The organism is Bacillus inaquosorum (assembly GCF_023238325.1).
Lineage (GTDB): Bacteria > Bacillota > Bacilli > Bacillales > Bacillaceae > Bacillus > Bacillus inaquosorum.
Window position 1 is genome coordinate 1442686 of record NZ_CP096592.1, and the last position, 56720, is coordinate 1499405.

A 56720-nucleotide genomic window follows, 5' to 3' on the forward strand; every position below is an offset into this window, starting at 1 on the left:
GGACTTCAGTATGTGAAAACGATGATCACGCAATACATGACAACTCTTCAGGATGCTGGCGGCATCACTGGCTTTGATTCTGATGAAGATATCACCATTTCAATGAATGAAGACCGTGACGGCTTCTTGATTGACCTGGCTGTACAGCCTGTCGACGCAGCAGAAAAATTCTACTTTAATGTGGAGGTAAACTAATATGGCATTAAAAGCTCAAAACACAATTTCAGGTAAAGAAGGCCGCTTATTTCTTGATGGCGAAGAAATGGCGCACATCAAAACATTTGAAGCAAACGTCGAGAAAAACAAGTCTGAAGTAAACATTATGGGCCGCCGCATGACAGGCCATAAAACAACAGGGGCAAACGGAACTGGAACAGCAACGTTTTATAAAGTCACATCAAAATTCGTGATCCTGATGATGGACTATGTCAAAAAAGGCAGCGACCCATACTTCACACTCCAAGCTGTTCTGGATGATCAATCCTCCGGCCGAGGCACAGAGCGAGTCACGCTGTACGACGTCAACTTTGACTCTGCCAAAATCGCAAGCCTTGATGTCGATTCAGAAGCGTTAGAGGAAGAAGTTCCATTTACATTCGAAGACTTCGACGTGCCTGAAAAGCTTTCTGACACGTTTTAATCAAAGGTGAACAACCCATACGCAGACCTTTCTTAGAAAGGTCTGTTTTTTACACGATGAAATCAATCAAAAGACAAGGGAGTTTTTTACATGAGCGAGAAGAACGAAAACGTATATGATCTTTCCTTTTTTATGCCGGGAAAAACAATTGAAGCTGAGGAAATCAAAGTGCCGATCTCAAAGCGTTTTGTTGATAAAAAAGGGAATGTCATTCCGTTTATTTTAAAACCGATTACAACCGAACGAATTGATGAATTGGAGAAAGAAAATACCACATTTAAAAATGTGAAAGGCCGCGGCCGCGTCAAAGATTTAGACTCCCAGCGCTTTTATGCGAGAATTGCTATCGAATCCACTATATATCCTGATTTTCGTTCAAAAGATTTAAGGGAAGCATACAAAACAGCGGATCCGGTAGAAGTCGCCAAACGTGTACTATCTGTGGGGGGAGAGTATGCAAACTGGCTGAATAAAGCTATTGAAATCAATGGTTTTGAGGATGATCTTGAAGATCTAGAAGAAGAAGCAAAAAACTAGTAAAGGATGGTGATAAGGAAGCTGTGTATTTGTATTATGCAATGCATGAGCTTCATTATTCGCCATCCCAGCTTCTTGAATTATATGAAGCACCAAAACACTTTAAAGCTCTTTTATTTGGGTTGATAGGATATAAGCTAGATCTATTAGAAAAAGAATCAAGGAGAGGAGGGAATTAATATCGCAAAATTAACAGCCCGTTTCGATCTCGAAGACAAGGTATCTAAAAAACTAAAACGGATACATAAAGGATTCCAAGAGGTCGAAAAAAAAGTCAAGACCATCAATCGACAAATCAAAATCAGTATCAGAGCTGAAGATCAGGCATTTTACCGTCTGAGAAAAATAAACGACTACATCATTTTAAAATTTGCAAAATCACTTGAAATCAAAGTTGTACTTGATGACCAAGCCACTGCAAAGCTGGAAGCGATTGAACAAAAACTAAAACGGATGCCGAAAGAAACGAAGCTGACTGTATCTTTGGTAGACCGGACAAGAGCTGCGTATAAAAAAATAAAGAAGATGCTATCTAATCAAAAGCTATCATTCCTTTTGATTCCAGATGACAAGGTTACGTCAACAGTTAAAAAAATTATTGGATATATCAAGAAAAATTTAAAAAACGGCTACACAGTTAAATTAAAAGTCATCGATGAAATCTCCAAAACAGTTAATCGATTAACATCACTTTTGAGGAAATTTGAAAAAACATATTATGTAAAAGTCGTTATTAAGACAAAAGTATCAGACAAAATCAATAAAAAAGAAAGTCCGATTAACAAAGAAAAGACTAAGAAAGAATCAGACAAATCCTCTGATAAAGGCTCAGATAAAAGTTCTGACCAAAAACCCGGCTGGGTCGGGAAAATTAAAGGATGGCTGAAGGATTGGTGGTCAAAATCAGCTTGGCCATGGATTAAGGATACGCTCAAAGGGATAGGGAAAGCTTTTTTAGATCGTTTCAAAGAGAGATTGTTAGAAAAGCTGAAAAATGATGTGTTTGATAAGATCATTGATAAAATTTTAGGCCCCCAAAAGAAGGACGATTCTGGTGAAAATTCCGAAACAGATAATAAAGTCCTTAACCGTAATACAGGAGGAAATTGTTGCTGTTGCTGCTGTGAAGGAGGCGGTAACGGTCCAGGCACTAAAAATAAAAAAACATATAGAAAGAAGAAAAGCCCGACAAAAGCTCCAAACAGAACACTCAAGGTTCCAGGAGAGGTAATAAGAAGACGCCAGAGTGGCACATCTGGTGAAAGTGCACCTCGGACTTCAGGTTCGAAGTTAAAGAACTGGCTCGGAGGCTTAAAATCGCTAGGAAAGGATTCCTCCAAACTAGGAAAAGCATTCAGAGGAATGGGAAAGTCTGTTCCATACGTAGGATCTGCTTTAGCAATGTTCGATTTAGCTGGAATCAATAAAGATAATGCTGGTGAAAAGGTTGGTTCAATCGGTGGCCGCATTGCCGGAGCGGAAGCAGGTGCAACTGCAGGAGCAGAAGCAGGTGCAGCGATTGGATCCTTCGTAGGTCCGGAAGGTACAGTAATAGGAGGCGCTATCGGCGGAGTAGGCGGCGGTTTAGTAGGCGGAATAGGCGGCGAAGAAGCAGGTAAGAACATTGGTAAGATGTTTGATACTTCTAAGTTAAAGGAGAACATAAGTAATTCACTATTTAACAAAGAGTGGTGGAGTGGAAAATGGAATTCAATCTCTGACACAGCCAATGGGGCAATCACTTGGATTGAAGATACATGGAGTAAAGTTTCAACTTGGTTTGATCAGTATGTGTTTACGCCTATTTATAATGTAGCTGTACCCGTAATTAATTTTATAGTAGGTCTGTTTGCTTATGCATGGGATGGCATATTGGCAGTATGGAATGTTGTCTACCCATGGTTTAAGGATAACGTGTGGGATCCAATAAGCGGAGCGGTTACTACTGTGGCTACAACGATATGGACAGGATTATGTAACGCTTGGACTTTTATTTCTGGAATATGGTCTACTGTTTCTACGTGGTTCATGGACAATGTATGGAACCCTGTGAGTGAAGCCGTAACCACTGCGGCAACATGGATTTGGAGTAAGATTAACGATGCATGGACTACTATTTCTGATATTTGGTCAAGCGTATCAGATTGGTTTTATGATAATGTATGGAACCCGATCGTCACAAAAGTAGATGATATTAAAACTTCAATAAAAGAAAAATTTGATGATGCAAGGAAGTTTTTTGAGGATGCATGGGATGGAATTGAAACTTGGTTTAATGAACATGTGAAAGATCCATTGGTTAAAGTATCAGAGAAAATTGCCGAGAAATTTCAATGGCTATTCGATTTAAAAGATTCAGTTGGAGGTTTCGTTGCAAAAGTAATACACAGGGGGGAGGAAGTTACTCACCTCAAGAAAAAACCAAGCAAAAAGGGTTCGAAAGAGAAAAAAACCAGTTCCAAAACAACTACTAATAACATTTTTGCTCAGTCTCCATCAAATAATAATATGACTGTTTTTCAACAAGCACTGAATCAGAACGCCACAGGCGGCTACATCACCAAACCAACCATCTCGTGGATCGGTGAAGCCGGCAAAGAATTCGTTATCCCAGTTGATAACAATCGAGGCCGAGGGAAGATGCTTCTTTCACAAGCGGCGTCTAAGCTAGGTATGCAAGTCGTAGACGATATGGGTGCCGCTTCGTCTTCCGGTGGAAGTCCGGTATCTGTTTCAGGAGGAGCGGCTGCCAGTCCGTTATCAGGATCAGCCTCCCCGGCAATGGACACTGCAAATCTTACAGGCCGAGCGTCCACACTCGGACAGCAATTTTCAGAAGGCTTTGGTAAAGGCATCAGCAATCAGCCGGTCAAAATGGAAGACTGGAAAAAGAAAAACATCAATACGCCATTTACACAAATGATTTCTGCCTCACCAAATTTCGGCAAACAAATGGTAAGCGGGTATGCCAAGGGCCAAAACGGTACAGCAACCGGCACAGACGGCTTTTTGCAATCAAAAGTTAAAACACCGTTCCAAGCTACTGTGAACAAATCGTCCTCATGGGGCACAGGAACGGTCAAAGGCTTTGCCCAAGGACAAAACTCAACCCAAACAGGGACGGCACAATATGTCAGCACACATGTTGATAAACCATTCTTGCGTTCTAAAGATACATCCAACAGCTGGGGTTCAGGCATGATCGGTAACTTTGTAACAGGCATGAATTCTAAATCCAGTGAAGTGAAACAAGCTGCAAAGGATATGGCGAAGAGGGTAGAACAGGCTTTCCGTGAGGAATTAGATATCCATTCACCTTCCCGCGTCATGATGAGTTTGGGGCGTTTTGCTTCAATCGGTGTTGTCAAAGGTCTTGGATCAGTAGATGTAAAGAAATATGCTGAAAAACAAGCTGGATCACTGGCGGCGGCCTATTCAGGAATGGGCGCGATGAGCGGTAATGTGAAACAGTGGATTATGGCCGCTCTCATGGCCACAAAGACACCGATGAGCTGGCTTCCGGGACTTATGACAATTGCGCAGCATGAATCCGGTGGCAATCCGAACGCAATCAACCTGTGGGACAGCAACGCAAAAGCGGGGCATCCATCACAAGGGCTCATGCAGACAATCCCAAGCACCTTTAATGATCATAAAGCACCGGGCATGGGTAACATTAAAAACCCGATTCACAACGCGGCTGCGGCGATCGGCTATATTAAAAGCAGATATGGTTCAATCAATAACGTGCCAGGCATAAAAAGCATGAATCATGGCGGACCGTATGTTGGATATGCCAACGGCGGGCTGATTACAAAAGAGCAAATCGCCCGTGTCGGTGAAGGAAACAAGCGGGAATGGATCATTCCGGAGGAGCGGGGCATACGTGGCCGCTACCTCCTTCAGAGAGCGGCACAGGCTCTTGGTATGGAAGTGACAGATCCATCTCAATCCCAGCAGTCTGAGCTTTCATCAGGACAAGTTTCCGCTGTTACTTCAGCTAGCCGGCCAACGGCAGCGGTTTCCGGATCAAAAGAGATTTATATTCAATTTAACGGTGACCAGCACTTCCATAATGGACAAGACGCCGAAACCCTTGCGGCGAAAATCAAGCAGGCGCTAATAGACGAGCTGCAAAAGGATATCAATATTGGAACGAAGGGAGTCGTTGCATTTGACTAAATCCGTATATGAATTTTGGATTTCACAAGGGAAGGACAAGCTGCGGCTCCCCGTTCTTCCCGACCAGCTGAATATTTCAAATACGGTTCAGAATGAGACGGTTAAAGTAGCCAAGTTCGGTGACCTTACATTTATTGACGAACAGGGAGCGAAAGAAATTTCGTTCTCTTCGTTTTTTCCGAAGAAATACAGTCCGATAGCAGAATATCAAAACTTCCCGTCGCCGGAAAATGCGATAACAAAAATTGAAAAATGGATGAAGGCCAAAAAACCGGTTCAGTTTTTGATTACGGGAACCAAAGTGAATCTGACTTGCAGCATTGAAGGTTTTTCCTATAGCGAAGGCCAGCAGGATATCGGTGATCGCTCGTTTGATATTCAATTAAAAGAATACAAAACCGCTTCCCCCCGAAAAATCAAGCAGAAGAAAAAAACAAAGGCAAAACGTCCATCAAAGGCTTCTCCGAAAACCTATACAGTGAAAAAGGGAGATACGCTGTGGGATATTGCCGGCAGGTTTTACGGGAACAGCACGCAGTGGCGTAAAATTTGGAACGCCAATAAAACAGCAATGATCAAACGAAGCAAACGAAACATCAGGCAGCCGGGCCACTGGATTTTTCCCGGTCAAAAATTAAAGATACCGCAATGAAACAGGTGATGTATGATGATAGAACTGTTTGTCATTAAAGACACAGAGTGGCTTGAGCTGGTAGCAGAAAGCGTATCGCTGGAAGGCCATCGTTATCAGGCGCCGCGCTCCATTGAAGCGACCATCGTTATCAAACAGGGCGACCAGACGTATTACAGCGTCACAGAAGGAGATACCGTCTTGTTTAAGTGGAAGGGAAAAGAGCTTTTTCGGGGCATTGTTTTTGCAAGAACGCCGGACGAGCATACGCTTGCTTTCAGCGCGTATGATATGCTCCAGTATCTGGTCAAAAACCAGGATGTGTACGTGTTTTCCAACCAGCGTGCTGATCAGATGATCAGGAGGATTGCCAATGATTTTCAAATACCGACAACCTTGATTGCGAACACAGGCCATACAATTAAAAGCCTTGTGATAAAAAATGATACGACCCTGTATGACATCATCTTAAAAGCATTGAAACAGACGAAAAGCCAGACAGGACGACATTATCAGCTGTATTCGGAAAAAGGAAAGCTCGGTCTGCGCGCTTGGCCAGATCCGTCGGAAGTATGGGTGCTGGAAACGGGTGTCAATATCACGGGATACCAATACAGCACTTCCATAAACGACACTGCAACACGGGTGGTGCTTCGCCGGCAGAAGGACAATAAGACGTATAAAGCGTCTGCCAAGGACAGTTCAGGCTTAAACAAATACGGTGTGCTTCAATATACGGAAACGGTCACAGATGACATCAACCAGGCTCAGCTTCAGCAGCGGGCAGATGTGCGCCTTGCTGAAAAAAAGGGCGTGAAAAAAGAACTGAAAAATATTCAGGCAGTCGGCATTCCGGAAGTGCAGAGCGGCTTGCCTGTCTATATTTCCATTCCGGAGGCCGGAATCAAGAAAACCTATTGGGTAGATACGGACCGGCACGAGTTTAAAGGAACGAAACATACGATGACCATTGATGTAGTCGAAAAGAACACCATGCCGGAAGGAGTTTCCTGATGAGATTGAGTGAGGCTATAAAACATTTGGCTGTTGGCGCAGTTGACGCTGAGTCTCCGGTGGAACTGCTCCCGGCTGAAGTCGTTTCGGTTTCTCCTGTGGAAATCAAATTAAAAGAAAACAGCAAACTGATCATACCGGCAGATGCCATCATTATCCCAAAACGGATGCAGTCCGGAGGAGACGATGCACTCGAGCCGGGGGATCGCGTCATGACCGCGGCTCTGACTGGCGGTCAATCGTTTTTTATTTTAGATAAAGTATAGACAAACCGCTTCAGACACGAAGGGGTTTTTATTTAGCTTGTCATAAAGGAGTGGGCATCATGGCCCTGACACCAGAAGTGGAGTTTGAGGATTTTGAAGATGATAGTGAAGTCATTGAAACCTCGCAAACGTACAAAATAGATTTTGAAAACGGAAGAATTACAAATGAACTGATTACTGGGCTTGAAGCGATCAGACAGTTCGTGTATATCGCCTTACAAACAGAACGATATGCGTACTCCGTATACAGCCATAATGTCGGAAATGAGCTTCAGGACGTGCTTACAGATCACGAGACGACTGATGCCTACAAAAAAATGGAGATTCCGAGGCTGATAGAAGAGGCGCTGGTTTATGACGACCGGATATCTGCCGTAACAGACTTTGAGATAGAAAAACAAGGCGATGCGTTTCATGTTTCTTTTGTGGTAGAGACAGATGAAGGGACGCTTGAGATTGAGGAGGTGATTGGCGAAGATGTTTGAAGATCAAACCTTTGAAGATATTATGGAGCGTATGCTGAACAGCATCTCCGCAGATATTGACACAAGAGAAGGCAGCGTCATTTATAATGCGTTAGCCCCGGCGGCAGCCGAGCTTGCGAAGTCATATATATGGCTGGATACTGTGCTTGAGCTAGTCTTCTCTGATACTGCGCAAGGCGAATTTTTAGACCGGCGTGCAGCGGAAGCGGGGATTGAACGGACAGCCGCGACAAAGGCGGTCAGAGCGGGAGAGTTTACGTCTGGAGTTACCATTCCCGCGGGCTCCCGCTTCTATGTGGATAATCTTTATTTTCAATATACGGCAGACGGGACGCTCATCTGTGAAACACCTGGTGAAGCAGGAAACGCCAATCTGACCGGACGCAATTTACTGTCACTGGATACCATTCCCGGTTTAGAAACAGCCATTGTCAAAGAAATCCTGATTCCAGGGCGCGAGGAAGAAGGAGACGACAGCTTACGAGAACGGTATTTTACAAGGGTTCGCCGTGAGGCTGTTAGTGCCAATAAAATGCATTATAAAGAGTGGGCTGAAGAAGTGGATGGAGTTGGGAAGGCAAAGATCTTCCCGCTTTGGAACGGTGAGGGCACAGTCAAAATTGTTGTCACGAACGCGAACCTTGAGCCCGCTTCTCATATTTTAATTCAAAAAGTGAAAGATTATATCGACCCTGAACCAGGACAAGGGGAGGGGCAGGCGCCAATCGGAGCCGTAGTTACAGTGGAAAGCGCGGTCTGGAAGGAAGTTGAGATTTCGGCCGAAGTGCTGCCTGAGATCAATCACTCAATTGATGAGGTGAGGTCAGAAATTGAGGAAGGCGTTTTAAATCTCTTTAAGAAAATGGCGTTTGAAGATAACGTTATCCGTCTTTCACAAATTAACAATATCGTCTATAATTCGCCATCAGTCAGTGACTACTCCAATATTCAAATCAACGGCACGTCTGAAAATCTGGTGCTGAGCGACGTAGAAATTCCTAAGCTTGGGCAGGTGAAGATCATTGAGCAAACAAGATGACATGAGAGCTTATCTGCCGCCGTTTCTCACCAGCCTTAAAGAAATGGCCGAGCTGCTGAAAGCGGAAGCGCCTGAGTTTGATAAACAGAATAACAGCATATTTGATCTGACGGATCAATTATTTGTGCCGACAGCGACATGGGGGCTCAGCCGCTGGGAAAAGATTTTAAACGTGCCGCGGGAATCAGGCGACACCGATGAGATCAGACGATTGCGGCTCATTTCAAAAATGTCGAACATTCCGCCAATCACCTACAGGGCCATTGAGCAGGCGGTGAACCGTTTCTTGAAAAACCCGTCTGCACAAGTCCGCCTGCTTCCCGGCGAATACCGCTTTAACGTGGACATCAATGTTGATGACCTTCAGCACATGAATGAGCTGATTGAAGCCATAGAAAACATGAAGCCCGCTCATTTGGCGTATACGCTCAGAGGCGGATTGAACGAAACGCTCCAAATAAAAGACACAGTCATCCTGAATCACCGCAGATACCGAACAGCCAGTGAGCTGAAGGTCGGTTATTCGGTCACCCTTAACAACAATGAGGTGGTTTTACCTTGATTTCAACCATATACAGAGAACGTACAGCGGCAGATCTGAAAAGCAGAATTGATCACGTGCTGCTTAACGGACAAAAAACAGAAATAGTAGAACTCGCCATTGACGGAGCGACAGTCACCGTTCTGACAAAACGTGAGGAAGACATCAAGCATATCGAAACGGTACAAATTTTTGACGAACTGGGCAACATCATTACAGAAAGAAAAACAGACCTGGACGTCAGCGAAAACAGAACAATCGATTTGAGATTTACCTTTGAGGTGGTGTAAACATGGCATACGAAGAAAAAACAGACTGGCTTCCCGACGACCCGATCAACGAAGACGACGTCAACCGCTGGGAAAAAGGAATAAAGGACGCCCACACAGACTTGGCTGCCCACAAAAACGACATGAACAACCCCCACAACACAACAAAGGCGCAAATCGGGCTGGGGAACGTGGATAACGTGCAGCAGGCAGCGAAGAAGGATTTCGACCAGCATGATCAAGATCAGGTGCGGCATATTACAGAGGAAGAGCGTGAGAAATGGAATGGCGGTCAATTATCTAAGATTACAAAAGATGATGGACAGCCTATGTTCAATATCACGAGTGATTTCCATACCGAACTGATGAACTATCCTACATTGACTTATTTTTCTTATACGGGATCGCCTCTGAATTCACCAGGTGGCTCAGGGAGAGGATTTTGGACTTGCAGTGACAGCAAATTAAATGGTCATGTAATTGTAATGACAAATGATAATAAAACTTTCCGTAAAACTCTCTTAAACGGCAACTGGTCAAATTGGATTGAATTAGAGACGACGGAGGGCGCTCAAACAAAAGTGAACGCTCATGCAGGTAAGGCGGACATACATGTCACACAATCAGACAAAGACAAGTGGAATAACAGTCAGCTTTTTAAAGTCACAGCAGACAACGGACAAGCAAAAATAAACTTAAGCGAAACAGATGATTTCCATGAAATTGTTCCGAAGTACACTGGAATGGTTCATTTCACCTCCTTGTCAAAAACGGTGAATGGTCCAGGTACTTCAGTCAGGGGCATATGGACAATTAATGCTACCGGGAATTACGGACATATTATCGCTTTTGATAACGCTAATAAAACGTATCGGAAAACGATATCAGGAGGAAACTGGTCGAATTGGATTGAATTAGAGACAACAGCTGGAGCAGAGGCAAAGGTATCTAATCATGCTAAGGATTCTACAGCCCATATTACTGTAGCAGAACGAGATAAGTGGAATGCTGGACAGTTGTCTAAAATTACAAACGATGCAGGTGGAGTTTTTATTTCGATAGGTGATACAGATGATTTCCTCAGTAAAATTGTAAAATCTGGGGAGAGATTCGGGACTTTTTATTCGAGTGGTAAGCCAACTAATGCGCCCTCTACTTTATCAACAAGAGGAATATTTCATTTTACAGCAACTGATAGCAATGGCAATGGAACTTTTGGATATGTAGTAGCAATTGATTATAGGAATAATATGTTTACAAATTATGTTGATGGTAATTTAGGCTGGCAAGGATGGAATAAAATTGAAACCGAAAGCGGTGCTCAAACAAAGGCTGATAAATCCTTAACAGATGCAAAAAACTACGTAGATACAAACTATTCAAATCAGAAATTAACCATTCTTACAGGTTCAAATGCAATACAAGATGCAAGAACTGGAGGGAATGAATATCCTCCGGGGCTAACCCTAATGGATGTTGGTCAAGGAAATACAACGGGTTATCCACTTGGTTATGGAATTGTGAAAAATGAGAAATATCATGATTATAGATTTACTCAATATTTTTATGGTACAGGAAATGAATCTGGCAGTTATTTTGATAGTACTGGTACATGGATTCGTCACTGGTGGAATGGATCCGGCTGGACCGGTTGGCAGAAGATTGCTGGATTTGCTCATGCGAATATCGGGACTACAGGAAAGCAGCTGTTAACGAAAGGTGAACTTCAGAAAATAAATTTTAATAGGAAAATAAAAGACAGCCACAATGCATTTGATGTTAAAAATAACAGATTCATTGTCCCTAATGATGGAATGTATGTAGTAAACGCAGGATTATATATTGAAAATTATCAACGATATACTAATTATGAAACATCTATTTATGTAAACGGTGTGAGATATAAAAATATTGCACACTACAGAGTAAACCCAGCTGATCCATCGGACACTACAGATATAAATATAGGTCTATATGGAGCTGCAACAGTTCCGGCTAATAAAGGTGACTATATTGAAATCTATCTATATGTCGGATATAACGGTGATACCACAAGGAATATCACAGACAACCCAGGGTGGTATAACTATTTTGATATAACAGAAATAGGAGGTCGGAATTTTCCGATGCTATAGGAGGTACAAAAATGATATTATACGACGCAATCATGTACAAATACCCTGACGCAGTTCCAAGAAAAGATTTTGAATTAAGGAATGACGGCAATGGTTCTTATATTGAAAAATGGAACCTGCGCGCCCCAATCCCAACCCAAAAAGAACTTGAATCCTGGTGGGAAGAATCACAAAAAAACCCGCCGTACGAGCCGCCTGATCAGGTGGAACTCCTCGCTCAGGAATTGTCACAGGAAAAGCTGGCACGCAAGCAGCTTGAAGAACTGAACAAAACATTAGGGAGCGAGCTGTCAGATATAAAGCTTTCATTACTTTCCCTGAAAGGAGATCATGCTGAATGAATTATTGGGTGCTTGCCCTCTATTATGAGTGGGCGACAACGGATATGGTCAAACAGGCCGTAGCATATAAGGACTGTTCAATTGAGGATCTGGCAGAAGGTGTGAACAAAAAGCTGATCACTTCTGACCAGTATAAAGAAATTACCGGTAAAGCCATGTAAGGCTTTTTTATTTTGCCTGTTTTTAGAGACCAAAAGGAGGATGAAGATGGTGAAGTATCAATATGAATTTCCTCTCGATAAGACTGGAAAAGCCGGAGCTGTAAAGCCCTACAGAGGAGAAAAAAATGATTTTGTGACGCCTGTTTCGAATTTGTCGGGTGTAGCGGAGATTTTAACAAATGCCGCGCTAAAGGCGACTGAGGCATACAGTCAGCTCGGGCAAGACAGGCTTGGCACAATTCTGATTTCGAAAGTGAAGGGCTGGGCGTATGCAGATCGTGAAGGCACGCTCTTTATTGAAGAAAGCGACAACAACAATGTTTGGACAACGACAGCAGCAATTAATGTCGCAGCAGGTGTCCTGACGGAAACGGACTGGGTGTATCTGTCTAAACGCTATTACCGCTTCCGCTTTGTGAACGGGAATCTTCAGCAATCAGAGTTTGTTTTATACCAATCAGTCGGCGCGGGAGAAATGGATGTGCGTTTAAGTGAAAAAGCCCCTTTGCAGATTGACTTTTCGGAATATCAAACAGATGATGGACGGCTGAAAGTGGCAGCTGGCAAAACGTTTGACTTTGTCTTTCATGAAAATGCAGAGTCCGCTGGCGAAGGTGCCGTGTTACCTGTGGACGGCGCCGCCCATTTACTCGTTGAGCTGTATGGCACAGCGGAAACGAGTGAGGTGAAATTTTGGGGCAAATCGGTGTCAGGACAGAGACTTCCGATTAGAGGCGTGAAATCTGATGATGCCTCCGCTGCCTGCAGTACGTTAGGGAAAGCTGAGGCATGGGCCTTCGATATTAAAGGGTTTAAGGAAATCATCATGGAGATCGTCAGTATCACCGGCGGGACTCTTTCGATAAAAGGAAGCGCTGTTTCATAACCATTTCGGCCCTCGGAAGGGAGGTGATCCGCATGTAAAGGAGGAGTGAATGATGCAGCAAGAGATAGATGTAAATGTGGTTCAGCAAGATTTAGCAGACATGAAAGGTGAGCACAAAGCACTTGAGCAGAGGGTTTCCGCATTAGAACGCGTGTCTGACCGGCAAGATCAGCAAATCATGACGCTGAACGAAAAATTAAACAAAATTGAAGAAAATACAACATGGATTAAACGCACCATCACAGGTGCCATCATTACAGCAGTGTGCACAGGGATCATTGGCGGAGCTATCGCGATTATGTACAACCTGTTGCAGCATTAGAGGGGGATTTTCATGAAAACGTATGACAAAGGCACGGTCATCAGGACGGTGCTTCTTTTGGTTGCATTAATCAACCAGACCATGATGATGCTTGGCAAATCACCATTGGACATTCAGGAGGAGCAGGTCAATCAGCTTGCTGACGCTCTTTATTCGGCCGGATCTGTCATTTTCACAATTGGAACGACACTTGCCGCTTGGTTTAAAAACAATTATGTAACAGAAAAAGGGAAAAAACAACGTGACTTGTTAAAGGAAAATAATCTGACGAAATAAGGAGAGATGAAAATGGTTAACATTATTCAAGACTTTATCCCAGTCGGTGCAAATAACCGCCCAGGCTACGCAATGACACCTCTTTACATTACAGTGCACAATACAGCGAACACCGCAGTCGGAGCAGATGCTGAGGCGCATGCCCGCTATTTGAAAAATCCTGATACGACGACAAGCTGGCATTTTACTGTTGATGATACAGAAATTTATCAGCATCTGCCTTTAAATGAAAACGGCTGGCATGCGGGAGACGGAAACGGCAGCGGCAATCGGGCTTCTATCGGAATTGAAATTTGTGAAAATGCCGATGGGGATTTTGCGCAAGCTACAGCAAATGCCCAGTGGCTGATCAAAACATTGATGGCTGAGCACGGTATCAGCCTTGCTAACGTTGTACCCCATAAGTATTGGTCTGGCAAGGAATGTCCCCGCAAGCTGTTGGATACGTGGGATACGTTTAAAGCAGGGATTGGGGGAGGCGGCAGCCAAACTTACGTCGTGAAACAAGGTGACACGCTTACATCCATAGCGAGAATGTTCGGTGTTACTGTAGCTCAGCTGCAAGAGTGGAACAATATCGAAGATCCGAATTTTATTCAGGTCGGTCAAGTGTTAATTGTCAGTACTCCGTCGTACGCTGCAGAACCCGAGCTCTATCCGCTTCCAGATGGCATCATTCAATTGACAACACCATTTACCTCAGGAGAACACGTCTTTCAGGTGCAAAGAGCACTGGCCGCTCTCTATTTTTACCCTGATAAAGCGGCTGTCAACAACGGAATTGACGGCATTTACGGACCGAAAACAGCTGACGCGGTTGCCCGTTTTCAGTCTGTGAACGGTTTAACCGCCGACGGTATATACGGGCCTGCGACTAAAGCGAAAATCGCAGCTCAACTAAGCTGATCACAGAACACAAAAATCCCGGAGCTGCTCCGGGATTTACTTTTTCTTCTTCAACTTTTTTAAAATTCCTGCGCTCCGCTCCCTCACACGAAGCGAATACCCGGAAAGTCCAAACCTTCCGTAATCAACAAACTTCACACGCCTCACCAATTTTTTCACTGTATCACCTGACAATATCCTCTGTTTGTTTTAGTATATGTAACCCTTTAAGAAAAGGAATAAGGACAAGAGCTGTTTTCCCTTGTCCTTTTAGTGTGATCATGCTTTTTTTCGTTTATACTCGTCAATCAGCCGTTCGTTTTCTTTAAAGATTCTTGCTGTATGCGGACTGACTTGATAGCTTGCAACACTGGTGGTTGAACGTTTTTTCAGGATTTTAAACGGCTTCGCCGCTCGGGGCTCGCATCCGTTTTGAAACGCGCGTTCCATTATCCTTCACCTTCCTCCTCAATTGGCAGCACCAAATCATATATGCTCGTTAATGATGTGAAAAGCAAATAATCAAATTCAGTGACAATGCTGTCAGACGTCAGCTTGATGACATAGCTCTGTGTCTCGATGGTAAAAGGAATGAGAACCATTTTTCCGTATTGGTCGTAATAAACATCCTTTCGATCAAGCCGGTTTTGCACGTCTGCCGGATCGTCCATATGCTCGGTTAACCGGTCTTTATCAGCCTGTGTCGAATAGTGACAAAGGGAGGCTGTTAAATTCATTTTATCGGCATAGGTTTTCAGCAGCTTATCAATACCTTCAGCATATGCATCTATACTTCCATAATAAACATGGATCGGTTCGTTTTTCAATAGGTATTGGTATGTTTTCAGCCGATTGAGATACATGTGGAGCATTTCGTTGTTTTCTTCAAGGATTTCTCTTGTGTCTGTTTCCAGTTCGCTGCCAGCCAGTTTTTTGACGTATGCGCTTAAGAAGATGAAAGCGTCAATTAAAGCGAAACTGACAGCGACAATGAGGTACCGTTCCCAGTGGGTAAATAGGGAAGAGGGCTCATATGTCCAGTATACCATAGCGCCCAGAACAAACAGCAAGTACCATGTTTTCCGGATGGCGGACATTTTTTCTTTGACCTTCGCTTCGAACCGCCACGTGGCGTACACGTATAAGCCTAATCCGGCCATGACGCACCAGACCATGATCTGAAAGAATAAAAGCATACATCAATCCCTCACATCTGAAATAGGTTCTGCTTATTGTATTCGAGAGATACGGCTGGTTTTCCTGTTTCATCAAAAAAACCGCTCCTTTGACAGAAGCGGTGTAACCTTAAAAAATCATATTTAAAATAAAGTAGGCGATGGCACCAAGTGTCGCTGAAATCGGAAGCGTGATGACCCATGTAATGAGCATCCGCTTAGCTGTACCCCAGTTTACGCCTTTTACCCGGTGTGACGCACCGACGCCAAGGATTGATGAAGAAATGACGTGGGTTGTGCTGACCGGCAAATGAATAAATGTGGCGCCGAAAATAATGGCTGCCCCGGTTAAGTCAGCGGATACACCGTTTACCGGACGAATCTTCATGATCTTTCCGCCAACGGTTTTGATGATTTTCCATCCGCCGATTGAGGTTCCGAGACCCATGGCTGTCGCACAGGCGAATTGCACCCAGGTTGGAATATCATTAGCAGAAGTATGTAAATTCGCTGTGATGAGAGCCATTGTGATAATTCCCATTGCTTTTTGCGCATCGTTTGTTCCGTGTGTATATGATTGCAGGGCAGCTGTTACAATCTGCACTCTGCGGAATTGCTTGTTCGTTTTCGCCAAATTGCTGTCTTTGAAAATCAGCTTGACGATGCTGTAAAGAATAAAACCAAGGACAAAGGCAATAATTGGTGATAAGAGCAGTGCTTCAATGATTTTAATGAAGCCCTTATAATTTAACGCAGTAAATCCGGCTGCCGCAACTGCTGCACCGGCAATTGCCCCGATGATGGCATGGGATGAGCTGCTTGGGATGCCGTAGTACCATGTGATAAGGTTCCAGGCAATCGCAGCGATTAGCGCAGCCAAAATCACGACAGAGCCATTCTCTAACGTATAAGGATCTACAATGTCTTTCGTAATGGTTTTGGCAACACCTGTAAATGTCATTGCTCCGATAAAGTTCATCACAGCCGCCAATATGATGGCATGGCGAGGTTTCAGCGCTTTTGTCGATACCGAAGTCGCAATTGCGTTCGCCGTATCATGAAACCCGTTGATGAAATCAAACGCCAGAGCACAAATGACTATTAGTATTGTTAATATTAATAGAATATCCATTTTTACCCCTCGTTACGCGTTTTTCATAATGATGGTTTCAAGATTATTGGCAACACTTTGGCAAGAGTCGGCAATTTCTTCAAGCGTTTCGTAAATTTCACGATATTGAATGACTTTGATCGGATCTGTTTCATTTCCGAAAAGATTTTTTAATGATTTTCTGTGCAGGTTGTCACAACTGTGCTCATACTCTTTAATTTTGATCGCGTGAGGCTGAATATCCTTTAAGCGGTTTTCTGCCAGCAGCTCAATTGTAATCAAAATTTCTTTCGCACATTCTCTGATGTATCCGCTGAACTTATCGATATGCTCGTCTGATGAAGTGATTGAGAAAATCTCCATCATGGCAGAGAAATGTTCAATTCCGTCAAGCACATCATCCAGGCTGTTTGTCAGCTGAAGGATATCTTCGCGCTCAATAGGAGTGATGAACGCTTTGTTAAGCTCTTTAATCATGACATGAACATGATTGTCACCTTTTGTTTCATATTCCTTTAACGTATCTGCAAATTCTTTAAGCGTCGTTTGATTAGTGACCTTAAAATTCACAAAATATTCTGCAGTTTCGTCTATGTTCTTTGCAATTTCTGTTAAAAGGAGTGAGAACTTATCTTTTTTTCTTCTTATCATTAAAAACCCTCCATAGTTTGAATGAACAATGCACACATCAAATTATTATATAGCCTTTTGTCGAAAAAAAACAGGTAAAGTCGAAAAAAACGTATCTTGACTTTTTCGATAAATCGTGTCTCCTTATTTTGACCTACTTCCCTTTAAAAAAACGACCCAAGTTTGCAAAAACTTTCTGCTTAACGTAAAAAGTATATCAAAAGTTGTGTTTTTCCTGTCAACTTTTATCTTCTGTTTCACCAAAAAACGGTTCCCTAAACAAGGGAACCGTTTTATCAGCTTGCTTTTCGTTTTTTTATCCAGTAATAAACAGGCAGCCCGGCAAGTCCGATGAGGATGGATAATCCGCAGCTCAGTGTATCTGTAATGAGTGTGCTGCCTAATACAAAGAGTGAGCCTGCGATGGCCAAAATCGGCATGAATGGGTAAAGCGGAACACTGTAGGCGCGCTTTTCTCCCTTTGTTTGCTTGCGGAGGATAAACACCGCAAAAAAGGCCATCACATAAAAAATGTAGATCATGAAAATCGAGATTTCTGAGAGCTTATCAGGGTTGCTGATCAGCATCATAATCAAAGACACGGCAATTTGGAAGGATATCGCAATCCATGGTGTGCGGAACGTCGGGTGCACATGTGATAGTTTTTCAGCAAATGGAAGCTGCTTGCGTTCCGCCATTGCAAATGACACACGCGGGAAAGAAAGGACCTTTCCGTTTAAGCAGCCGAAGATGCTGACAATAATCCCGACACTGATCAGCTTTCCGCCCATTGACCCGAACAGCATGGTGGCAGCAGTGCTCGTCGCATTTTCGCCAAGTGTGACAATTTCGTTCGCTGACAATATGTGAAGCAATGCAAAATTAATGAAGATATAGATTGCTGTTACAATTAATAATCCGCCTGTCATAGCACGCGGCAGCAGCTTTTCGGGATTTTTCATTTCTCCGCCGAGAGCGGCCAGAAGAATCCATCCGTCGTAAGCAAACAGTGTAGCCAAAATGGCTGCTCCGAAGTTCATATCGGAAATGCTTTCGTTTACTGCTGTGAAGATGTGCTGATCGCCTTTCCAAAGGCCAAAGATGATGATGCATGCAATCGGAATCAGCTTTCCGATCGTTGTCAGCGTTTGGACAAAGCCGCCGTATTTTGTACCGATAATATTAATGACGCATAAAAAGAGAACTGCTATAATTCCGATTACTTTTGATAGGCCAGATCCCCAGCCGAAAAGATTCGCCATTAAAGATCCAAAATATAAACCCAGTGCGCCAATAATCGCCGGACCGTAAATGATAATCTGCACCCAGCCGCACAAAAATCCCCAAAACTCGCCGTACACTTCTTCAAGGTACGTATAAAGCCCGCCGGTTTTTGGAATCTGCGTTCCGATTTCCGCGATTGTCAAACCGCCCGCCAGAGTTAAAATACCGCCTAACAGCCAGGCGAAAAGCGCTGTTTTTGAATCACCTGAATAAGCGAGCACAGCGCCAGGCTTCATAAAAACACCTGAACCGATAATGGTTCCGATGACAAGAGTAAGGGCAAACAAGAGGCCTATCTCTTTTTTTAAACCGTTGTCTTCAGTATGCATGTCCTTAACCTCCTATGATGTTGAAGCTTCATAATGAAGAATCTATTTTTCATATTGTAAACCCTATTTTAGAAAAGTGGAATAAAATAAATTTTCTGATTTTCGATATTTGCATGTGTATGCCAGATAAAACTGTGAAAACACATGATTTAATGAGTTATAAACGAATAAATGTATAGTTTTTGGATTAAAAAGTTCGTGTTTTTCAGGAGATTTTTTGCCGATACGGAGGGTGCTGTGAGAACGAAGGAAAATAACGAACCTTCAGTGAAGCTGATATGTTGACTTTCCCGTGCGAATAAAATACCTTGTAATTAGAACAATAAATATACAACTATGATGCGATATCTCGAAATCGAGATAAAATGACCTGGAGGGACAGCATATGAAAGTCAACGGCATACATCACGTGTCGGCATTAACAGCCGACGCACAAAAAAACTTAGATTTCTATAAAAAAGTATTAGGATTAAAGCTCGTCAAAAAATCCGTCAACCAGGATGAACCGACAATGTATCATCTGTTCTACGGAGATGAAGTGGCAAATCCGGGAACTGAGCTGACGTTTTTCGAGATTCCGCGCATTGCGCCGTTTCATGCGGGAACAAACAGCATTTCTTCTATTGGTTTGCGCGTTCCAAGCACAGAAGCTCTGCATTACTGGAAAGAACGTTTTGAAGAGCATCAGGTGGCGTACAGCGGCATTGCCAAAAGAGCCGGACGTGACATATTGGCATTCCAAGATCATGAAGGACAGCGCCTTGTGCTGACTGCTGATGAGAAAGGCAAAGGATATGGTCTGCCTGTTAAACAAAGCGGCATTCCGGAAGAATTTTCGTTTCGCGGGTTGGGGCCGGTTGAACTGACTGTGCCATACGCTGAACCAACTTTACACGTACTGACGAATATTCTTGGATTTACAGAAATCAGCCGTGAAGCAGTCGAAGGGCAAGGAACCGCCGTTATTTTGGAATCTGGAGAAGGCGGTGCGGCAACAGAAATCCATTTAATAGAAAGAAACGATCTTCCACGAGAGCGCCAAGGCAAAGGAAGTGTTCACCATGTCGCGTTTCGGGTAAGAGATGAAGAAGAACTTGCCGGGTGGCACCAGATCATCAGCCGGGAAGGCTATAGCAATTCCGGCATCGTTGAACGCTACTACTTCAAGGCGCTGTATTTCAGAGAGCCGAACGGCATCTTGTTCGAGTTATCAACAGACGGACCAGGCTTTATGGTTGATGAAAACCTTGATGAGCTTGGCCAAACGATTGCTCTTCCGCCGTACCTTGAGCATCGAAGAGCTGAAATTGAAGCAAAACTAAAACCGATTCAATAAATTGAGATTCATTTGCCTTCCGGCGCCGCCGGAAGGCTTTTTTTATTACCATAATTAATTTTGACCTAAACAGCATGCCTTATTAGGGAGGAAATATCAGATGCTGATTGGGAGAAATGGCTTAAAACCCTTTGCATATAGGACGATTGGTATGAAATGGACTCGGCAAAAATATTGTCTTTGTTTATTAATAGTTTATTCATATTTGCTTGTTACACTATTTCAAAGTTAGACAAAAAGGAGTGAAAAACACGTGGAAAAGAAAAAACGCGAGCTGGATATTTTCCTCATCCTCATTTTGCTCGCATCTGCATTCTTAAATATCTATAACATTTGGAAGGACGACACGGTGAATCCTTATTACACCGCGGCAGTTACAAGTATGATGCAAAGCTTTCATAATTTCTTTTATGCTTCGTTCGATGCTGCCGGCTTTATAACAGTTGATAAACCGCCTGTTACATACCAAATCCAAACGATCAGTGCACTGATATTCGGTATGCACGGGTGGAGTGTCATTCTCCCTCAAGCATTGGCAGGTGTAGGTTCAGTACTTCTTATGTACTTGCTGATTAAGCCGACATTCGGAAGAACGGCGGCACGTATTGCCTCATTTGTTATGGCATGTACGCCGATTGCTGTAGCTGTAGCACGTACAAACAATGTTGATGCATTACTGGTATTTTTCTTATTGCTGGCTACTTGGCTTCTCTTTAAAGCCATCAAAAAAGGAAAGCTGATCTGGCTGTTAGCAGCATTTTTCGTTGTTGGAGTAGGTTTCAATACAAAAATGCTACAGGCTTACATGATTTTACCGGCTTTCTTATTGTTCTATCTGATTGCGGCAAACACCACAATCAAGAAAAAAATCGTTTCATTGGTAAGTGCTTTAGCTGTATTGGCAGCCGTTTCGTTATCATGGCCGCTCATTGTTGACAATATCCCTGCAAGCAAGCGGCCTTATATCGGAAGCAGCCAGACCAACTCTGTTTTGGAATTGGCTTTCGGATATAACGGGATTCAGCGGCTGACAGGCCAAAATTCCGGCGGCGGCCAGGACGGATCAAACGGAGACGCTTCAAAAGAAATGTCTTCTTCCGATAACAGTTCATCGCAAACTCAAGCACCGCCTAATCAGTCATCAGCATCAGGCAGCAGCTCATCAAGCGATGATAAATCATCAAATGGCAATATGACGGCACCTCCATCCAATGGTCAAATGCCTAGCGGCGGTCAAGGAGGCCCTCCAAGCGGAGGAGATGGCGGCCAAGGCGGACCTGGCAGAGACGGAGGGAAAGGCGGTACAGGAACCGGTTCAAAAATGCAATCAGGTTCAGGAATGTTCGGGACGGGAACACCTGGTCCGCTGCGGCTTTTCCAACAAGAGTTATCTGATCAAATCAGCTGGCTTCTGCCATTTGCGATTTTTGGAATTGCAGGCTTACTGATCGCAGGCGCGAGAGAAAGAAGAAGGCTATCTGCAGAGCAGAAGGAAACGGTTTTCTGGGTTGCATGGCTTGTACCGATTGCCGGATTCTTCAGTGTCGCAGAATTTTTCCATCATTATTATCTCATTATGCTGGCACCGCCGATTGCGGCTCTTGTCGGTGCGGGATGGGTTGCCCTTGTTCATCTGTATCGCAATCAGACAGGCTGGAAATCATGGCTTCTGCCGGCAGCGATTATTGCGACAACTGGATTTGAATTGTTCATTCTCAGAAACTACAACGATCAAATCGGAGCAGGATGGAGCATCGGTGTAGGGGTTATCGGCGCGTTATCTGCAATTGCTCTGCTTCTGTTCAAACAGCGCCAACAACCGATCAGTTATTATGTATCACTTGCAGCTCTTCTTGCATTGCTGGTGATGCCGATTTATTGGGCAAGCACACCGCTTCTGTACGGAGGCAACAGCTCACAGCCTGAAACAGGGCCTCAGCTTGCATCAATGAGCGGAAAAGGCATGGGAATGTCTGATGCGACTGTAAATGAAAAACTGATCAAATATCTAGAGGAAAATAACTCTGGAGCTGAATACCTATTTGCCACAACCGACTCGAACACAGCAGCGCCATATATTATTAAAACGAAAAAAGCTGTTATGACAATTGGCGGATTCAGTGGTTCTGACCCGGCTATCACGCTGACTCAATTTAAAAAGCTTGTAAAAGAAGGAAAAGTGAAATACTTCTTAGCTTCTGGAAGAGGAAGAGGCGGAAACAATGACATTGTTGAATGGGTTGAGAAAAACGGAAAAGAAGTGTCATCAGATAAATGGCAATCAAGCTCTGATCAACAATCATCATCTGATCAGAAAACAGAAAATACTGATTCAGCTGACACATCAAGCAACAGCAAGTCTTCAGGCGAAAACGGCCAAATGGGCGGCGGACCTGGCGGAATGAATCAGTCAGCTACATTATATGAACTAAATGCTGATGAATAGGAGGAAAAAACATGAGCAGACATATTCAATATTCAATTGTTGTACCTGTGTATAACGAAGAGCTTGTCATTCATGAAACCTATCAGCGATTAAAAGAGGTCATGGATCAAACGAAGGAAAACTACGAGCTGCTTTTTGTCAACGATGGGAGCAAAGATCGCAGTATTGAGATTTTAAGAGAGCACAGCCTAATCGACCCGAGAGTGAAAATCATTGATTTTTCAAGGAACTTTGGGCACCAGATCGCTATTACAGCGGGTATGGATTATGCACAGGGGAATGCAATCGTCGTCATTGACGCCGATTTGCAGGACCCTCCTGAATTGATTTTAGAGATGATTGAAAAGTGGAAGGAGGGCTATGAGGTCGTGTACGCCGTGCGAACAAAACGAAAAGGGGAAACCTTTTTCAAGAAACAAACTGCGGCTATGTTTTACCGGCTCCTCAGCAGCATGACAGATATTGATATCCCGATTGATACGGGGGATTTCCGCCTCATGGACAGAAAAGTCTGTGATGAAATGAAGAGATTAAAAGAAAAAAATCCTTTTGTCAGAGGGCTCGTCAGCTGGGTGGGCTTCAAACAGACAGCGGTCGAGTACGTACGTGATGAAAGGCTCGCCGGGGAAACAAAGTACCCGCTGAAGAAAATGCTGAAGCTGTCAATGGATGGCATCACGACATTTTCACACAAACCGCTGAAGCTGGCAAGCTATGCGGGGATGTTGATGTCAGGTGCAGGATTTCTGTATATGTTTATCGTGCTGTATCTAAAGCTATTCACAGACAGCACCATTACCGGCTGGTCATCACTTATTGTGATCCAGCTCCTGTTCAGCGGCATCGTCCTTCTGATTCTAGGGATGATCGGCGAATATATCGGCAGAATCTACGATGAAGCTAAAGACAGGCCGCTTTACATTGTTCAGAAATCATATGGAATTGAAAATAAAAGACTCTATAGAGACCAGCATATGTCATAACCTGAAACCCCTGTCCGTTACGGACAGGGGTTTTTTATATTCTGCGTGAAGATCAAAGTAAAAGATGCTGATAGATTTATGGGAAGAAGGGATTGAGAACTTGCACTGCGGTTCAGGCATGCTGAAATAAAAACGGCAAAGCCTAAAAGCTTTCGTCTTAGGCTTTGCTGCATGTCAGCTGTTATATTGAGGGGCTTTTAAGAAACGCATGATCACAGCCGTACCAGTGATGTTTAATAGAATACTGGCACCCAGTGTAATTTCCCATGCCAATGTCGATTCAGGAAGGAGGAAGCTTAGCACAGAAAAGCTAACCCTGCCCAGATCATGCTCAATCCTACGGTTTTCATGTTTATATCTCTTTCTCAAACATGCATCTGATTAGAATGATGTCAGTCTGAATGATATACAGATGTCTCGGTAGAAAGTTTCATAGAGCAACAGGTCTTTTGTCTAATAAAAAGCCTCAGGCCGCTTTTGCGGCCTGAGGCGTTATTTCTTAAGAAGTGGTTTCTTCTTTTTGATCGAGTTTGATTTTTTTTGTCATTTCTTTGCCGTTTCTGAGAATTTTTACTTCAACGGTATCACCGATGTTTGCGTCTTTATATAAGATATTGCGCAATTCACTGCCTGTATCGATTTCTTTGCCCTTCAGGCTGATGATAATATCCTCCGCTTTCAACCCAGCCTTTTCAGCAGGAGAGCCTGAAGCGACCTCACGGATGTACACGCCCTTATTCAGCTGGCTGCCGAACAGGCCGAGTGTGCCTTCTTGGTAGTTTTGCGGCACTTGTTCTAAATCAAGCATGCTGACACCGATATACGGACGTTCAATTTGCCCTTTAGACAGCAATTCTTCTGCAATCGGTTTTACGTCATTGCTTGGAATTGCAAATCCGATGCCCTCTACATCATCCTCACTGATTTTCATACTGTTAATGCCGACAATTTTGCCGTCTGTATTTAACAATGGACCGCCGCTGTTACCTGGGTTAATCGCGGCGTCAGTTTGAATCACGTTAATGCTTGTTTGACCGGCTGATGTTGACATCGAAACCGTTCTGTCCACGCCGCTTACAATCCCCTGTGTTACTGTGCGGGACAGGTCTTTTCCGAGCGGATCTCCAATCGCAATGACGGTCTCGCCAGTTCTGAGATCAGATGAATCGCCGAAGCTTGCCACTTTTGTTACGTGGTCATCACTGATTTGGAGGACCGCTAAATCTGTTAACGAGTCACTGCCTACAAGCTTTGCTGTCACCACAGTGCCGTCATATAATGATACCTTCAGTGAAGATGCTCCTTCTACAACGTGGTTATTTGTAATGATATAAGCCTTGCCGTTCTCTTTTTTGAAAATGACTCCCGATCCTGAACCGCTTTCTGTATCTTCGCTGGAATCAGAGCTGGAACTGGATGAGTCAGAGCCGAACAAAGAGCTGTTTGACTCAGCCTGAAGATTTGTGATGCCGACAATTGCCGGTGAAAGGTCTTCCACCATATCTGAGATTTTAGAAGAATCTTCGCTTTTGAATGCAGATGAGCTGCTTGAGCTTGATGAGCTTTTGCTAGATTCAGAGGACGTGCTTTTAGCTGTAACAGATTGCGTTTGCTGTTGGCTGGATGACTGTTTTACAGTGTCCTGAGAATCATGGTCGCCAAGCGGTGTAAACGTGTAAATCCCAAGGGCGATACTGCCGCCGATCACTCCGCCAAGCAGCGGTCTGAACCATCCGAACCCTCGTTTTTTCTTCTCCTGATCATGCATGACATTGCGTGCTGAGTAGGAGGTGCTCTGATCGTTCTCTTTCGCTAGAAAGACCTCATTCTCATTTCCTTCCGTTCTGTTTTCGTCACGATTGTTATCCATCATGTTCACTCCGTTTCTCTATTCTCACTAATTTCTATTTGATTATGATAGTTTTATGACTTGAGTTTATCATAAACAAAAACTGTGGGATAAAAATGAAAAGATTATGGGAAATTGTGAAAAAGGGCGGAAAACGGTACACTCTTTATTGTATATGAAAGGACTGAGTCGATGGAACAGATTGGATTGATTGGATATGGCAGCATGGCGGATATGATCGCCAGGCAGCTGTTGAGGCATGGAAAAATAAAGGAGAATGAGCTTTTTATTGAAACGAGAACGAAGGGGGAGCGGCTGAAGGCGCTGATCTCAGATTATCCAAACGTATCGGCTGATTCGCTTGAGAACTGGGCGGAAACGTGCCGTTTGATTTTTATATGTGTCCCGCCGCTCCATGTCATCGAAACATTGCGCCGTCTGCACCCGTATGTGAACAGGAATACTCATATCGTATCCATTGCCGCCGGCGTGCCGCTGCGCCTTTTGGAGGCTGAAACAGAAGCCGGTATATCACGTGTCATTCCTGCCATTACGTCCGAAGCAGAAGCAGGCATCTCGCTTGTCGTTCACAGTGAGGCATTGACAGCGGATAAAAAAGAACGTCTGAATGAATTGTTATCGGTTTTCGGCAGTGTACGAGAAATCAAAGAATCAAAATTGGATGTCGCCAGCAATTTGACGAGCTCGGCACCCGGGTTCATAGCTGCCGTCTTCGAAGAACTGGCGCTGTCTGCGGTGAGAAACAGCAGCCTGTCCAAAGAAGAGGCCTTTGATTTTCTGATTCACTCTCTATACGGAACTGGCAAGCTGCTGATCGAAAAGAATATGTCTTTCGAGGAAACGCTGGGGCGTGTCGCAACGAAAGGCGGAATTACAGGGGAGGGTGCTGAGGTCATACGCGCCTCAGTGCCGGAAGTTTTTGATCAGGTGTTTGAAAGAACCCTGAAAAAATATAAGCTGCTTACAGAACAGACAGAGAAACAGAAATGAATCCTTGAAAGAGGATTCTTTTTTATCATTGAATCGTTGTGATTTTCCCCAGTTATATTGCATTTTTCCTCTTTTTTTAATATAATTTGTTAGAATATTCATAATTTATTAAAAAAGGAGGAGCGTTATGAAACTGTACATGTCAGTAGATATGGAAGGTATTTCGGGTCTTCCGGACGATACCTTTGTTGATTCCGGCAAGCGCAATTATGAACGCGGACGGCTCATCATGACTGAAGAAGCAAACTACTGTATTGCCGAAGCGTTTAACAGCGGGTGTACTGAGGTGCTGGTCAATGACAGCCATTCGAAGATGAATAATCTGATGGTTGAAAAGCTTCACCCTGAAGCAGACTTGATTTCCGGTGACGTCAAACCATTTTCAATGGTAGAGGGGCTGGATGATACGTTTACAGGCGCTTTGTTTCTCGGTTATCATGCGAGAGCTTCCACTCCCGGTGTGATGTCACACAGCATGATTTTCGGCGTCCGTCATTTTTACATAAACGATCGGCCTGTCGGTGAGCTTGGGTTAAATGCATACGTTGCCGGTTATTATGATGTCCCGGTGTTAATGGTAGCCGGAGATGACCGGGCGGCGAAGGAAGCGGAAGAGCTCATTCCGAATATTACGACAGCCGCTGTCAAACAAACCATTTCAAGATCCGCAGTGAAGTGTTTGTCTCCTGCGAAAGCCGGCCGGCTGCTGACAGAAAAAACCGCATTTGCCCTGCAAAACAAAGACAAAGTCAAACCGCTCACACCGCCGGACAGACCGGTTTTGAGCATTGAATTCGCCAATTACGGACAGGCAGAATGGGCGAATCTGATGCCGGGAACTGAACTCAAGCCGGGAACCACAACCGTTCAATTTCAGGCGAAGGACATGCTTGAAGCCTATCAGGCGATGCTTGTCATGACTGAGCTTGCGATGCGGACATCATTCTGCTAAAGGGGTGTTGAGGCTTTGGCGCGATACATGATGAAGCGTTTTTGGGCAATGGCAGCTACGATTTTAGTGATTACCACCCTGACTTTTGTTCTCATGAAGGTCATTCCCGGATCTCCTTTTAACGAGGAGCGAGGCACAAATGAAGCCGTTCAAAAAAATCTCGAAGCCTACTATCACTTAGACGATCCTCTCATTTTCCAATACATCATCTACCTAAAATCCATCATTACATTCGATTTCGGACCTTCAATTAAAAAACCGTCAGACAGCGTAAATGATATGCTGGAACGCGGATTTCCCGTTTCCTTTGAGCTTGGAATGACAGCGATTGTCATTGCTGTGATCTCCGGGCTCGTGCTGGGCGTAATCGCTGCGCTCCGCCGCAATGGCTTTTTGGACTACGCCGCGATGAGTTTGGCGGTACTCGGCATCTCCATCCCGAATTTTATTCTGGCAACATTGCTCATTCAGCAATTTGCTGTCAATCTCAAACTATTTCCCGCTGCCACATGGACGAGTCCGATCCACATGGTGCTTCCGACCGCAGCGCTTGCAGTAGGGCCAATGGCAATTATCGCCAGGCTGACGCGGTCAAGCATGGTCGAAGTCCTGACGCAGGATTATATCCGCACAGCAAAAGCAAAAGGGCTTTCTCCGTTCAAAATTATCGTAAAACACGCACTCAGAAATGCACTTATGCCCGTCATTACCGTTCTGGGCACACTCGTTGCCAGCATCTTAACAGGAAGCTTTGTTATTGAAAAAATCTTTGCCATTCCAGGAATGGGAAAATATTTTGTTGAAAGCATTAATCAGCGGGACTATCCCGTGATTATGGGAACGACCGTTTTTTACAGCGTCATTCTGATCATCATGCTGTTTTTGGTCGACTTGGCCTACGGTCTGCTGGACCCGCGCATTAAACTGCATAAGAAAGGGTGAAGCGTGTGAATCTCCCTGTACAAACAGATGAACGCCAGCCAGAGCAGCACATTCAGGTGCCGGATGAATGGTTTGTCTCCAATCAGGAAAAAAATCGAGAAGCCGATTCGGTCAAGCGGCCGAGTTTGTCATACACGCAGGATGCTTGGAGGAGGCTGAAGAAAAATAAATTAGCGATGGCTGGACTTTTTATTCTTTTATTTCTTTTTGTCATGGCAGTTATCGGGCCCTTTTTATCACCCCATAGTGTCGCGCGCCAATCGCTGACCGAACAAAATCTCCCGCCCTCAGCCGATCATTGGTTCGGCACCGATGAGCTCGGCCGGGATGTGTTTACCCGAACATGGTATGGAGCGAGGATTTCGTTATTTGTCGGAGTGATGGCAGCGCTGATTGATTTTGTGATCGGTGTCATTTACGGGGGCGTTGCCGGCTATAAAGGCGGCAGGACTGACAGTATCATGATGCGGATTATCGAAGTGCTGTACGGGCTGCCGTATCTGCTCGTTGTCATTTTGCTGATGGTGCTGATGGGGCCGGGGCTGGGCACTATTATTGTGGCGCTGACTGTAACCGGATGGGTCGGCATGGCGAGAATTGTTAGAGGCCAGGTGCTTCAAATTAAAAATTATGAATATGTACTCGCCTCGAAAACCTTTGGTGCGAAAACCTTTCGCATCATCCGGAAGAATCTGCTGCCGAATACAATGGGAGCGATTATCGTACAAATGACATTAACCGTACCTGCCGCTATATTCGCAGAATCATTTTTAAGCTTTCTCGGCCTCGGCATACAGGCTCCGTTTGCCAGTTGGGGTGTGATGGCGAATGACGGTCTGCCTACGATTTTGTCTGGGCATTGGTGGCGCCTGTTTTTTCCGGCCTTTTTCATCTCCTTAACGATGTATGCGTTTAACGTACTGGGGGACGGATTGCAGGATGCGCTCGACCCTAAGCTGAGGAGGTAGCTGTATGGAAAAAGTTCTGTCAGTCAAAAATCTGCACGTTTCGTTTACGACTTACGGCGGGACGGTTCAGGCGGTCAGAGGGGTGAGCTTTGATTTGTATCAAGGTGAAACCTTTGCAATCGTCGGCGAATCAGGCTGCGGCAAAAGCGTTACCTCCCAAAGCATTATGGGACTGCTTCCGCCTTATTCGGCGAAGGTGACAGACGGCAGCATTTTATTTAAAAACAAAGATCTTTGCCGCCTCTCTGACAAAGCAATGAGAAGCATAAGGGGAGCCGACATTTCTATGATTTTTCAAGACCCGATGACGGCGTTAAACCCGACGCTGACTGTCGGAGACCAGCTGGGGGAAGCGCTCCTGCGCCACAAAAAAATGAGCAAAAAGGCGGTACGGGAAGAGGTGCTTTCTATGCTGTCATTGGTCGGCATTCCCGATCCCAAAGAGCGCCTGAAGCAGTATCCCCACCAATTTAGCGGCGGCATGAGACAGCGGATTGTCATTGCAATGGCGCTGATTTGCGAGCCAGACATCTTAATCGCAGATGAACCGACCACTGCCCTTGACGTGACCATTCAGGCGCAGATTTTGGAGCTGTTTAAAGAGATTCAGAGAAAAACCAATGTGTCTGTCATTCTGATTACACATGATTTAGGGGTCGTTGCCCAGGTTGCTGACAGAGTCGCAGTCATGTATGCCGGAAAAATAGCGGAAATCGGCACGAGAAAAGATATTTTTTATCAGCCGCAGCATCCATACACAAAAGGGCTGCTGAACTCTGTCCCGCGGCTGGATTTGGATGGCACGGAGCTGATTCCGATCGACGGAACGCCGCCGGATTTATTTTCACCTCCGCCAGGCTGCCCATTTGCCGCCCGCTGTCCGAACAGGATGATCGTATGTGACAGGGTATACCCGGGCCAGACCATCAGATCTGACACGCACACTGTCAACTGCTGGCTGCAGGATCAGCGGGCCGAGCATGCGGTGCTGTCCGGAGATGCGAAGGATTGAACATGAAAAGGGGGAAGAGGATGAAACGAGTGAAAAAGCTATGGGGGATGAGCCTTGCATTAGGACTCTCGCTTGCGCTGATGGGATGTACAGCAAACGAACAGGCAGGAAAAGAAAGCGGAAATGATAAGGCAAAAACAAGCGGAGAAAAGGTGCTGTATGTAAATAACGAAAATGAACCGACTTCGTTCGATCCGCCTATCGGTTTTAATAATGTGTCGTGGCAGCCGCTAAATAACATCATGGAGGGGCTGACGCGTCTTGGAAAAGAGAATGAGCCTGAACCGGCAATGGCGGAAAAGTGGTCTGTATCAAAAGATAAAAAAACCTACACATTTACGATACGGGAAAATGCGAAATGGACAAATGGAGATCCGGTAACTGCCGGAGACTTTGAATACGCGTGGAAACGGATGCTTGACCCGAAAAAAGGCGCTTCATCCGCGTTTCTCGGCTATTTTATTGAAGGCGGCGAAGCGTATAACAGCGGAAAAGGGAAGAAAGACGATGTGAAGGTGACGGCAAAGGATGATCGAACCCTTGAAGTAACGCTTGAAGCACCGCAAAAATATTTTCTGAGCGTCGTGTCCAATCCGGCTTATTTTCCGGTAAACGAAAAGGTCGATAAAGAAAATCCAAAATGGTTTGCTGAGGCGGATACATTTGTCGGGAACGGTCCGTTTAAGCTGACGGAATGGAAGCATGATGACAGCATCACAATGGAGAAAAGCGATACGTATTGGGATAAAGATACCGTGAAGCTAGATAAGGTGAAATGGGCGATGGTCAGTGACAGAAATACAGATTACCAGATGTTTCAGTCTGGGGAACTGGACACCGCTTATGTCCCTGCTGAATTAAGCGATCAGCTGCTGGATCAGGATAACGTCAGTATTGTTGACCAGGCGGGCCTGTATTTCTACCGGTTTAATGTAAACATGGAGCCGTTCCAAAATGAAAACATCAGAAAAGCCTTTGCGATGGCTGTGGATCAAAAGGAAATTGTAAAGTACGTCACGAAAAACAATGAAAAACCGGCGCGTGCCTTTGTATCGCCCGGATTTACGCAGCCTGACGGCAAGGATTTCCGTGAAGCGGGCGGAGACCTAATCACGCCAAATGAAAGCAAAGCGAAGCAGCTGCTGGAAAAGGGCATGAAGGAAGAAAACTACGATAAGCTTCCTGCGATTACCCTTACTTACAGCACAAAGCCGGAGCATAAAAAGATTGCCGAGGCTATCCAGCAAAAATTAAAAAATACCCTTGGGGTCGACGTGAAGCTGGCCAATATGGAATGGAACGTATTTTTAGAGGATCAAAAAGCCCTGAAATTCCAATTCTCTCAAAGCTCATTTTTGCCTGACTACGCGGACCCTATCAGTTTTCTCGAAGCCTTCCAAACAGGAAATTCGATGAACCGCACAGGCTGGGCCAATAAAGAATACGATCAGCTGATCAAGCAGGCGAAACATGAAGCCGATGAAAAAACGCGTTTCTCCCTGATGCATCAAGCGGAAAAGCTATTGATCAATGAAGCCCCGATCATCCCGGTTTATTTCTATAACCAGGTCAACCTGCAAAACGAAAATGTGAAGGGAATTGTCCGGCATCCTGTCGGCTATATCGATTTAAAGTGGGCAGATAAAAACTAACAACGGCGATTAAGAAAATACTGCTTCTTTATGCGAAGGAGCGGTATTTTTTCTCTTTCCTGCACGTATACGTAGGGTGCAGAGCAAATGAAAGGAGTGATTCAGTTGAATCACAAGCCGAAAGCGCTGAAAAAGGGTGATACAGTCGGAGTAATCGCGCCCGCAAGCCCGCCGAATCCAAAAAAGCTTGAAACCGCGCTTTTATTTTTAGAAGAGCTCGGTCTTCAGGTGAAACTGGGCAAGGCACTGAAAAACCAGCACGGCTATTTAGCGGGACAGGATGATGAGCGGCTGGCTGATCTCCATGAGATGTTCAGAGACGAGGAGGTAAAAGCGGTGCTGTGCGCATGCGGGGGTTTTGGAACAGGACGTATCGCCGCCGGCATTGATTTCAGCTTAATCCGCAAACATCCCAAAATCTTCTGGGGATACAGCGATATTACGTTTTTACATACAGCCATCCATCAAAACACAGGCCTTATCACCTTCCATGGCCCGATGCTCAGCTCAGATATTGGCCTCGACGACGTCCACCCGCTGACAAAAGCGTCGTATGAGCAGCTTTTCCAAGAGACGGCATTCACCTATACAGAAGAGCTTTCTCCGCTGACGGTACTTGTTCCCGGAAAAGCGGAAGGCGAGCTTGTCGGGGGGAATCTGTCTTTGCTGACGTCTGCACTGGGCACGCCGTTTGAAATTGATACGAGAGGAAAGCTTCTGTTTATTGAAGATATTGACGAGGAGCCATATCAAATCGACCGGATGCTGAATCAGCTAAAGATGGCAGGAAAGCTGACGGACGCCGCCGGCATTCTTGTTTGTGATTTTCATAACTGTGTCCCGGTGAAGAGGGAGAAGTCCCTCTCACTTGAGCAAGTGCTCGAAGACTATATTGTATCGGCGGGCAAGCCTGCTCTGAGAGGATTTAAAATCGGCCACTGCTCACCGAGTTTCGCCGTTCCGATCGGTGTGCAAGCTGCAATGAATACAGCACAAAAAACTGTCGTCATCGAGGCGGGCGTTTCAGAAGGAGCGCTGAAGACATGAAAATCAATCGAATAGAAACAAGCCGAATCGCCGTTCCGCTCATAAAGCCGTTTAAAACCGCGCTTCGCACTGTGTATACGGCTGAATCTGTCATTGTAAGGATCACTTATGACAGCGGCGCGATCGCATGGGGGGAAGCGCCTCCGACGATGGTGATTACAGGAGACAGCATGGATAGCATTGAAAGTGCAATTCACAATGTCTTGAAGCCGGCACTGCTTGGAAAAAGCCTGTCCGGCTGTGAGGCCATTTTGCATGACATACAGCATCTCCTTACAGGAAACCAGAGCGCTAAGGCGGCTGTGGAAATGGCGGTATACGACGGCTGGGCGCAGATGTGCGGATTGCCGCTTTACCAAATGCTCGGCGGATACCGAGATACGCTGGAAACGGATTATACCGTCAGTGTCAACTCACCTGAAGAGATGGCAGCAGATGCCGGGAATTATCTCAAACAAGGCTTTCAAACGCTGAAAATAAAGGTCGGCAAAGATGATATCGCAACAGATATCGCCCGTATCCAGGAAATCAGAAAACGTGTCGGGCCCGGCGTAAAACTTCGTTTAGACGCCAATCAGGGGTGGACGCCGAAGGAAGCAGTAACAGCGATTCGGAAAATGGAGGATATCGGTCTTGGGATTGAGCTTGTCGAGCAGCCTGTCCATAAAGATGACCTCGCTGGGCTTAAAAAGGTAACAGATGCGACAGACACGCCGATTATGGCCGATGAAAGTGTTTTTACGCCGCGGCAGGCATTCGAAGTTCTTCAAACCAGGAGCGCTGACTTGATCAATATTAAATTGATGAAAGCGGGCGGCATCAGCGGAGCGGAGAAAATTAATGCCATGGCTGAGGCGTGCGGGGTGGAGTGCATGGTCGGCAGCATGATCGAAACAAAGCTGGGCATTACGGCCGCGGCACATTTCGCGGCAAGCAAAAAAAACATCACACGCTTTGATTTTGACGCGCCGCTGATGCTGAAAACAGATGTAATCAAAGGCGGCATAACATACAGCGGCAGCACGATTGCGATGCCTGACAGACCAGGTCTCGGAATCACCGGAGCTGCACATTTGAAAGGGGAAATAGAGCAATGATGCACACTGTCATATCAGCTGTGGCCAACATCTGGACATCGCCTGATTCTCCGCGTCCATCAGATCAAGTGATGATCCGTCCGACCGTATTGATCAGAGATTGGCTGGAGCGCATGACATATGATGAGCGGCTTGGATTATGTACAGACAATGTGATCCAAACTCAGGTTCTCTTTGGCGAAAAGGTACTGGTGACGGCGGAACAGGGTGAATGGGTTTCTGTGATCGTGCCGAGCCAGTCATCCCGAAAGGATCCACGCGGATATCCGGGCTGGATGAAAAAGAACCAACTGAAAAAAACAGATCCGATCCATACACAAAACAATGTCATGATTAGCAAACCTGCTGCCTTTTTGTACAAAAGCAATGGAGAAAAGGAGATCGAATTGAGCTTTTTGACTGTCCTGCCCTTCATTGCAGAAGAAAACGGATATTTTAAAGTTTCAACCGCTTTTGGGGAAAGGTTTGTGAAGCTGACTGATGCAGTGCCTGTCCGCGAACAGAAAGGAACCGCTGAAGACATCATTCAAACGGGGGCGGTTTTTCTTGGACTTCCCTACCTCTGGGGAGGGATCAGCGGGTTTGGGTTCGATTGCTCAGGGTTTATGTACAGTATATTTAAGGCCAATGGATACTGTATCCCCCGTGATGCTGGAGATCAGGCAAAGGCGGGGGAGGATGTCCCGCTAGATAATATGAAAGCCGGTGATCTGCTGTTTTTTGCTTATGAAGAAGGAAAAGGAGCGATTCATCACGTCGGTTTGTATGTAGGCGGCGGGAAAATGCTTCATTCTCCAAAGACAGGGAAATCAATCGAAATCCTTACATTAAAAGAGACCATCTATGAAAAAGAACGATGTGCGGTGCGCCGCTGTTTTTCAGAATAAGGAGGGAGACAAATGACGCCACTGCCTTTGTTAGAGGTCAGCCAGCTGAAAATGCATTTTGACGCAGGGAAAAAGCGGACAGTCAAAGCCGTCGACGGGGTCACCTTTCAGATTCATGAAGGAGAAACGTTCGGGCTAGTCGGTGAATCAGGGTGCGGGAAATCAACCTTGGGGAGAGTGCTGATGCGCCTTTATCAGCCGACAGATGGAAGTGTGACATACCGCGGCACAAATCTTCACGCACTGAGTGAAAAAGAGCAGTTTGCCTTCAACCGCAAGCTGCAGATGATTTTTCAGGATCCTTATGCTTCACTTAACCCGCGCATGACCGTTCGAGAAATTATTTTGGAGCCGATGGAAATTCACAATCTATATAATACCCATAAAGCGCGGCTTCTCGTTGTGGACGAGCTGCTTGAGGCAGTGGGGCTTCATCCCGATTTTGGCAGCCGTTATCCCCATGAATTCAGCGGCGGACAAAGACAGAGGATTGGGATTGCAAGAGCACTGTCGCTGAATCCTGAATTTATCGTGGCAGACGAACCGATTTCTGCACTTGATGTCTCGGTTCAGGCACAGGTGGTCAACCTGCTGAAGCGGCTTCAAAAAGAGAAAGGACTCACGTTTTTATTTATTGCCCATGATCTTTCGATGGTGAAGCATATCAGTGACAGGATCGGTGTCATGTACTTAGGGCACATGATGGAAATTACAGAGAGCGGAACACTGTATCGTGAACCGCTGCACCCCTATACAAAGGCGCTTTTGTCCTCGATTCCGATTCCAGATCCTGAATTGGAGGACAAGCGTGAGCGTATCCTTTTAAAAGGGGAACTGCCGAGCCCGGTCAATCCGCCGAGCGGCTGCGTGTTTCGGACCCGCTGTCCGGAGGCAATGCCTGAATGCGGGGAATCCCGTCCCCAGCTTCAAGAAATCGAAGCCGGCCGATTTGTCGCTTGCCATTTGTATCGAAATGCTGAGACGAAAGAAAAGGTGAGATAAAAGCAAGAGTGGCTCTGTTTTTTGCAGAGCCACTCTTTGCTTTTATGATTGATGTAAAAATTTCACGCAAACCGGGTAAGGGACAGAAACAGTTGATGGAAGCACTGTCAATCGGCCGGTTTCTTTGTCTCTTTCAAACAGCACAAGGTTGCCTGTTTCTTCATTTGATGCAACAAGGAACGCTTCCGTTGGATCAAATACAAAGTCACGAGGCCAGTTGCCTTCTGTTGAGACTCTTTCCACGAAAGCCAGCTCGCCCGAATATTGATTCACTTCAAATACAGCGATACTGTCATGGCCGCGGTTTGCGACGTAAACAAAACGGCCGTCCTGTGTGACATGAATGGCACTTCCCTGGCTGTTATCTGTAAAATCATCAGGGATGGCAGAGACGACATGGATTTCTCGGAATTCGCCGGCAGTCGGATTGTATTCAAGCGCAATCACTTCATTGCTTAATTCTGTCATCACATAAGCGTATTTTTCTTTCGGATGAAAAGCAATATGACGAGGTCCTGCGCCGGGAGCGAAAGAATGGGTTCCGGATTCAGTCAATACGCCGTCTTTCAGCTTATAGGTGTAAAGCTTATCTGTTCCTAAATCAACCGCTACGACATAGTTGTGTTCAGGTGTGAATCCCGCGTAGTGTGTATGCGGCTTTTCCTGTCTTTCGTGCGGCCCTTTTCCTGTGTGGGCAGCTTCTGCAGCAGGAGCTTGTAAACTTCCGTCGCCTTGGACAGGAAAAGCGTGTACCTTTCCGCTGTGATAATTGGCAGTCAATACGAATTGATTTTGATCATCGACGCTTACGTGGCATGGTGATGGGCCGTCAATTAACTGATGATTCAGAAATGTTAATTCACCGCTGTTTTTATCGATTTGATAGGCAGCAACTCCGCCTTGGCCGTCTGCTTTTTCAATTGAATAAAGAATGGTGTTGTCTTTATTCGGCGTCACATATGTCGGATTGCCCAGCTTAGCGGCAAGCTTTGGCTCGCTGAGTGTTTTTTTCTCAGTATCAAGCTCAAATGAATAAATCCCTTCGCTTCCGCCTTTTGTATATGTTCCGACATATCCTATGTACTTTGTCATGCGATTTCCCCCTTAAAAATGATGTCACCTTTATATTAACGTATCTTGATAAAATAAGCTGTTCAAAACATGAAAAAGGGGAATATTCTTCATTCACCGCGAATCAGCGGCATCGTACAGCATCTGAAGGAGCCGCCTGATTTAATAATTTCTGACAGGTCGATTTCGATGATGTGATAGCCTCTTTTCGATAACTGTTGATTGACATGGCGGTTGCAAGGGAGGCTGATGATCGTTTTTCTCCCGATAGAAAGAACGTTGGTGCCGAGCGTAAATTGTTCGTCCTCGGGCACCTCAATGAGATCATAACGTTTTGCCAGCATTTCAACTTCCTCTGGCTCAAGGGCTTTAGGATAAATTAGTGCTTCGCTTTCAGATACGATGTTAAATACGCAGTCCAAATGCAAAAATTTTTCATGCAGCTGTACTGGAATGACCGTATATTCAGGAAGCGCCTCTTCCAGCTGGCCGATGGCTGACATGTCCGTGCGCTGGCTGATTCCGACGTAGACTGTATCACCATCGATGATGACGTCACCGCCTTCAATGCTTGTATCAAGCATACATGTGTAAGAAATGCCTTGACTGTGAAAAAACTCTTTTATGACGGCTTCTTCCCCTTGGCGAATCGGTTCAGTCATGCTCGAGAGGAAGGCTTTTTCTCCGATGACAAACCCTATGTCCCGGGTGAAGACCTGCTCGGGGAGTCCGTCGCGGACGGGCAAAAGGATGACCTCAATGTTGTGTGACCTGAGTGCTTCAACCAAGCGGCTGTGCTGGTCGGTGGCGGTTTTGACATGAATATTGTCATTTTCAAAATGTTTTTGTGTTTCGTTTATGACATCTTTTATGGTCATATGCTCCGGTCTGCATAAAATCACTTTCTGAAGTGTGCCGTATTCTGTTTGGCATACCGTTTTGTGCTGGTGTTTCGGGATGGATACGTCCATTTGTTTCTCCTCCTGACCGTGTGAAGAATACATTTATTATTCCCTCATCATGAAAATCATTAAACGTTTTGGAAAGAAAACCTGACAGACAAACCATTTTAAATTTTAGACAAATAGCAGAGAATATTGTTTAATAGGAGAATATGAGTGCATTTAGCTAAAAGATCAGACATCAAAGGGGAGAAAGGTATGGAAACACCGGAAACAAAATTTTGTAAAGAGTCAAAGGTTGTAAAAACCAGCAGGGTGTTCCCGCTTGATACAAACAACCATAATACGCTGTTTGGCGGAAAATTAATGAGCTACATCGACGATATTGCCTCTATTTCCGCTGCGCGCCATTGCAGACGGGAAACAGTAACAGCTTCGATGGACTCTGTAGATTTTCTGAAGCCGATCGGGCAAAAGGATTCTGTCTGCCTGGAGTCATATGTGACATGGGTCGGCACATCTTCCATGGAGGTGTTTGTAAAAGTCATTAAGGAGCATCTAATGACTGGCGAACGTGAACTTGCCGCGACATCCTTTTTGACATTTGTCGCATTAGATTCAAATGGCAAGCCGGTGCCTGTACCGAGAGTTGTACCGGAAACAGAAGAAGAAATCATGCTGCACAATACAGCAGTTCAGCGAGCTAATGAACGGAAGAACCGCAAAAAACACAGCCAGGCGCTTGCAAATGCGCTCGGAACTGATAAGCCTTGGTAATCGTTAAACCCAAAACATGATGTTGTTTTGGGTTTTTTTGTGCTGTTCATCTTTCCAATGGTGATAATTACAGCGGTTAGTCCGTTTTTGCTAGGGGATTCTATAAAAAAGCAACATTTGTCACGTTAAATTGATAATTTTGTGACAATTTTATTAAAGATTCATTTTGAATATATCTTTTGTTCGTGACATCATGTATTTTAAAGATATATTTTAAATACATCTTTTTGAAAGGATTGTTTAAACGATGTTAGATAATAAAACAATCGAAATTATTAAAAGCACTGTACCCGTATTACAACAGTATGGAGAAGCGATCACTGGCCGTTTTTACGATCTGATGTTCCAAGATCATCCAGAACTTTTGAACATTTTTAATCAAACAAACCAAAAGAAAAAAACACAGCGCACTGCACTTGCAAATGCCGTTATTGCAGCTGCGGCAAATATTGATCAGCTCGGAAATATCATTCCGGTCGTGAAACAAATCGGCCACAAGCACCGCTCTATCGGAATTAAGGCTGAACATTATCCGATCGTCGGCAAATATTTGCTGATTGCGATTAAAGATGTTCTGGGAGATGCTGCGACACCTGATATTATGGAGGCATGGGAGAAAGCGTACGGAGTAATCGCTGACGCGTTCATCGGAATTGAAAAAGAAATGTATGAGGAGGCGGAGCAGCAAGCTGGCGGCTGGAAGGAGTATAAGCCGTTCGTCATCGCGAAAAAAGAGCAGGAAAGCAAAGAAATTACATCCTTCTATTTGAAGCCGGAAGACGGCAAGCCGTTACCTGAATTTCAAGCAGGGCAGTATATCAGCATCAAAGTACGGATTCCTGACTCTGAATATACGCATATTCGTCAATACAGCCTGTCTGATATGCCGGGAAAAGACTATTATCGAATCTCAGTGAAGAAAGACGGTGCCGTATCTTCCTATTTACACGATGAGCTGCATGAGGGAGATTCAATAGAGATCAGCGCACCGGCAGGAGACTTTGTTTTAGATCCTTCATCACAAAAAGATCTCGTTCTGATCAGTGCCGGAGTTGGCATTACACCAATGATCAGCATGCTGAAAACGTCTGTTTCCAAGCAGCCTGAACGGCAGATTCTGTTCATTCATGCCGCGAAAAACAGTGAATATCACGCATTGCGTCATGAGGTAGAAGAAGCGGCAAACCATTCTTCTGTCAAGACAGCATTTGTGTATCGTGAGCCAACAGAGGAAGACCGTGCAGGTGATCTTCAATTTCACGAAGGACAAATTGATCAGCAGTTCCTCAAAAAACTGATTGCCAATACAGATGCGGATTATTATATTTGCGGTTCACCGTCATTTATTACGGCAATGCATAAACTTGTATCAGAACTTGGATCAGCGCCAGAGTCTATCCATTACGAGCTGTTCGGCCCGCAACTAAGTTTGGCACAGTCCGTTTGAACACATACATGAAACTCTTCTCCTTTCTGAGAAGAGTTTTTTTATTGAGATAGAAGAAGGCGGACAAGCGCCTGCTTCTACATCCGGACAATCACTGATCCGCCGCCGCTGCTTGTGCATACACGGTTTTGCTGTTCTTGCATCGTTCTCAGCAATTCATTGTTTACCTCAATCGCTCTGATTAGCTGCTCCATTCTTAGCTCTAAACCGGCTAGCCTGTCGATTGTCTGCTGCTGCTGATAGCCCGCGGAATGAGGAGCCGATGGAAGATCATAGGGCCAATGGGTATTCGTCTTCTGATACTTCATATTGTGCCTCCAATCTATGTTGCTTTCTATTATGATATGTGCCAAAGAAGTGCACGTTCGCCTATTTAACACTGAATAAAAGGGTTATGCATAGCGGCTCTGCCTCAGGGCAAAATAGGCTCAATATGACTAGCGTGATGGAGGTAAAGACCGGTGTTGTGGATCGTATGGGCATTTTTACTGAAGCCAGTTATCGTATTTTCGATTGCGTATATTCTGTTTCGGCTTGCCGGTAAAAAAGCCGTATCACAAATGAACAATTTTGATCTGCTTTTGACCTTCGCAATCGGAACCATTATCAGTGAGCCGATTCTTACATCCAGGCTGCCGATGTCGATTTATTACGCGGGCACTTTTTTAGTGCTTTATCTTCTGATGAGCAAGCTTGCTCTTTCTAATAAATGGCGATGGCTGCTGGTCGTAAGCCCGACTGTCTTAATCAGAAACGGGGATATTGATGAACGCGGACTGCGTAAAGAAAGGCTGACTGTTAATGAACTGCTCGGAAAGCTAAGGGAAAAGGGCTATGCCGATCCGGCTGACATTGATCTTGCCATCATTGAAGAAACGGGAGAAGTGAGCGTCATTCCAAAAGAGGAAGCGAGAGCGGTGCAAGTGCGGGATTTGAATATGAAAGCTGAACGGAATTTTATCCCGATCCCCCTCATACTGGACGGTGAAATCCTTGATCATAATTTGAAGTACCTCCAAAAAAATCGAGCCTGGCTGTTTGAGAAGCTTGAGGAAAAAGGATACAGCTCCAAACTGCTGTCCTCGATCACACTTGGCACGATGAATGACCGCGGCGATATATCGCTTGATTTGAATACTTCAAACGAACCGCGGCATGATCCGTATTTATATAAACCGGGAAATAACAATTAAGATTGCTCTCTATTTTTAACGAGAGCTTTTTTCTTTTTTAAAGGGAATTTTTGTTTGGCGTCAAATGTACCTAGTTAGGAGGGGAACAAACATGAAGGACTTATTCATTAGAAACGACATGGCGCCGACGGTCAGTCTGCTGTATTCCGCAGTGGAAGAAAACACTCTCCGTCTGGCTTCTATCGTAAGCCGCATGACACACAGTGAACTGTATTATAGGGGGCGCTGCCAAACAAAAAACAGCACGGCTCAGCTTTTGCACCATATCGCAAATGTTGACATCAGATGGGTCTGGCGTATCAAGGAAAACCGGATACCGGATCATATTGAACAGGCATACGGCCCGATGACAGATGAAAACGGACGGCTCCCTGAACCGGAGAACCAGCCCGGTTTAGATTTACTCCTGAAAAGACACCAGCATGTGGTAAACGAGCTGAAATCGATATGTTTCACCTTAACTGAAGATGATTTGCACAAGCCGCTTTCTTACGATAATGACACCGCGACTGTAAGGTGGGGCATTTGGCACATGGCGGATCATAACCGCTATCATCAAGCACATATTGAAGCCCTCAAAAAAGAATGGAAGCAGGATTTGGCGGAATATGAGCGCTAAAACGAAGCTTGTGACCGATCGCATTCGTTTGCGCTGTATGGAAGATCGGGATCATGCTTCTTTGCTCGAGCTTTTTAACGATCCTGACGTCATGAAATTTTATTCCGGTTTAAAAGATAAAAGGCAAACCCGCGAGTGGATCAATTGGAACAAAAGAAATGAAAAAGGGTACGGCGTCAGTCTGTGGATCGCCGAAGACATACGGACAGGGGATTTTTTGGGGCAATGCGGCATCGTGCCCCAGCAGATCGAAAATCAGACAGTAATGGAAATCGGCTATATGTTTGCACGCCGCCACTGGGGGAACGGCTATGCGAAAGAAGCGGCTCGAGCCTGCCTGGACTACGGCTTCAACGAGCGGCAGTTCGGCAAAATGGCGGCTATGATTGACCCGGATAACAAAGCGTCCATACGGGTAGCGGAGAAAATCGGCATGCTATACAGCAGAACGATCAGAAAGTGGAATAAACCAATCGCGGTATATGAAAGAAAATCTTACATTTGAAAGAAAGTGTGAAGTTGTAGTATCATAGTGTCAGGTAAAGTTTTCTAGGGTTCCGCATGTCAATGGACATGGACTGGTCCGAGAGAAAACACATACGCGTAAATAGAAGCGCGTATGCACACGGAGGGAAAAAAGCCCGGGAGAGTCAATCTCATGAGAGACGACTGTCCGGGGTTTTTTTGTTTTCGGAGAATCTTACTGGAAAGAAAGGAATGACTTGTAATGAAATGGGGATTAGTCCTGCTTGCCGCCGTTTTCGAGGTTGTTTGGGTGGTAGGCTTAAAGCATGCTGACTCAGCTTTAACATGGAGCGGCACAGCCGTCGGCATCATAGTCAGCTTTTATCTTTTAATGAAGGCGACAAACAGTCTGCCTGTCGGAACCGTGTATGCCGTCTTTACCGGACTCGGAACAGCTGGAACAGTGCTGAGTGAAATCATTCTGTTTCATGAGCCGATCGGATGGCCAAAGCTTTTGTTAATCGGCGTGCTCTTAATCGGTGTAATCGGATTGAAGCTTGTGACACAGGATGAGACAGACGAAAAAGGAGGCGAGGCATAATGCTGCACTGGATCAGTTTATTGTGCGCGGGCTGTTTGGAGATGGCCGGCGTGGCCCTTATGAATCAATATGCGAAAGAAAAAAACGTGAAATGGGTGCTGTTGATCATTGTTGGTTTTGCCGCATCATTTTCCTTGCTGTCGTATGCAATGGAAACCATTCCGATGGGTACCGCTTATGCTGTCTGGACTGGCATTGGCACCGCCGGCGGAGCGCTTGTCGGCATCCTCTTTTACAAGGAGCCGAAAGACGCCAAACGGATCTTCTTTATCGCTTTGATTTTATGCTCAGCCGTTGGTTTAAAAATTCTGTCATAAATTGATTTTTATCAAATCTTCAGTATAATGGATAAATAGTTTAGACTTACAAAGATAAGAGGGATTATTCATGAAATCATATATGACTCAGCGGTTAAACGAATACCGTGACGGGAATGAGGATAAAGGGCGCCTTTTGGTCAGCTGTCCCGACCAGCCGGGTATCGTTTCTGCGGTTTCCGCGTTTTTATTTGAACACGGCGCCAATATTATAGAATCCAATCAGTATACGACAGATCCTGAAGGCGGCCGTTTCTTCCTGAGGATCGAATTCGACTGTGCGGGCATTCGTGAGAAAAAAGAAACACTGCAGGAGGCGTTTGCGTCAATTGCGGAAAAATTCGACATGACATGGAGCTTAACATTGGCAAGCGAGTTGAAGCGTGTCGCCATTTTTGTCTCAAAGGAGCTTCACTGTCTGCATGAGCTGATTTGGGAATGGCAAACTGGCAACCTTATGGCGGAAATCGCTGTTGTCATCAGCAACCATGAAGAGGCGAGAGAGCTGGTTGAGCGGCTGAACATTCCATTCCACTATATGAAAGCGAACAAAGACATCAGAGCGGAAGTCGAAAAGAAGCAGCTTGAACTGCTTGAGCAATACAATATTGATGTGATCGTTCTTGCACGCTATATGCAGATCTTAACTCCTGATTTTGTTTCGGCTCATCCGAATCGCATCATCAATATCCATCATTCGTTCCTGCCTGCTTTTATCGGTGCGAATCCATACAAACGGGCTTACGAGCGCGGCGTGAAACTGATCGGAGCGACATCTCACTACGTCACAAACGATTTGGACGAAGGGCCGATCATTGAACAGGATATTGAGCGTGTGGATCACCGTGACAACACGGACGCCCTTAAAAATATCGGCAGAACGATTGAGCGCAGCGTGCTTGCACGTGCTGTAAAATGGCATTTGGAAGACCGCGTCATCGTTCATGAAAACAAAACAATCGTCTTTAACTAGACGGCAAGATGCCCGCGCCATGCGGGCTCTTTTTGATGATAAAAATCCTTGACAAGTGTCCTTTTTCTTTGCATAATATAAAAAAATCATTGAGCGTTGAAGAGGATTAGTAAGCAGACCTTTCTGTGACAGAGAGCAAAATGAATCGCTGAAACATTTTGCCGCATGAAACCTGCTGAACCTGCCTTGGAGTCTTAGGGGGAAAACCTAGGCGCGTAACCTGGCGTTACAGGAAAGCGGAGCGTGCATAAGCGCGTTCAATCAAGGTGGTACCACGGAAACCCATTTCGTCCTTATGAATCAGGATGAAATGGGTTTTTTTATTGTAAGTTGGCTGGCGAAGAGCCGCGGAGGAGAATAAATGAAAAAACAAAGAATAGTAGTGAAAATAGGAAGCAGTTCGCTCACGAATAGTAACGGAAGCATTGATGAGGCAAAAATCAGAGAGCATGTTCAGGCCATTTCCCTGTTGAAGAAAGCGGGACATGAAATGATTCTGATTACCTCGGGAGCCGTAGCGGCGGGGTTTTCCAGCCTCGGTTATCCGTCCCGTCCCGTTACCATTAAAGGAAAACAGGCGGCGGCCGCGGTCGGACAAACACTGTTAATGCAGCAATATATGAATCAATTCAAACAATACGCACTGACTCCGGGACAAATCCTGTTAACGAGAAATGATTTTTCGAAAAGAGAACGGTATCGAAACGCGTATGCAACGATTATGGAATTACTGGAGCGCGGCGTCATTCCGATTATCAATGAAAACGATTCTACATCTGTTGAAGAATTGACATTCGGGGATAATGACATGCTTTCTGCGTTAGTCAGCGGATTGATTCATGCGGACCAGCTCATGATTCTCACTGACATCAACGGGCTGTATGATGCCAATCCGAATGAAAATCCTGAGGCGGAACGATTTGATTATTTGCCGGAGATCACGCCTGAATTGCTGGGGTATGCCGGTTCAGCCGGATCAAAGGTCGGCACCGGCGGCATGAAATCAAAGCTGTTAGCAGCACAAACCGCGCTGTCTCTTGGAGTGAAAGTGTTCATTGGAACAGGCAGCGGAGAGCAAAAGCTGGCGGACATTTTGGACGGCAGGGGAGACGGCACTTATATCGGAGACAAAGAACTATCCTCGGTTAACAACACGAGACAGTGGATTCAGTTCCACTCGCCGATATCAGGTGAAATCCTCATTGATGCTGGTGCCGAGGAGGCGATGATCCATAACGGAAGCAGCCTGCTGCCGGCTGGCGTTGTGGGCGTGAACGGAAGTTTTCCGAAAGGGGCGGTCGTGGAAGTCAAGGGACCGGGCGGGGTGATCGGCAAAGGCCAAACTCATTACTCCTCCGAGGAGATTATGGAGGCCAAAGGCAAACGAAGTGATGAACTTGATTTTGAGAAAACGTTTGAGGTGATCCACAGGAATGACTGGGTCAATTTAAAAGACTAGGAGGCGGAAAAATGAGTGAAGTTTCTGTAAAAGCGAAGCTGGCAAACGAAGCAGCAGCTGAACTGATCATGAAAACAACGGCTGAAAAAAATGAGGCGCTCAGCCTCATCGCAAACGGGCTCCGAAAAGAAATAGATTTTCTCTTAATGGAAAACGCCAAAGATATTGAGAACGGAACGAACAATGGCTTAACACCTGATATCATTGATCGCCTGACACTTGATGAGAAACGCATTCGTGATATAGCGGATGCAGTAGAGCTTTTAATTGATTTGGCAGACCCGGTCGGTGAATCTCTTGAAACGATTGAAAAAGAGAACGGACTGTTTATCGAAAAAATCCGTGTTCCGCTAGGTGTTGTCGGAATGATCTATGAAGCGAGACCGAACGTTACAGTCGACGCGGCAACCCTCTGCTTAAAGACGGGTAACGCGGTTGTTCTGCGGGGAAGCTCCTCTGCCATTCACAGCAACAAAGCACTCGTCAGCGTGATTTACAGAGCGCTTGAGCAGTCATCGCTTCCAATTAACGCCATACAGCTGATTGAGGATACAAGCAGGGAAACAGCGAAAGAACTCTTTACGCTGAACGACGGTCTTGACGTATTAATCCCGCGTGGAGGCAAAAAGCTGATTGATCTCGTCGTGAGAGAATCAACAGTGCCTGTGTTAGAAACCGGAGCAGGAAACTGCCACATTTTCATTGACGAAACGGCCAAACCGCAAATGGCTGAAAAGGTTGTGGTAAACGCCAAAACGCAGCGCCCTTCCGTGTGTAATGCAATTGAATCATTGCTGATTCACAAAGTGTGGGCGAAGCAGCACGGGAAAGAATTGCTTGCCCAGCTGGAAAACGCGGGAGTTGAAATTCGCGGAGATGAATTTGTATGTGAACTTCATCCTTCAAGCAAACAAGCGTCAGAGGAAGATTGGGAAACAGAATTTTTAGCGCCTGTCCTCAGCGTAAAGACGGTTGAGAACGTCCAAGAAGCTGTGAAGCATATTCAACAATACGGCACCAATCATTCTGAAGCGATTTTAACTGAAGATGACAAGCACGCGGCTTATTTTCAAACCGCTGTCGATGCTGCTGCGGTCTATCATAACGCATCAACCCGTTTTACCGACGGCTTTGAATTCGGCTACGGAGCCGAAATCGGCATCAGCACGCAAAAGCTTCATGCAAGAGGGCCAATGGGGCTTCCTGCACTGACTTCTACAAAATACATCATTAAAGGAACTGGGCAAATCCGCGAATAGCGGGACAATGTTCGATGAAAAGCTTATCTCGTAAAGGGATAAGCTTTTTTATGCGCCAAAAAATTGACACTGCAAATTAGATTGTGTACAATTTAATTGTATAAAATATATTTAGGGGGAATGAAACATGAGTCAGCCATTATTTACAGCATCAGTATCAGCGGTAGGAGGAAGAGAAGGAAAGGTGATATCATCAGATCGCGTTCTCGAACTCGATGTCGCAATGCCGGGAACACCGAGAGCAAAGAAATTAGAAAAAGCGACAAATCCGGAGCAGCTGTTTGCAGCAGGTTACGCAGCCTGCTTTGACAGCGCACTGCAGCTGGTAGCAAGAACAGAACGAGTGAAAGTAGAGACAGAGGTTACAGCGCATGTCAGCCTGTTAAAGGATGAAGAAGATCAAGGCTATAAATTAGGTGTGACGCTGCAGGTGAAAGGGAAAGGAGTCAGTGCATCAGAATTACAGGCACTTGTGCAAAAAGCGCACGGCGTTTGCCCGTATTCAAAAGCAACCTCCGGAAATATCGATGTTACGCTGGAAGTAGCTGAATAAAATATTAAGAGGATGCCTCGTATAAGGCATCCTCAACTTTTTTGATGAAGCGTTTCCAGCAATGTATATAGAGCGGATTTTAACTGTTTCAGGTCCTCTCCGGACTGCTTTGAGAGCCCCAAGATCGTCCTTGGTATGTCAGCCGCTTTTTCTTTTAATGACTCCCCGTTCTCTGTCAGGCTGATCAATACGGACCGCTCATCCTCTTCAGATCTTTTTCTCGTAATCAAACCTTGCTGTTCCATTCGTTTTAGCATCGGAGTGAGCGTCCCTGAATCTAAATACAGCAGCTCGCCCATTTTTTTAACAGTAAGCGTTTCGTGTTCCCATAACAAAAGCAAAGCCAAATATTGAGGGTACGTCACATTCAGCTTTTCAAGCAGCGGCTTGTATTGCTTTGTCATTTCCCGCGAACTCGCATATAGCAAAAAACAAAGCTGATTCTCCAACTTCATATGGTCAAATTCATTTTCCATCTTGTTCACCAACTCTTTCTGACATTCCATTCTATTGTATCTGAAAAACATCATTTTTCCTATTCTCGGCAAACATAGCATGTTTAAAAAGATCAGAAAGGGAAATATAACAACTAGATACAAACAAGGAGGCTGGAAAAAATGGCACTATTTACAGCAAAAGCAACCGCACGCGGCGGACGGGCCGGACATATTACATCAGATGACGGCGTTCTTGATTTTGATATTGTGATGCCTAATGCAAAAAAAGAAGGACAAACCGGAACAAACCCGGAACAGCTCTTTGCGGCAGGATACGCTGCATGCTTCGGCGGCGCGCTCGAACACGTGGCCAAAGAGCAAAATATTAAAATCGATTCCGAAATTGAAGGGCAGGTCAGCCTCATGAAGGATGAGAGCGACGACGGGTTTAAAATCGGCGTCACACTTGTTGTGAACACCAAAGATTTGGATCGGGACAAGGCACAAGAGCTTGTCAATGCTGCTCATGAATTCTGCCCTTATTCGAAGGCAACCAGAGGAAATATTGATGTAAAATTAGAATTAAAATAATGACCGGCATCCTGAGGGTTCTCAGGATGTTTTTTTGTGCGGAAGCACGCGGAGCGGGCATGATCTTTTCGAAGTGTGAATACATGTAGTATAGGTGAATTCAGACTAGAGAAAAGGTGAGCACATGAAAAGACCAAAGCTGTCAGTTTGTATGATTGTGAAGAATGAAGAACGCCATATCGCACGCTGTTTGGAGAGTGTGCAGCGTATTGCTGATGAAATCATTGTGGTTGATACCGGTTCGAACGATCGTACGGAAGACATTTGCAAAAGCTTTCATGCCCAAGTTTATCATCATAAATGGGAACAGGATTTTTCAAAGGCGAGAAATGCCAGTTTACAGCATGCCAAGGGAGAGTGGATCTTGATCTTGGATGCCGACGAAGAACTAGACTCGGATACGGGCAGCCTATTGCCTTCGCTGCTGACTGACAGCCTGCCGTCTCTCGGTTGCGTGAAGGTCGTGAACTACACCGGGAAGCAATGGAATGAAAATGAAGCGTTTGAACAAAGGCAGATCAGGCTGATCCGCAATCAGCAAAACATAAGGTTTACGGGAAGTATTGGGGAAAGACCAGAGGGAAGAGAGGCAAGCAGCCCTTTCTCGCTTCCATGTATCATTCACCATTACGGTTATTTAGAGCAGGAGGCACAGCAAAAGCATCAACGCAACATGAACTTATTGGATACGGAATTGCTGACATCCTGTGCTGACCCGTCTCTCATTTATCAGAAAGCAGCTGAGTATGACAGAGGAAACGAACATGATAAAGCCTTCCGGCTGGCAATGGATTGTATTAATAAATGTAAAAGAAAACAGCAAATTCCGCCGCCTGCTTTCTATTATTTAAAGTATAAATTATTGATTGACGCAGAACGGTACGAAGAAGCGGAACGGGATATCAATGAAGCGCTGGGGCATTATCCCGATTACTGCACGCTTCACTATTATAAAGGGATTATTATGTATCAGTCTAAAAAAGTAAGAGAAGCGATCACAGCGTTCGAAGCTTGCCTGCAAATCGATAGTGAAAATCTTCAGTACGTACAGGTGAAAGGAGCAGCTGATTTTAGATCAAGCTGCTGGCTCGGTGTCTGCCATGCTGAATTGCATCAGCATATGACCGCTGTTTTGTATTTGCAAAAAGCGCTGAAAGTCAATCCGAAGTGCGCACGGGCACAGCGGCTTCTCACCGAATTAACAAAGGATCAGGCCGCACATGCCTGATCCTTTTAATATTCTTTCTTATTGGCAAAATCCCGCCATGCCTGGAATGGAGATAAATGCTCCTTCAGGGTCACCTGATAAAAAGGTATGTTTCTTTTTTCTGCCGGTTTATCAATTTCTTCATATATGAATGAATCATCAAATCCGGCTTCAGCAGCATCTGTGTGCTCCGCTGCATAGTAAACGGCTTTCGGCCTGGCCCAGTAGATGGCGCCTAAGCACATGGGACACGGCTCGCAGCTCGCATATAAAATGCAATCATCAAGCTGATAGGAGTCAAGTGCCCGGCAGGCGTTTCGAATAGCCGTCACTTCTGCATGGGCAGTCGGGTCATTGCTTGTTGTGACGTTGTTCTGCCCTTCGGCTATAATAGCTCCGTCTTTCACGATAACGGCTCCGAAAGGCCCGCCAACTCCCGCATTCACTCCTTCACGAGCAAGATCGACAGCCCGTTTTAAGAACTTTTCATGATTCATCCTAAACCCTCCTGTCAATTGAGTGTTATAAGTATAGCCGAAAAGAAGTGCAAAGAACATTCTCAAAAAAGTGAAAAGTAAACAAAATATTTGGGGGATTTGCTAAGATAAGAGGAGAAAAGAGGAGGGGTGATCATGCTGCATTTATATATTGCTAGGCACGGACAGACTCAATGGAATGTGGAAAAACGGATGCAGGGCTGGCTGGATTCTGATTTAACAGAACTTGGACTGTACAACGCCCGCGCTCTTGGGAAGCGTCTGAAAGATATTGAATTGAATCAGGTTTACATCAGCCCGAGCAAGCGGACAGAAGAGACGGCAAAAACCATACTGGGATCGCGCCGGCCCCCGCTGGTTAAAGATCATATATTCAGAGAAATGTCACTGGGCTCATGGGAAGGAAAAAAACAAGAGGATATTGAAAGAGACGAACCTGATCTTTTTCATGCTTATTTTCATCATCCCGCAGCTTATCGCCAGCCGGGATGTGAAACGTTTTTTGACCTTGAAAGCCGGGTAAGGCTGGCTCTCCAAACGATTTTAGACAGCCATTCTTCCGGTAATGTTCTCTTGGTTACCCATTCCGTCTTTATATTAATGCTGTTAAATATCATAAAGGGAAGACGCATTAATGACATATGGAATTCTGCTTACATACATGATACTTCATTGAGCCTTGTGGAATTTGATGAAAATGGAGCAGCCAAAATAGTAAAAGAAGGGGATGGGGAGCATCGAAAACCGATTCCCGCTTTTTAATAGAAAAAACCATCTGCCAAAGGCAGATGGTTTCTATATTTATACAAGCTGTGTCTGCTGAGCTCTTGCCTGTTTTGCGGCTTCAACCATGTTTTTCAATGCTGCAACCGTTTCTTCCTGCTGTCTTGTTTTCAATCCGCAGTCTGGATTTACCCAGAAGCGGTCAGTCGGACAGACGGCAAGCGCATCAACGATAATGTTGTACATTTCTTCAGTTGACGGCACACGTGGGCTGTGAATGTCATATACACCAAGGCCTAGACCCTTCAGATACGGATGTTCTCTTAAGTAATCCAAAAATCCTCCGTGGCTTCTGCTGTGCTCGATCGTAATAACATCCGCGTCAAGATCATTAATCGTATCGACGATGTCTTCAAAGTTGCTGTAGCACATATGCGTATGAATTTGCGTCTCGTTTTTCACGGAAGAAGTGGTTAATCTGAATGCTTCTGCCGCCCAAGTCAAATATTCATCCCAATCTTGGGTTTTTAATGGAAGACCTTCACGCAGCGCCGGTTCATCGACTTGAATGATTTGAATGCCTGCGTCTTCAAGCGCTTTTACTTCTTTGCGAAGAGCAAGCCCAATTTGGAAGGCGATTTCTTTTCTCGAAATGTCGTTTCGAGGGAAAGACCAGTTTAAGATCGTAACAGGGCCCGTCAGCATTCCTTTCACATGCTTTGAAGTCAATGACTGTGCATACACAGTATCTTTTACTGTCATCGGTTCAATAAATTCAACATCTCCGTAAATGACTGGCGGGCGGACACAGCGTGAGCCGTATGATTGAACCCAAGCGTATTTTGTGAAGGCAAAGCCGGCCAGCTTCTCACCGAAGTATTCGACCATGTCGGTCCGTTCAAATTCACCGTGAACAAGGACATCAAGTTCCAATTCTTCCTGAATATCAATCCATCTTTTTGTTTCTGCATTGATAAAGTTTTGATACTGTTCATCAGACCACTCATTTTTCCGCCATTTTTGGCGTGCGCTCCGCACTTCAGCAGACTGCGGGAAGCTCCCGATCGTTGTCGTCGGCAAAAGCGGAAGGCCGAGAGATTTATTTTGCAGGGCTAAACGTTCTTCAAACGGAATCGGGCGCTTGAAGTCTTTATCGGCTAATTGCTCAAGCTCTTTCTTCTGTTCAGAATTCGCGCCTGTTGCAAACTGTTTGAGCGCCTGAATATCAGTTTTAGCCTGCTGAATTTGTTCGCTGATCGCCGCTTTTCCTGAAACTAAGCCTTCTTTCAAAGCTGTCAGCTCGGCTAGTTTTTCTTTTGCGTAGGATAATCCGTCCAGCAGATCCTTTTCCAAATGCTCGTCAGGGTGTTTTGCTACAGGAACGTGCAGCAGGCTGCTGGAAGGCTGAATCCACAGTTCATCAACTTTTGCAATGCTGAGAATATCGAGAACGGCATCGAGACGTTCTTCAAGATCTGCTTTCCAAATGTTGCGTCCGTCGATTACACCGGCTGCCAGCACTTTGTCTGTTGGGAAGCCGTGTGTTTTTAGCTGTTCCAGGTTTCTGCCTTTATCGTGAACGAAATCAAGGCCAATTCCCTGTACCGGGTAAGAGATTAGCTCTTCATAAGCATCCACAGAATCAAAATACGTCTGCAAAAGCACATTCAAGGAGGTAAGCTCGCTTGTAATGTTTTCAAATAATTCTTTTGCGCCGCGGACATCTTCGGCAGAGGCGGTAACGAGCGCCGGCTCATCGATTTGAACCCATTTTACGCCTTCTTCTTCAAGCTCTTTCAAAAGCTGTACATATAACGGCACAAGGCGTTTTTGGATTGCTTTAGCTTCAGCCGGCTCATAGCCTTTGGCAAGCGTAACGAACGTATAAGGGCCGACAATCACAGGTTTTGTTTCAACGCCGTATTCCTGTTTGATCCGGCGATAATCTTCGAGCTGTTTGTTTCTTGTCAGGCGGAACTCAATGCTTTCGTCATATTCCGGAACGATGTAATGGTAATTGGTATTAAACCATTTTGTCATTTCACTAGATACAGCGTCTTTAATTCCGCGGGCGATAGCGAAGTATGTATCGGTAGCGTCAGTCAAATGTCTGAACCGTTTCGGAATCCAGTTGAAGCTGACTGCTGTGTCGAGTACATGGTCATACTGTGTGAAATCAGAAACAGGCACAACATCAATCTGCTGGTCAATTTGTGTTTTTACTGCGGATAAAAATAGTTCGTCGATTTGCTTTAAAAACGTATCTTTATCAGTGCTGCCTTTCCAATACGCTTCAAGTGCTTTTTTCCATTCTCTGTTCAGTCCGATTCTCGGAAATCCTAAATTTGATGTTTTGATGGTTGTCATTGTTTCTCCTCCTTTATATGTAAAACACTCTCGTTAACCCGCGGATACAGGCTGCTAAGAGGTTTTCTCACAATAAAAAGCCTCTTTCCCATGAGAGAAAGAGGCTTTTCTGCGTAAAACACTGCCTCTCTCATCTCTCAGACACAATCTGATGGAATTAGCACCGTGCCTTATGAGACATCAGTCTCGGCGCGAAAAGCAGTGCGCCCCATTTCACAATGGAATTACGGTCGGTTGCTGTTGGGGTCAAAAGGCCAATCCCTCGCCCAACTCTCGATAAGAGAAAATGTTATTAATTTTTTGAAAAGTTGAATCATTTGTTGGTAATCTTAACAGTAATTCAAATTCGTTGTCAACATAGAATTTGAAATTTTATTTACAAATTACGACATAAATTATATGAGAAAAATAATTTTATAGGGTCATCAAATGTGATTGCTCTGCTTTTTCTGCCAGCTCATCAGGAGCAGTTAAATAAAGGAATCCATTACCTGCCAGTGTTTTTGCGATATCAAGCGGGAGTGTCCTGCGGACCAGCTGCGCATAAACCTCAGGTTCAGTTAGATCTCTTTGAAACGATTCTTCTTCAAAGCTTTTAATTAAAGCAAGTGCTCCGCTGACATGAGGGGCAGCCATTGAAGTGCCGGTCAGCTTACCGTATTTCTTGTTAGGGAGGGTGGATAATATATTTTCTCCCGGTGCAACGAGATCAATTTCTTTATTTGCGTTAGAAAATTCTGACGATTCTCGAGCTACGGAAACAGAACCAACCGCGATCACATCATTATAAGCCGCAGGGTAGGAAAGCTCCTCTGTACGTTCGTCGCCGTCACCTTCATTTCCCGCTGCGCAAACGACAAGCACTCCATTTTTTACGGCGTTTTTCACTGCTTCTTCAAGCTCTGGCACATCGCTCGGTCCGCCAAGAGACATTGAGATGATATCGACTTTTTGTTCCACAGCGTAGTTAATGCCGTTAATAATCCATTCGTATTGTCCGCTGCCGTTTTCACCGCCAAGAACCTTCACAATCAATAGGCTTGCCTCAGGCGCGACTCCGGCAATGCCGCCGCTTGAATCATTAGCTGCAATTGTTCCGGCGACGTGTGTGCCGTGTCCGTTGTAGTCGGAAATCGCATCTTCCTTGCCGCCGTCATCATCCGTGAAGTTCTTTCCGCCGATGATTTGGTTTTTTAAATCAGGATGGCTTGCGTCGCAGCCAGTGTCCAATACAGCAATTTTTACATCTTTGCCTTTTACCCCTTTTGCCCACATTTCTGGCGCCTTAATCACTTTAATGCCCTCAGGAAGCTCGTTTACATCCATGATCTGCTCATTCGTCACATACGGGATCAAGCGGATTTCACCATTCATAAAAAAGCCCTCCTTTTTTATGCTTTCAAGTGGATTCAAGGGTGTTGCCTCATATTATATGAAAAAAACAACCTCTCGGACAGAGCCATTTGAAGCATTTTGAAAAAATGGGATACAACCCAAAGAATTAGTAATTTTCAAAATATTGGATGGTTTCAGCGTGTCTGACTGGGATTCAGCTGTCAGTCAAGTTATAATAGTGTTGGGGAAAGGAGCAGTGTGATGAAACTGAATGAAAAATTATATGCGTTTTTTTCAGAGCATGTGGAACAAATGGCCGAGGAATGGATTGAAACGATGGAGGAAAGTGATCCGAATTCGCTTTACGCCTTACATAATGCATCTGTAACGGAAGAATTGAAAGAGCAGGACAGGGAATTTTACCGGCATCTGAATTACATGTATGTTTTACCTGAAAAACAATTTCTCGAAGAATTTCAAGAGTGGGTCATTGAGCTGACAAATGATCAAAAGCATCTCGACACTCCGGTTCAGTACGTCATTCGGGAGTTTATGAGAAATCGGAAATTATATACGAAGTATTTTGAGAAGTTCGCAGAAGAAAACGAGTCGGCGTTTGAACCGGGAGAGAAACAAAAATGGGCCGATTTGATTGTAAGAGTCTTTGATTTTACCATTTATACATTTGTCGATCACGCTGAAACGAATGCCAAACAGCAATTAAACGCCCAGAGAGAAATGATATTGGAATTAAGCTCGCCTGTCATTACCCTGAGCAAATCAACAGCTCTGCTTCCGCTTGTCGGTGACATTGATACCGAACGGGCAAAGTTTATTCTGGAAAACACGCTTCATGCTTGTGCCAAAAGACGCGTGGAGCATCTGTTAATCGATCTGTCAGGTGTTGTGGTGGTTGATACGATGGTGGCGCACCAAATCTTTAAATTAATTGAAGCGCTCAATTTAATCGGTGTCAGGTCAACCCTGTCAGGAATCAGGCCTGAAATCGCGCAAACCGCTGTACAGCTTGGGATTGATTTTTCGAACATTATAATTAAAACCAATCTTGCCCAGGCATTAAACTATCATCAATAAGAAAAAAAGCCGCTATCGACAATAGCGGCTTTTTATGAGGCAAAATATTTAGATACGAGAAAAGATCCTGCGAATAACAAGAGAACGAGGCAAAAGAACAGCCAGTCGCGGCGGTTTACGGTCAGCGTCCGGTAATATGTCCGATTTCTGCTTCCTGTAAAACCTTTCGATTCCATCGCAAGCGCCGTCCGTTCCGCTTTTCTGATGGCACTTGCCAAAAGCGGGATGGTATACCGCTTTAGCGCGCTGATTTTCTCTTTGAAGCCGTTCTCCGCCGCTCCTCCTCTGATTTTATGAGCCTGCTGGATCAGCTGGACCTCGTCCTTTAACAACGGAAGAAAACGAAAGCCTGCAATGACGCCATATGCGAGCTTTGGTGAAAGCTTGCACTGCTGGACAAGGCTCAGCATAAATAAAATCGGATCGGTCGTAAAAACAAACATCATCGATAAGGCGGAAAAGCATAAAATACGAAACCCGAGAGAGATGCCGACAGACACATTGCCACT

The 56720-nt window shown here is 45.0% G+C and carries 62 protein-coding genes, 1 pseudogene, 2 riboswitches and 1 other annotated feature (2 of these 66 only partly in view); of the genes and pseudogenes, 48 read left to right on the top strand and 15 right to left on the bottom strand.

Annotated features, from left to right (window positions below; genetic code table 11):
* From M1M80_RS07060 to M1M80_RS07155, 19 genes are all read left to right on the top strand, one after another.
* Positions 1-195, top strand: partial view of a phage tail sheath family protein gene (locus M1M80_RS07060; RefSeq protein ID WP_003239116.1) — the final stretch only. Its footprint begins 1206 nt before the window's first position; the window shows 195 of its 1401 coding nt (coding positions 1207-1401); the start codon falls outside the window, past its left edge; the stop codon is at positions 193-195.
* Position 196: 1 nt separating this feature from the next.
* Complete coding sequence (locus tag M1M80_RS07065) at positions 197-640, top strand: phage tail tube protein (RefSeq protein WP_003239114.1); 444 nt, start codon at positions 197-199, stop codon at positions 638-640.
* Positions 641-730: 90 nt separating this feature from the next.
* Complete coding sequence (locus M1M80_RS07070; protein ID WP_003232676.1) at positions 731-1177, top strand: phage tail assembly chaperone; 447 nt, start codon at positions 731-733, stop codon at positions 1175-1177.
* Between the two features lie 29 nt (positions 1178-1206).
* Positions 1207-1356 (top strand): hypothetical protein, encoded by a 150-nt coding sequence (locus tag M1M80_RS07075; protein ID WP_003239113.1) that lies wholly within the window; start codon positions 1207-1209, stop codon positions 1354-1356.
* A 1-nt stretch (position 1357) separates the two neighbouring features.
* Positions 1358-5359 (top strand): transglycosylase SLT domain-containing protein, encoded by a 4002-nt coding sequence (locus M1M80_RS07080; protein ID WP_080428995.1) that lies wholly within the window; start codon positions 1358-1360, stop codon positions 5357-5359.
* Positions 5352-6011 (top strand): LysM peptidoglycan-binding domain-containing protein, encoded by a 660-nt coding sequence (locus M1M80_RS07085; protein ID WP_024121074.1) that lies wholly within the window; start codon positions 5352-5354, stop codon positions 6009-6011. Before M1M80_RS07080 ends, M1M80_RS07085 begins: the two co-directional genes overlap by 8 nt.
* Before the next feature lie 15 nt (positions 6012-6026).
* On the top strand, positions 6027-7004 hold the full coding sequence (locus M1M80_RS07090) for an XkdQ/YqbQ family protein (protein ID WP_060398440.1): 978 nt from the start codon (positions 6027-6029) through the stop codon (positions 7002-7004).
* A complete protein-coding gene (locus M1M80_RS07095; protein WP_019714098.1) occupies positions 7004-7270 on the top strand; it encodes a DUF2577 family protein in 267 nt (88 codons plus the stop codon). Before M1M80_RS07090 ends, M1M80_RS07095 begins: the two co-directional genes overlap by 1 nt.
* A gap of 59 nt (positions 7271-7329) precedes the next feature.
* A complete protein-coding gene (locus M1M80_RS07100; protein WP_060398441.1) occupies positions 7330-7755 on the top strand; it encodes a DUF2634 domain-containing protein in 426 nt (141 codons plus the stop codon).
* Positions 7748-8794 (top strand): baseplate J/gp47 family protein, encoded by a 1047-nt coding sequence (locus tag M1M80_RS07105; protein WP_060398442.1) that lies wholly within the window; start codon positions 7748-7750, stop codon positions 8792-8794. Before M1M80_RS07100 ends, M1M80_RS07105 begins: the two co-directional genes overlap by 8 nt.
* Entirely contained in the window at positions 8778-9356 is a 579-nt protein-coding gene (locus tag M1M80_RS07110) for a YmfQ family protein (RefSeq protein ID WP_060398443.1), read from the top strand. The genes M1M80_RS07105 and M1M80_RS07110 overlap by 17 nt, the downstream gene beginning before the upstream one ends.
* Positions 9353-9625, top strand: a complete 273-nt coding sequence (locus tag M1M80_RS07115) for a hypothetical protein (RefSeq protein ID WP_060398444.1) — start codon at positions 9353-9355, stop codon at positions 9623-9625. Before M1M80_RS07110 ends, M1M80_RS07115 begins: the two co-directional genes overlap by 4 nt.
* 2 nt (positions 9626-9627) lie before the next feature.
* Complete coding sequence (locus M1M80_RS07125) at positions 9628-11739, top strand: hypothetical protein (protein ID WP_060398445.1); 2112 nt, start codon at positions 9628-9630, stop codon at positions 11737-11739.
* Positions 11740-11750: 11 nt separating this feature from the next.
* The gene (locus M1M80_RS07130; RefSeq protein ID WP_060398446.1) at positions 11751-12080 is read left to right on the top strand and encodes an XkdW family protein; all 330 of its coding nucleotides are present in this window, start codon (positions 11751-11753) and stop codon (positions 12078-12080) included.
* On the top strand, positions 12077-12241 hold the full coding sequence (locus tag M1M80_RS07135) for an XkdX family protein (protein WP_019258164.1): 165 nt from the start codon (positions 12077-12079) through the stop codon (positions 12239-12241). The genes M1M80_RS07130 and M1M80_RS07135 overlap by 4 nt, the downstream gene beginning before the upstream one ends.
* Before the next feature lie 46 nt (positions 12242-12287).
* Positions 12288-13127 (top strand): phage-like element PBSX protein XepA, encoded by an 840-nt coding sequence (xepA, locus tag M1M80_RS07140; protein ID WP_060398447.1) that lies wholly within the window; start codon positions 12288-12290, stop codon positions 13125-13127.
* Between the two features lie 52 nt (positions 13128-13179).
* Positions 13180-13449: a hemolysin XhlA family protein gene (locus M1M80_RS07145; RefSeq protein WP_060398448.1), complete on the top strand. Its 270-nt coding sequence runs from the start codon at positions 13180-13182 to the stop codon at positions 13447-13449.
* A 12-nt stretch (positions 13450-13461) separates the two neighbouring features.
* Positions 13462-13725 carry a phage holin gene (locus M1M80_RS07150; protein WP_003239099.1) on the top strand — a complete coding sequence of 88 codons (264 nt, stop codon included), beginning with the start codon at positions 13462-13464 and terminating at the stop codon, positions 13723-13725.
* Positions 13726-13737: 12 nt separating this feature from the next.
* A complete protein-coding gene (locus M1M80_RS07155; protein WP_060398449.1) occupies positions 13738-14631 on the top strand; it encodes an N-acetylmuramoyl-L-alanine amidase in 894 nt (297 codons plus the stop codon).
* Positions 14632-14667: 36 nt separating this feature from the next.
* On the opposite strand, the gene spoIISC is transcribed toward M1M80_RS07155, so the two are convergent.
* The 6 genes from spoIISC to steT form a co-directional block, all read right to left on the bottom strand.
* On the bottom strand, positions 14668-14805 hold the full coding sequence (spoIISC, locus tag M1M80_RS07160) for a three component toxin-antitoxin-antitoxin system antitoxin SpoIISC (protein WP_119913750.1): 138 nt from the start codon (positions 14803-14805) through the stop codon (positions 14668-14670).
* An 84-nt stretch (positions 14806-14889) separates the two neighbouring features.
* Positions 14890-15060, bottom strand: coding sequence for a three component toxin-antitoxin-antitoxin system antitoxin SpoIISB (gene spoIISB, locus M1M80_RS07165; RefSeq protein WP_003239095.1), 171 nt, complete (start codon positions 15058-15060; stop codon positions 14890-14892).
* The gene (spoIISA, locus tag M1M80_RS07170) at positions 15060-15806 is read right to left on the bottom strand and encodes a toxin-antitoxin-antitoxin system toxin SpoIISA (RefSeq protein ID WP_060398450.1); all 747 of its coding nucleotides are present in this window, start codon (positions 15804-15806) and stop codon (positions 15060-15062) included. Before spoIISA ends, spoIISB begins: the two co-directional genes overlap by 1 nt.
* Before the next feature lie 109 nt (positions 15807-15915).
* Positions 15916-16917, bottom strand: a complete 1002-nt coding sequence (locus M1M80_RS07175) for an inorganic phosphate transporter (RefSeq protein ID WP_003239093.1) — start codon at positions 16915-16917, stop codon at positions 15916-15918.
* 12 nt (positions 16918-16929) lie between these two features.
* Positions 16930-17547 carry a DUF47 domain-containing protein gene (locus tag M1M80_RS07180; RefSeq protein ID WP_003218470.1) on the bottom strand — a complete coding sequence of 206 codons (618 nt, stop codon included), beginning with the start codon at positions 17545-17547 and terminating at the stop codon, positions 16930-16932.
* Positions 17548-17822: 275 nt separating this feature from the next.
* Positions 17823-19139 carry a serine/threonine exchanger gene (gene steT, locus M1M80_RS07185; RefSeq protein WP_060398451.1) on the bottom strand — a complete coding sequence of 439 codons (1317 nt, stop codon included), beginning with the start codon at positions 19137-19139 and terminating at the stop codon, positions 17823-17825.
* 385 nt (positions 19140-19524) lie between these two features.
* Here steT and M1M80_RS07190 point away from each other — a divergent pair, with 385 nt between their 5' ends.
* The 4 genes and pseudogenes from M1M80_RS07190 (at position 19525) to M1M80_RS07205 (ending at position 23904) form a co-directional block, all read left to right on the top strand.
* Positions 19525-20475, top strand: a complete 951-nt coding sequence (locus M1M80_RS07190) for a ring-cleaving dioxygenase (RefSeq protein WP_060398452.1) — start codon at positions 19525-19527, stop codon at positions 20473-20475.
* A gap of 100 nt (positions 20476-20575) precedes the next feature.
* Positions 20576-20721: pseudogene (locus M1M80_RS07195) on the top strand (hypothetical protein).
* Positions 20722-20728: 7 nt separating this feature from the next.
* The gene (locus M1M80_RS07200) at positions 20729-22921 is read left to right on the top strand and encodes a glycosyltransferase family 39 protein (protein WP_060398453.1); all 2193 of its coding nucleotides are present in this window, start codon (positions 20729-20731) and stop codon (positions 22919-22921) included.
* An 11-nt stretch (positions 22922-22932) separates the two neighbouring features.
* Positions 22933-23904 carry a glycosyltransferase family 2 protein gene (locus tag M1M80_RS07205; RefSeq protein WP_060398454.1) on the top strand — a complete coding sequence of 324 codons (972 nt, stop codon included), beginning with the start codon at positions 22933-22935 and terminating at the stop codon, positions 23902-23904.
* Between the two features lie 499 nt (positions 23905-24403).
* On the opposite strand, the gene htrA is transcribed toward M1M80_RS07205, so the two are convergent.
* Positions 24404-25774 (bottom strand): serine protease HtrA, encoded by a 1371-nt coding sequence (htrA, locus tag M1M80_RS07210; protein ID WP_060398455.1) that lies wholly within the window; start codon positions 25772-25774, stop codon positions 24404-24406.
* Positions 25775-25945: 171 nt separating this feature from the next.
* On the opposite strand from htrA, the gene proG reads away from it, so the two are divergent.
* The 10 genes from proG (at position 25946) to M1M80_RS07260 (ending at position 36323) form a co-directional block, all read left to right on the top strand.
* On the top strand, positions 25946-26764 hold the full coding sequence (gene proG, locus M1M80_RS07215) for a pyrroline-5-carboxylate reductase ProG (protein WP_060398456.1): 819 nt from the start codon (positions 25946-25948) through the stop codon (positions 26762-26764).
* A 127-nt stretch (positions 26765-26891) separates the two neighbouring features.
* Positions 26892-27716: a D-aminopeptidase DppA gene (dppA, locus tag M1M80_RS07220; protein ID WP_060398457.1), complete on the top strand. Its 825-nt coding sequence runs from the start codon at positions 26892-26894 to the stop codon at positions 27714-27716.
* Positions 27717-27731: 15 nt separating this feature from the next.
* Positions 27732-28658, top strand: coding sequence for a dipeptide ABC transporter permease DppB (dppB, locus tag M1M80_RS07225; protein WP_003239083.1), 927 nt, complete (start codon positions 27732-27734; stop codon positions 28656-28658).
* A gap of 5 nt (positions 28659-28663) precedes the next feature.
* Positions 28664-29626, top strand: coding sequence for a dipeptide ABC transporter permease DppC (gene dppC, locus M1M80_RS07230; RefSeq protein WP_003239082.1), 963 nt, complete (start codon positions 28664-28666; stop codon positions 29624-29626).
* Positions 29627-29630: 4 nt separating this feature from the next.
* On the top strand, positions 29631-30638 hold the full coding sequence (gene dppD, locus M1M80_RS07235; RefSeq protein WP_060398458.1) for a dipeptide ABC transporter ATP-binding subunit DppD: 1008 nt from the start codon (positions 29631-29633) through the stop codon (positions 30636-30638).
* Positions 30639-30640: 2 nt separating this feature from the next.
* The gene (dppE, locus tag M1M80_RS07240) at positions 30641-32290 is read left to right on the top strand and encodes a dipeptide ABC transporter substrate-binding protein DppE (protein ID WP_080429095.1); all 1650 of its coding nucleotides are present in this window, start codon (positions 30641-30643) and stop codon (positions 32288-32290) included.
* An 87-nt stretch (positions 32291-32377) separates the two neighbouring features.
* Positions 32378-33337, top strand: a complete 960-nt coding sequence (locus M1M80_RS07245; protein ID WP_060398460.1) for a S66 peptidase family protein — start codon at positions 32378-32380, stop codon at positions 33335-33337.
* Positions 33334-34434, top strand: a complete 1101-nt coding sequence (gene ykfB, locus M1M80_RS07250; protein WP_060398461.1) for an L-Ala-D/L-Glu epimerase — start codon at positions 33334-33336, stop codon at positions 34432-34434. Before M1M80_RS07245 ends, ykfB begins: the two co-directional genes overlap by 4 nt.
* Positions 34431-35321 (top strand): gamma-D-glutamyl-L-lysine dipeptidyl-peptidase, encoded by an 891-nt coding sequence (gene eepC, locus M1M80_RS07255; RefSeq protein WP_060398462.1) that lies wholly within the window; start codon positions 34431-34433, stop codon positions 35319-35321. The genes ykfB and eepC overlap by 4 nt, the downstream gene beginning before the upstream one ends.
* Before the next feature lie 12 nt (positions 35322-35333).
* Positions 35334-36323, top strand: coding sequence for an ABC transporter ATP-binding protein (locus M1M80_RS07260; protein ID WP_003239076.1), 990 nt, complete (start codon positions 35334-35336; stop codon positions 36321-36323).
* 42 nt (positions 36324-36365) lie between these two features.
* Here M1M80_RS07260 and pgl read toward each other — a convergent pair whose 3' ends face one another.
* Together pgl and M1M80_RS07270 are read right to left on the bottom strand one after the other, a co-directional pair.
* Positions 36366-37415, bottom strand: a complete 1050-nt coding sequence (gene pgl / locus M1M80_RS07265) for a 6-phosphogluconolactonase (protein WP_003239074.1) — start codon at positions 37413-37415, stop codon at positions 36366-36368.
* An 89-nt stretch (positions 37416-37504) separates the two neighbouring features.
* Entirely contained in the window at positions 37505-38365 is an 861-nt protein-coding gene (locus tag M1M80_RS07270) for a dimethylarginine dimethylaminohydrolase family protein (protein WP_060398463.1), read from the bottom strand.
* A 189-nt stretch (positions 38366-38554) separates the two neighbouring features.
* Here M1M80_RS07270 and M1M80_RS07275 point away from each other — a divergent pair, with 189 nt between their 5' ends.
* Entirely contained in the window at positions 38555-39073 is a 519-nt protein-coding gene (locus tag M1M80_RS07275; protein WP_032732170.1) for an acyl-CoA thioesterase, read from the top strand.
* A 247-nt stretch (positions 39074-39320) separates the two neighbouring features.
* Positions 39321-40520, top strand: coding sequence for an NO-inducible flavohemoprotein (hmpA, locus tag M1M80_RS07280; protein WP_060398464.1), 1200 nt, complete (start codon positions 39321-39323; stop codon positions 40518-40520).
* A gap of 77 nt (positions 40521-40597) precedes the next feature.
* Here the strand turns inward: hmpA and M1M80_RS07285 are convergent, their stop codons facing one another.
* A complete protein-coding gene (locus tag M1M80_RS07285; RefSeq protein ID WP_003239069.1) occupies positions 40598-40828 on the bottom strand; it encodes a hypothetical protein in 231 nt (76 codons plus the stop codon).
* A gap of 153 nt (positions 40829-40981) precedes the next feature.
* Between M1M80_RS07285 and M1M80_RS07290 the strand changes: the two genes are divergently transcribed.
* From M1M80_RS07290 to M1M80_RS07330, 9 genes are all read left to right on the top strand, one after another.
* A complete protein-coding gene (locus tag M1M80_RS07290; protein WP_060398465.1) occupies positions 40982-41713 on the top strand; it encodes a DUF421 domain-containing protein in 732 nt (243 codons plus the stop codon).
* Positions 41714-41804: 91 nt separating this feature from the next.
* On the top strand, positions 41805-42332 hold the full coding sequence (locus M1M80_RS07295; protein ID WP_060398466.1) for a DinB family protein: 528 nt from the start codon (positions 41805-41807) through the stop codon (positions 42330-42332).
* Positions 42322-42837 carry a GNAT family N-acetyltransferase gene (locus M1M80_RS07300; protein ID WP_060398467.1) on the top strand — a complete coding sequence of 172 codons (516 nt, stop codon included), beginning with the start codon at positions 42322-42324 and terminating at the stop codon, positions 42835-42837. The genes M1M80_RS07295 and M1M80_RS07300 overlap by 11 nt, the downstream gene beginning before the upstream one ends.
* A 33-nt stretch (positions 42838-42870) precedes the next feature.
* Positions 42871-42982, top strand: a riboswitch (guanidine-I (ykkC/yxkD leader).
* Between the two features lie 77 nt (positions 42983-43059).
* On the top strand, positions 43060-43398 hold the full coding sequence (gene ykkC, locus M1M80_RS07305; RefSeq protein ID WP_060398468.1) for a multidrug efflux SMR transporter subunit YkkC: 339 nt from the start codon (positions 43060-43062) through the stop codon (positions 43396-43398).
* Entirely contained in the window at positions 43398-43715 is a 318-nt protein-coding gene (gene ykkD / locus M1M80_RS07310) for a multidrug efflux SMR transporter subunit YkkD (RefSeq protein WP_003239063.1), read from the top strand. The genes ykkC and ykkD overlap by 1 nt, the downstream gene beginning before the upstream one ends.
* Before the next feature lie 70 nt (positions 43716-43785).
* On the top strand, positions 43786-44688 hold the full coding sequence (purU, locus tag M1M80_RS07315) for a formyltetrahydrofolate deformylase (protein WP_060398469.1): 903 nt from the start codon (positions 43786-43788) through the stop codon (positions 44686-44688).
* Between the two features lie 87 nt (positions 44689-44775).
* Positions 44776-44986: a binding site (T-box leader), on the top strand.
* Positions 44987-45049: 63 nt separating this feature from the next.
* A complete protein-coding gene (gene proB / locus M1M80_RS07320; protein WP_060398470.1) occupies positions 45050-46147 on the top strand; it encodes a glutamate 5-kinase in 1098 nt (365 codons plus the stop codon).
* Positions 46148-46158: 11 nt separating this feature from the next.
* On the top strand, positions 46159-47406 hold the full coding sequence (gene proA / locus M1M80_RS07325) for a glutamate-5-semialdehyde dehydrogenase (RefSeq protein ID WP_060398471.1): 1248 nt from the start codon (positions 46159-46161) through the stop codon (positions 47404-47406).
* Between the two features lie 127 nt (positions 47407-47533).
* Positions 47534-47959 carry an organic hydroperoxide resistance protein gene (locus tag M1M80_RS07330; RefSeq protein ID WP_003239059.1) on the top strand — a complete coding sequence of 142 codons (426 nt, stop codon included), beginning with the start codon at positions 47534-47536 and terminating at the stop codon, positions 47957-47959.
* Between the two features lie 32 nt (positions 47960-47991).
* Here the strand turns inward: M1M80_RS07330 and ohrR are convergent, their stop codons facing one another.
* Positions 47992-48435 carry an organic hydroperoxide resistance transcriptional regulator OhrR gene (ohrR, locus tag M1M80_RS07335; protein WP_019258198.1) on the bottom strand — a complete coding sequence of 148 codons (444 nt, stop codon included), beginning with the start codon at positions 48433-48435 and terminating at the stop codon, positions 47992-47994.
* A gap of 141 nt (positions 48436-48576) precedes the next feature.
* Here ohrR and ohrB point away from each other — a divergent pair, with 141 nt between their 5' ends.
* Positions 48577-48987, top strand: coding sequence for an organic hydroperoxide resistance protein OhrB (gene ohrB / locus M1M80_RS07340; RefSeq protein WP_019258199.1), 411 nt, complete (start codon positions 48577-48579; stop codon positions 48985-48987).
* Between the two features lie 124 nt (positions 48988-49111).
* The gene (locus M1M80_RS07345; protein WP_060398472.1) at positions 49112-50215 is read left to right on the top strand and encodes a glycosyltransferase family 2 protein; all 1104 of its coding nucleotides are present in this window, start codon (positions 49112-49114) and stop codon (positions 50213-50215) included.
* A gap of 5 nt (positions 50216-50220) precedes the next feature.
* Here M1M80_RS07345 and guaD read toward each other — a convergent pair whose 3' ends face one another.
* Positions 50221-50691, bottom strand: a complete 471-nt coding sequence (guaD, locus tag M1M80_RS07350) for a guanine deaminase (protein WP_060398473.1) — start codon at positions 50689-50691, stop codon at positions 50221-50223.
* A gap of 135 nt (positions 50692-50826) precedes the next feature.
* Here guaD and M1M80_RS07355 point away from each other — a divergent pair, with 135 nt between their 5' ends.
* Positions 50827-51453 carry a histidine phosphatase family protein gene (locus M1M80_RS07355; RefSeq protein ID WP_019258202.1) on the top strand — a complete coding sequence of 209 codons (627 nt, stop codon included), beginning with the start codon at positions 50827-50829 and terminating at the stop codon, positions 51451-51453.
* Between the two features lie 39 nt (positions 51454-51492).
* On the opposite strand, the gene metE is transcribed toward M1M80_RS07355, so the two are convergent.
* Together metE and isp are read right to left on the bottom strand one after the other, a co-directional pair.
* Entirely contained in the window at positions 51493-53781 is a 2289-nt protein-coding gene (metE, locus tag M1M80_RS07360; RefSeq protein WP_060398474.1) for a 5-methyltetrahydropteroyltriglutamate--homocysteine S-methyltransferase, read from the bottom strand.
* Positions 53782-53908: 127 nt separating this feature from the next.
* A riboswitch (SAM riboswitch) is annotated at positions 53909-54064 on the bottom strand.
* 131 nt (positions 54065-54195) lie between these two features.
* On the bottom strand, positions 54196-55155 hold the full coding sequence (isp, locus tag M1M80_RS07365) for a serine protease Isp (RefSeq protein WP_003239048.1): 960 nt from the start codon (positions 55153-55155) through the stop codon (positions 54196-54198).
* Between the two features lie 222 nt (positions 55156-55377).
* On the opposite strand from isp, the gene rsbRB reads away from it, so the two are divergent.
* Positions 55378-56211: an RsbT co-antagonist RsbRB gene (rsbRB, locus tag M1M80_RS07370; RefSeq protein ID WP_060398475.1), complete on the top strand. Its 834-nt coding sequence runs from the start codon at positions 55378-55380 to the stop codon at positions 56209-56211.
* A 32-nt stretch (positions 56212-56243) separates the two neighbouring features.
* Here rsbRB and thiX read toward each other — a convergent pair whose 3' ends face one another.
* A protein-coding gene (gene thiX / locus M1M80_RS07375) for an HMP/thiamine ABC transporter permease ThiX (protein WP_060398476.1) crosses the window boundary here: on the bottom strand, positions 56244-56720 show its 3' portion. The gene runs 288 nt beyond the window's last position; the window shows 477 of its 765 coding nt (coding positions 289-765); the start codon falls outside the window, past its right edge; it ends in the stop codon at positions 56244-56246.

Bases quoted from the DNA above. Each gene is read 5' to 3' on its own strand.
- M1M80_RS07065 (WP_003239114.1), top strand. From the start codon at position 197: ATGGCATTAAAAGCTCAAAACACAATTTCAGGTAAAGAAGGCCGCTTA.
- M1M80_RS07070 (WP_003232676.1), top strand. From the start codon at position 731: ATGAGCGAGAAGAACGAAAACGTATATGATCTTTCCTTTTTTATGCCG.
- M1M80_RS07090 (WP_060398440.1), top strand. From the start codon at position 6,027: ATGATAGAACTGTTTGTCATTAAAGACACAGAGTGGCTTGAGCTGGTA.
- M1M80_RS07095 (WP_019714098.1), top strand. From the start codon at position 7,004: ATGAGATTGAGTGAGGCTATAAAACATTTGGCTGTTGGCGCAGTTGAC.
- M1M80_RS07100 (WP_060398441.1), top strand. From the start codon at position 7,330: ATGGCCCTGACACCAGAAGTGGAGTTTGAGGATTTTGAAGATGATAGT.
- M1M80_RS07105 (WP_060398442.1), top strand. From the start codon at position 7,748: ATGTTTGAAGATCAAACCTTTGAAGATATTATGGAGCGTATGCTGAAC.
- M1M80_RS07125 (WP_060398445.1), top strand. From the start codon at position 9,628: ATGGCATACGAAGAAAAAACAGACTGGCTTCCCGACGACCCGATCAAC.
- M1M80_RS07130 (WP_060398446.1), top strand. From the start codon at position 11,751: ATGATATTATACGACGCAATCATGTACAAATACCCTGACGCAGTTCCA.
- M1M80_RS07135 (WP_019258164.1), top strand. From the start codon at position 12,077: ATGAATTATTGGGTGCTTGCCCTCTATTATGAGTGGGCGACAACGGAT.
- xepA (WP_060398447.1), top strand. From the start codon at position 12,288: ATGGTGAAGTATCAATATGAATTTCCTCTCGATAAGACTGGAAAAGCC.
- M1M80_RS07145 (WP_060398448.1), top strand. From the start codon at position 13,180: ATGCAGCAAGAGATAGATGTAAATGTGGTTCAGCAAGATTTAGCAGAC.
- M1M80_RS07150 (WP_003239099.1), top strand. From the start codon at position 13,462: ATGAAAACGTATGACAAAGGCACGGTCATCAGGACGGTGCTTCTTTTG.
- M1M80_RS07155 (WP_060398449.1), top strand. From the start codon at position 13,738: ATGGTTAACATTATTCAAGACTTTATCCCAGTCGGTGCAAATAACCGC.
- spoIISB (WP_003239095.1), bottom strand. From the start codon at position 15,060: ATGGAACGCGCGTTTCAAAACGGATGCGAGCCCCGAGCGGCGAAGCCG.
- spoIISA (WP_060398450.1), bottom strand. From the start codon at position 15,806: ATGCTTTTATTCTTTCAGATCATGGTCTGGTGCGTCATGGCCGGATTA.
- M1M80_RS07175 (WP_003239093.1), bottom strand. From the start codon at position 16,917: ATGGATATTCTATTAATATTAACAATACTAATAGTCATTTGTGCTCTG.
- M1M80_RS07180 (WP_003218470.1), bottom strand. From the start codon at position 17,547: ATGATAAGAAGAAAAAAAGATAAGTTCTCACTCCTTTTAACAGAAATT.
- steT (WP_060398451.1), bottom strand. From the start codon at position 19,139: ATGCATACTGAAGACAACGGTTTAAAAAAAGAGATAGGCCTCTTGTTT.
- M1M80_RS07190 (WP_060398452.1), top strand. From the start codon at position 19,525: ATGAAAGTCAACGGCATACATCACGTGTCGGCATTAACAGCCGACGCA.
- M1M80_RS07205 (WP_060398454.1), top strand. From the start codon at position 22,933: ATGAGCAGACATATTCAATATTCAATTGTTGTACCTGTGTATAACGAA.
- htrA (WP_060398455.1), bottom strand. From the start codon at position 25,774: ATGGATAACAATCGTGACGAAAACAGAACGGAAGGAAATGAGAATGAG.
- proG (WP_060398456.1), top strand. From the start codon at position 25,946: ATGGAACAGATTGGATTGATTGGATATGGCAGCATGGCGGATATGATC.
- dppA (WP_060398457.1), top strand. From the start codon at position 26,892: ATGAAACTGTACATGTCAGTAGATATGGAAGGTATTTCGGGTCTTCCG.
- dppD (WP_060398458.1), top strand. From the start codon at position 29,631: ATGGAAAAAGTTCTGTCAGTCAAAAATCTGCACGTTTCGTTTACGACT.
- dppE (WP_080429095.1), top strand. From the start codon at position 30,641: ATGAAAAGGGGGAAGAGGATGAAACGAGTGAAAAAGCTATGGGGGATG.
- M1M80_RS07245 (WP_060398460.1), top strand. From the start codon at position 32,378: ATGAAAGGAGTGATTCAGTTGAATCACAAGCCGAAAGCGCTGAAAAAG.
- ykfB (WP_060398461.1), top strand. From the start codon at position 33,334: ATGAAAATCAATCGAATAGAAACAAGCCGAATCGCCGTTCCGCTCATA.
- eepC (WP_060398462.1), top strand. From the start codon at position 34,431: ATGATGCACACTGTCATATCAGCTGTGGCCAACATCTGGACATCGCCT.
- M1M80_RS07260 (WP_003239076.1), top strand. From the start codon at position 35,334: ATGACGCCACTGCCTTTGTTAGAGGTCAGCCAGCTGAAAATGCATTTT.
- pgl (WP_003239074.1), bottom strand. From the start codon at position 37,415: ATGACAAAGTACATAGGATATGTCGGAACATATACAAAAGGCGGAAGC.
- M1M80_RS07270 (WP_060398463.1), bottom strand. From the start codon at position 38,365: ATGGACGTATCCATCCCGAAACACCAGCACAAAACGGTATGCCAAACA.
- M1M80_RS07275 (WP_032732170.1), top strand. From the start codon at position 38,555: ATGGAAACACCGGAAACAAAATTTTGTAAAGAGTCAAAGGTTGTAAAA.
- hmpA (WP_060398464.1), top strand. From the start codon at position 39,321: ATGTTAGATAATAAAACAATCGAAATTATTAAAAGCACTGTACCCGTA.
- M1M80_RS07285 (WP_003239069.1), bottom strand. From the start codon at position 40,828: ATGAAGTATCAGAAGACGAATACCCATTGGCCCTATGATCTTCCATCG.
- M1M80_RS07295 (WP_060398466.1), top strand. From the start codon at position 41,805: ATGAAGGACTTATTCATTAGAAACGACATGGCGCCGACGGTCAGTCTG.
- M1M80_RS07300 (WP_060398467.1), top strand. From the start codon at position 42,322: ATGAGCGCTAAAACGAAGCTTGTGACCGATCGCATTCGTTTGCGCTGT.
- ykkC (WP_060398468.1), top strand. From the start codon at position 43,060: ATGAAATGGGGATTAGTCCTGCTTGCCGCCGTTTTCGAGGTTGTTTGG.
- ykkD (WP_003239063.1), top strand. From the start codon at position 43,398: ATGCTGCACTGGATCAGTTTATTGTGCGCGGGCTGTTTGGAGATGGCC.
- purU (WP_060398469.1), top strand. From the start codon at position 43,786: ATGAAATCATATATGACTCAGCGGTTAAACGAATACCGTGACGGGAAT.
- proB (WP_060398470.1), top strand. From the start codon at position 45,050: ATGAAAAAACAAAGAATAGTAGTGAAAATAGGAAGCAGTTCGCTCACG.
- proA (WP_060398471.1), top strand. From the start codon at position 46,159: ATGAGTGAAGTTTCTGTAAAAGCGAAGCTGGCAAACGAAGCAGCAGCT.
- M1M80_RS07330 (WP_003239059.1), top strand. From the start codon at position 47,534: ATGAGTCAGCCATTATTTACAGCATCAGTATCAGCGGTAGGAGGAAGA.
- ohrR (WP_019258198.1), bottom strand. From the start codon at position 48,435: ATGGAAAATGAATTTGACCATATGAAGTTGGAGAATCAGCTTTGTTTT.
- ohrB (WP_019258199.1), top strand. From the start codon at position 48,577: ATGGCACTATTTACAGCAAAAGCAACCGCACGCGGCGGACGGGCCGGA.
- M1M80_RS07345 (WP_060398472.1), top strand. From the start codon at position 49,112: ATGAAAAGACCAAAGCTGTCAGTTTGTATGATTGTGAAGAATGAAGAA.
- guaD (WP_060398473.1), bottom strand. From the start codon at position 50,691: ATGAATCATGAAAAGTTCTTAAAACGGGCTGTCGATCTTGCTCGTGAA.
- M1M80_RS07355 (WP_019258202.1), top strand. From the start codon at position 50,827: ATGCTGCATTTATATATTGCTAGGCACGGACAGACTCAATGGAATGTG.
- metE (WP_060398474.1), bottom strand. From the start codon at position 53,781: ATGACAACCATCAAAACATCAAATTTAGGATTTCCGAGAATCGGACTG.
- isp (WP_003239048.1), bottom strand. From the start codon at position 55,155: ATGAATGGTGAAATCCGCTTGATCCCGTATGTGACGAATGAGCAGATC.
- rsbRB (WP_060398475.1), top strand. From the start codon at position 55,378: ATGAAACTGAATGAAAAATTATATGCGTTTTTTTCAGAGCATGTGGAA.